Annotated in this window: 62 protein-coding genes (1 of these 62 running past the window's edge); 59 read left to right on the top strand and 3 right to left on the bottom strand. The window is 60.8% G+C overall.

The genetic code is table 11. The features are described from left to right. The 5 genes from truD to rpoS form a co-directional block, all read left to right on the top strand. A protein-coding gene (truD, locus tag GGI48_RS08785) for a tRNA pseudouridine(13) synthase TruD (protein ID WP_179597889.1) crosses the window boundary here: on the top strand, positions 1-358 show its 3' portion. It extends 701 nt beyond the left edge of the window; the window shows 358 of its 1059 coding nt (coding positions 702-1059); its start codon lies off the left edge, out of view; its stop codon occupies positions 356-358. Then, a complete protein-coding gene (gene surE / locus GGI48_RS08780) occupies positions 346-1095 on the top strand; it encodes a 5'/3'-nucleotidase SurE (RefSeq protein WP_047302063.1) in 750 nt (249 codons plus the stop codon). Before truD ends, surE begins: the two co-directional genes overlap by 13 nt. Before the next feature lie 41 nt (positions 1096-1136). Beyond that, positions 1137-1772, top strand: coding sequence for a protein-L-isoaspartate(D-aspartate) O-methyltransferase (locus GGI48_RS08775; protein ID WP_173655928.1), 636 nt, complete (start codon positions 1137-1139; stop codon positions 1770-1772). Positions 1773-1983: 211 nt separating this feature from the next. Then, positions 1984-2856 (top strand): peptidoglycan DD-metalloendopeptidase family protein, encoded by an 873-nt coding sequence (locus GGI48_RS08770; protein ID WP_016964676.1) that lies wholly within the window; start codon positions 1984-1986, stop codon positions 2854-2856. A 106-nt stretch (positions 2857-2962) separates the two neighbouring features. After that, positions 2963-3970, top strand: a complete 1008-nt coding sequence (gene rpoS / locus GGI48_RS08765) for an RNA polymerase sigma factor RpoS (RefSeq protein WP_016964675.1) — start codon at positions 2963-2965, stop codon at positions 3968-3970. A gap of 516 nt (positions 3971-4486) precedes the next feature. Here rpoS and fdxA read toward each other — a convergent pair. After that, positions 4487-4810, bottom strand: a complete 324-nt coding sequence (fdxA, locus tag GGI48_RS08760) for a ferredoxin FdxA (protein WP_016964674.1) — start codon at positions 4808-4810, stop codon at positions 4487-4489. A 142-nt stretch (positions 4811-4952) separates the two neighbouring features. After that, positions 4953-7532, bottom strand: coding sequence for a DNA mismatch repair protein MutS (gene mutS / locus GGI48_RS08755; protein WP_179597887.1), 2580 nt, complete (start codon positions 7530-7532; stop codon positions 4953-4955). Between the two features lie 175 nt (positions 7533-7707). Here mutS and GGI48_RS08750 point away from each other — a divergent pair, with 175 nt between their 5' ends. From GGI48_RS08750 to recX, 54 genes are all read left to right on the top strand, one after another. Further along, positions 7708-8454 carry a helix-turn-helix transcriptional regulator gene (locus GGI48_RS08750; RefSeq protein ID WP_016964672.1) on the top strand — a complete coding sequence of 249 codons (747 nt, stop codon included), beginning with the start codon at positions 7708-7710 and terminating at the stop codon, positions 8452-8454. Positions 8455-8972: 518 nt separating this feature from the next. Continuing rightward, on the top strand, positions 8973-9323 hold the full coding sequence (locus GGI48_RS08745; RefSeq protein ID WP_016967167.1) for a phage holin family protein: 351 nt from the start codon (positions 8973-8975) through the stop codon (positions 9321-9323). 80 nt (positions 9324-9403) lie between these two features. Further along, the gene (locus GGI48_RS08740) at positions 9404-9925 is read left to right on the top strand and encodes a hypothetical protein (RefSeq protein WP_179597885.1); all 522 of its coding nucleotides are present in this window, start codon (positions 9404-9406) and stop codon (positions 9923-9925) included. Next, positions 9922-10512, top strand: coding sequence for a phage baseplate assembly protein V (locus GGI48_RS08735; protein WP_179597883.1), 591 nt, complete (start codon positions 9922-9924; stop codon positions 10510-10512). The genes GGI48_RS08740 and GGI48_RS08735 overlap by 4 nt, the downstream gene beginning before the upstream one ends. An 89-nt stretch (positions 10513-10601) precedes the next feature. Further along, positions 10602-10805, top strand: a complete 204-nt coding sequence (locus GGI48_RS08730; protein ID WP_179597881.1) for a hypothetical protein — start codon at positions 10602-10604, stop codon at positions 10803-10805. Positions 10806-10809: 4 nt separating this feature from the next. Then, on the top strand, positions 10810-11136 hold the full coding sequence (locus GGI48_RS08725; RefSeq protein ID WP_016965340.1) for a GPW/gp25 family protein: 327 nt from the start codon (positions 10810-10812) through the stop codon (positions 11134-11136). Further along, positions 11133-12014, top strand: a complete 882-nt coding sequence (locus tag GGI48_RS08720; RefSeq protein WP_179597879.1) for a baseplate J/gp47 family protein — start codon at positions 11133-11135, stop codon at positions 12012-12014. Before GGI48_RS08725 ends, GGI48_RS08720 begins: the two co-directional genes overlap by 4 nt. Position 12015: 1 nt before the next feature. Then, positions 12016-12621 carry a phage tail protein I gene (locus GGI48_RS08715; protein ID WP_179597877.1) on the top strand — a complete coding sequence of 202 codons (606 nt, stop codon included), beginning with the start codon at positions 12016-12018 and terminating at the stop codon, positions 12619-12621. Next, positions 12618-15035 (top strand): phage tail protein, encoded by a 2418-nt coding sequence (locus GGI48_RS31150; RefSeq protein WP_260620641.1) that lies wholly within the window; start codon positions 12618-12620, stop codon positions 15033-15035. Before GGI48_RS08715 ends, GGI48_RS31150 begins: the two co-directional genes overlap by 4 nt. Before the next feature lie 12 nt (positions 15036-15047). Further along, entirely contained in the window at positions 15048-15476 is a 429-nt protein-coding gene (locus GGI48_RS08695) for a phage tail assembly chaperone (RefSeq protein WP_260620640.1), read from the top strand. Positions 15477-15577: 101 nt separating this feature from the next. Continuing rightward, complete coding sequence (locus GGI48_RS08690; RefSeq protein ID WP_016965334.1) at positions 15578-16744, top strand: phage tail sheath family protein; 1167 nt, start codon at positions 15578-15580, stop codon at positions 16742-16744. Between the two features lie 12 nt (positions 16745-16756). Continuing rightward, positions 16757-17266, top strand: a complete 510-nt coding sequence (locus GGI48_RS08685) for a phage major tail tube protein (RefSeq protein WP_016965333.1) — start codon at positions 16757-16759, stop codon at positions 17264-17266. Positions 17267-17278: 12 nt separating this feature from the next. After that, positions 17279-17584: a phage tail assembly protein gene (locus GGI48_RS08680; protein ID WP_179597875.1), complete on the top strand. Its 306-nt coding sequence runs from the start codon at positions 17279-17281 to the stop codon at positions 17582-17584. A gap of 141 nt (positions 17585-17725) precedes the next feature. Then, complete coding sequence (locus tag GGI48_RS08675; RefSeq protein ID WP_179597873.1) at positions 17726-20350, top strand: phage tail tape measure protein; 2625 nt, start codon at positions 17726-17728, stop codon at positions 20348-20350. Between the two features lie 9 nt (positions 20351-20359). Then, on the top strand, positions 20360-21205 hold the full coding sequence (locus GGI48_RS08670) for a phage tail protein (RefSeq protein ID WP_103741615.1): 846 nt from the start codon (positions 20360-20362) through the stop codon (positions 21203-21205). Continuing rightward, positions 21180-21386 (top strand): tail protein X, encoded by a 207-nt coding sequence (locus GGI48_RS08665; protein WP_060842619.1) that lies wholly within the window; start codon positions 21180-21182, stop codon positions 21384-21386. Before GGI48_RS08670 ends, GGI48_RS08665 begins: the two co-directional genes overlap by 26 nt. A 61-nt stretch (positions 21387-21447) precedes the next feature. Then, the gene (locus tag GGI48_RS08660) at positions 21448-22491 is read left to right on the top strand and encodes a phage late control D family protein (protein WP_179597871.1); all 1044 of its coding nucleotides are present in this window, start codon (positions 21448-21450) and stop codon (positions 22489-22491) included. A 105-nt stretch (positions 22492-22596) separates the two neighbouring features. Beyond that, a complete protein-coding gene (locus tag GGI48_RS08655; protein ID WP_179597869.1) occupies positions 22597-23748 on the top strand; it encodes a glycosyl hydrolase family 18 protein in 1152 nt (383 codons plus the stop codon). 66 nt (positions 23749-23814) lie between these two features. After that, the gene (locus GGI48_RS08650; RefSeq protein WP_019093183.1) at positions 23815-24006 is read left to right on the top strand and encodes a hypothetical protein; all 192 of its coding nucleotides are present in this window, start codon (positions 23815-23817) and stop codon (positions 24004-24006) included. A gap of 90 nt (positions 24007-24096) precedes the next feature. Continuing rightward, positions 24097-24588 (top strand): phage tail tube protein, encoded by a 492-nt coding sequence (locus GGI48_RS08645; protein WP_179597867.1) that lies wholly within the window; start codon positions 24097-24099, stop codon positions 24586-24588. Positions 24589-24596: 8 nt separating this feature from the next. Further along, positions 24597-24947, top strand: a complete 351-nt coding sequence (locus tag GGI48_RS08640; protein ID WP_016964891.1) for a phage tail assembly chaperone family protein, TAC — start codon at positions 24597-24599, stop codon at positions 24945-24947. Positions 24948-24976: 29 nt separating this feature from the next. After that, positions 24977-25231, top strand: coding sequence for a hypothetical protein (locus GGI48_RS08635; protein WP_019093181.1), 255 nt, complete (start codon positions 24977-24979; stop codon positions 25229-25231). Between the two features lie 59 nt (positions 25232-25290). Next, entirely contained in the window at positions 25291-26706 is a 1416-nt protein-coding gene (locus GGI48_RS08630; RefSeq protein ID WP_179597865.1) for a phage tail tape measure protein, read from the top strand. 39 nt (positions 26707-26745) lie between these two features. Next, positions 26746-27084 (top strand): phage tail protein, encoded by a 339-nt coding sequence (locus GGI48_RS08625; protein ID WP_047302098.1) that lies wholly within the window; start codon positions 26746-26748, stop codon positions 27082-27084. Further along, positions 27081-29948, top strand: coding sequence for an RCC1 domain-containing protein (locus GGI48_RS08620; protein ID WP_179597863.1), 2868 nt, complete (start codon positions 27081-27083; stop codon positions 29946-29948). The genes GGI48_RS08625 and GGI48_RS08620 overlap by 4 nt, the downstream gene beginning before the upstream one ends. Before the next feature lie 67 nt (positions 29949-30015). Further along, the gene (locus tag GGI48_RS08615; RefSeq protein ID WP_019093175.1) at positions 30016-30699 is read left to right on the top strand and encodes a phage minor tail protein L; all 684 of its coding nucleotides are present in this window, start codon (positions 30016-30018) and stop codon (positions 30697-30699) included. Positions 30700-30701: 2 nt separating this feature from the next. Continuing rightward, positions 30702-31478, top strand: coding sequence for a C40 family peptidase (locus GGI48_RS08610; protein ID WP_179597862.1), 777 nt, complete (start codon positions 30702-30704; stop codon positions 31476-31478). A gap of 55 nt (positions 31479-31533) precedes the next feature. Beyond that, positions 31534-32166, top strand: a complete 633-nt coding sequence (locus GGI48_RS08605) for a tail assembly protein (RefSeq protein WP_047302100.1) — start codon at positions 31534-31536, stop codon at positions 32164-32166. A 66-nt stretch (positions 32167-32232) separates the two neighbouring features. Next, positions 32233-32841 (top strand): tail assembly protein, encoded by a 609-nt coding sequence (locus tag GGI48_RS08600; RefSeq protein ID WP_016965343.1) that lies wholly within the window; start codon positions 32233-32235, stop codon positions 32839-32841. A 60-nt stretch (positions 32842-32901) separates the two neighbouring features. Then, a complete protein-coding gene (locus GGI48_RS08595; protein WP_016965342.1) occupies positions 32902-35988 on the top strand; it encodes a host specificity protein J in 3087 nt (1028 codons plus the stop codon). Beyond that, complete coding sequence (locus tag GGI48_RS08590; protein ID WP_128573215.1) at positions 35988-36275, top strand: hypothetical protein; 288 nt, start codon at positions 35988-35990, stop codon at positions 36273-36275. The genes GGI48_RS08595 and GGI48_RS08590 overlap by 1 nt, the downstream gene beginning before the upstream one ends. Next, a complete protein-coding gene (locus GGI48_RS08585; protein WP_179597860.1) occupies positions 36275-36958 on the top strand; it encodes a hypothetical protein in 684 nt (227 codons plus the stop codon). Before GGI48_RS08590 ends, GGI48_RS08585 begins: the two co-directional genes overlap by 1 nt. Positions 36959-37034: 76 nt before the next feature. Next, positions 37035-37619 (top strand): hypothetical protein, encoded by a 585-nt coding sequence (locus GGI48_RS08580; RefSeq protein ID WP_179597858.1) that lies wholly within the window; start codon positions 37035-37037, stop codon positions 37617-37619. Then, positions 37616-37798 carry a DUF2635 domain-containing protein gene (locus GGI48_RS08575; RefSeq protein WP_047302105.1) on the top strand — a complete coding sequence of 61 codons (183 nt, stop codon included), beginning with the start codon at positions 37616-37618 and terminating at the stop codon, positions 37796-37798. The genes GGI48_RS08580 and GGI48_RS08575 overlap by 4 nt, the downstream gene beginning before the upstream one ends. Further along, a complete protein-coding gene (locus tag GGI48_RS08570) occupies positions 37798-39294 on the top strand; it encodes a phage tail sheath subtilisin-like domain-containing protein (RefSeq protein ID WP_179597856.1) in 1497 nt (498 codons plus the stop codon). The genes GGI48_RS08575 and GGI48_RS08570 overlap by 1 nt, the downstream gene beginning before the upstream one ends. 66 nt (positions 39295-39360) lie before the next feature. After that, a complete protein-coding gene (locus tag GGI48_RS08565) occupies positions 39361-39708 on the top strand; it encodes a phage tail tube protein (RefSeq protein ID WP_016965085.1) in 348 nt (115 codons plus the stop codon). After that, entirely contained in the window at positions 39705-40001 is a 297-nt protein-coding gene (locus tag GGI48_RS08560) for a phage tail assembly protein (RefSeq protein WP_011059565.1), read from the top strand. Before GGI48_RS08565 ends, GGI48_RS08560 begins: the two co-directional genes overlap by 4 nt. A 130-nt stretch (positions 40002-40131) precedes the next feature. Beyond that, positions 40132-41853, top strand: a complete 1722-nt coding sequence (locus GGI48_RS08555) for a phage tail protein (RefSeq protein ID WP_179597854.1) — start codon at positions 40132-40134, stop codon at positions 41851-41853. Beyond that, the gene (locus GGI48_RS08550) at positions 41843-43087 is read left to right on the top strand and encodes a DNA circularization protein (RefSeq protein ID WP_179597852.1); all 1245 of its coding nucleotides are present in this window, start codon (positions 41843-41845) and stop codon (positions 43085-43087) included. The genes GGI48_RS08555 and GGI48_RS08550 overlap by 11 nt, the downstream gene beginning before the upstream one ends. Positions 43088-43090: 3 nt before the next feature. After that, entirely contained in the window at positions 43091-44131 is a 1041-nt protein-coding gene (locus GGI48_RS08545) for a phage baseplate assembly protein (RefSeq protein WP_016965083.1), read from the top strand. 108 nt (positions 44132-44239) lie between these two features. Beyond that, a complete protein-coding gene (locus GGI48_RS08540) occupies positions 44240-44746 on the top strand; it encodes a phage baseplate assembly protein V (RefSeq protein WP_047302115.1) in 507 nt (168 codons plus the stop codon). Positions 44747-44748: 2 nt separating this feature from the next. Further along, a complete protein-coding gene (locus GGI48_RS08535) occupies positions 44749-45147 on the top strand; it encodes a phage GP46 family protein (RefSeq protein ID WP_016965874.1) in 399 nt (132 codons plus the stop codon). Further along, on the top strand, positions 45137-46177 hold the full coding sequence (locus tag GGI48_RS08530) for a baseplate J/gp47 family protein (protein ID WP_179597850.1): 1041 nt from the start codon (positions 45137-45139) through the stop codon (positions 46175-46177). Before GGI48_RS08535 ends, GGI48_RS08530 begins: the two co-directional genes overlap by 11 nt. After that, positions 46165-46764: a YmfQ family protein gene (locus GGI48_RS08525; RefSeq protein ID WP_016965876.1), complete on the top strand. Its 600-nt coding sequence runs from the start codon at positions 46165-46167 to the stop codon at positions 46762-46764. The genes GGI48_RS08530 and GGI48_RS08525 overlap by 13 nt, the downstream gene beginning before the upstream one ends. A gap of 15 nt (positions 46765-46779) precedes the next feature. After that, positions 46780-48585, top strand: a complete 1806-nt coding sequence (locus GGI48_RS08520) for a phage tail protein (protein WP_260620639.1) — start codon at positions 46780-46782, stop codon at positions 48583-48585. Then, the gene (locus GGI48_RS08515; RefSeq protein WP_179597848.1) at positions 48582-48944 is read left to right on the top strand and encodes a tail fiber assembly protein; all 363 of its coding nucleotides are present in this window, start codon (positions 48582-48584) and stop codon (positions 48942-48944) included. Before GGI48_RS08520 ends, GGI48_RS08515 begins: the two co-directional genes overlap by 4 nt. A 98-nt stretch (positions 48945-49042) precedes the next feature. Then, a complete protein-coding gene (locus GGI48_RS08510) occupies positions 49043-50311 on the top strand; it encodes a phage tail protein (RefSeq protein ID WP_260620638.1) in 1269 nt (422 codons plus the stop codon). 12 nt (positions 50312-50323) lie between these two features. Then, on the top strand, positions 50324-50752 hold the full coding sequence (locus GGI48_RS08505) for a phage tail assembly chaperone (RefSeq protein WP_103741519.1): 429 nt from the start codon (positions 50324-50326) through the stop codon (positions 50750-50752). A gap of 47 nt (positions 50753-50799) precedes the next feature. Next, entirely contained in the window at positions 50800-51363 is a 564-nt protein-coding gene (locus GGI48_RS08500; protein ID WP_060837806.1) for a glycoside hydrolase family 19 protein, read from the top strand. A 156-nt stretch (positions 51364-51519) separates the two neighbouring features. Next, the gene (locus tag GGI48_RS08495) at positions 51520-52026 is read left to right on the top strand and encodes a hypothetical protein (RefSeq protein ID WP_179597846.1); all 507 of its coding nucleotides are present in this window, start codon (positions 51520-51522) and stop codon (positions 52024-52026) included. A gap of 71 nt (positions 52027-52097) precedes the next feature. Continuing rightward, positions 52098-52286: a Com family DNA-binding transcriptional regulator gene (locus GGI48_RS08490; protein WP_085057493.1), complete on the top strand. Its 189-nt coding sequence runs from the start codon at positions 52098-52100 to the stop codon at positions 52284-52286. A 209-nt stretch (positions 52287-52495) separates the two neighbouring features. Then, a complete protein-coding gene (locus tag GGI48_RS08485; protein ID WP_016966073.1) occupies positions 52496-52996 on the top strand; it encodes a CinA family protein in 501 nt (166 codons plus the stop codon). Between the two features lie 83 nt (positions 52997-53079). Then, complete coding sequence (recA, locus tag GGI48_RS08480) at positions 53080-54132, top strand: recombinase RecA (protein WP_011059579.1); 1053 nt, start codon at positions 53080-53082, stop codon at positions 54130-54132. Between the two features lie 8 nt (positions 54133-54140). Next, positions 54141-54608, top strand: a complete 468-nt coding sequence (recX, locus tag GGI48_RS08475) for a recombination regulator RecX (protein ID WP_016966072.1) — start codon at positions 54141-54143, stop codon at positions 54606-54608. Between the two features lie 40 nt (positions 54609-54648). Here the strand turns inward: recX and GGI48_RS08470 are convergent, their stop codons facing one another. Beyond that, the gene (locus tag GGI48_RS08470; protein ID WP_016966071.1) at positions 54649-55767 is read right to left on the bottom strand and encodes a TIGR00730 family Rossman fold protein; all 1119 of its coding nucleotides are present in this window, start codon (positions 55765-55767) and stop codon (positions 54649-54651) included. Positions 55768-56053 lie beyond the last annotated feature (286 nt).

Here is a 56053-nt window from a genome sequence, read left to right as displayed (position 1 = left end):
CTTTTTCATGGCCGGGCCCGACGAGTGCTCGGATCCGCGCCTGGCGATTCTCGACCTGCATCCCACCGGTCCGTTGTGGGGCGAGGGCGCCTCTCCGGCGGGCGGTGTGTCCCATGAGCTTGAGCAACAGATTGCCGGCCGTGAGGCGGCACTGTGTGATTGGCTGATAAAAGCCGGCATGAGCCACGAACGACGCATCCTGCGGCTGCCCATTGGCGGTTTGACGTGGCATTATCCCGAGCCTGACATTCTGCAACTGGAATTCGTCCTGCCGGCCGGGTGTTTCGCCACCGCATTGGTGCGTGAACTCGTCGATCTGGTGCCGGTGGGGCAGACGGACAGCTCATGCGTATTCTGATTTCTAACGATGATGGGGTAACCGCACCCGGTATCGCCGCGCTGCATGCTGCGCTGGCGGATTACGCCGACTGTGTGGTGATCGCACCGGACCAGGACAAAAGCGGCGCCAGCAGCTCGCTGACGCTCGACCGTCCGTTGCACCCGCATACCCTCGGCAATGGCTTCATCAGCATCAACGGCACGCCGACCGACTGTGTTCACCTGGGGCTCAACGGCCTGCTGGAACACGAGCCGGACATGGTGGTGTCGGGGATCAACCTGGGAGCCAACCTCGGGGATGACGTGCTGTACTCCGGAACGGTCGCTGCGGCCCTGGAAGGGCGCTTCCTGCAGCGTCCGGCGATTGCCTTTTCGCTGGTGTCGCGGCAGGTGGAAAACCTTGCCACGGCGGCCCATTTCGCGCGCAAGCTGGTGCAAGCCCAGGGCTTGCTGGATTTGCCACCACGGACGGTGTTGAACGTGAATATTCCCAACCTGCCACTGGATCATATTCGTGGCATACAGCTGACCCGCCTGGGTCACCGCGCGCGGGCGGCGGCGCCGATGAAGGTCGTCGATCCCCGTGGCAAGTCGGGTTACTGGATTGCCGCCGCCGGGGATGCCGAAGATGGCGGTCCGGGCACCGATTTTCATGCGGTGATGCAAGGTTACGTCTCCATCACCCCGTTGCAGCTGGATCGCACGTTCAATGACGCGTTCCGGAGCCTGGATGGCTGGTTGGAGGGGCTGCGCTGATGGCTCGTGAGCAAGACGATTTGCTGCGACGGGGAATCGGCATGACTTCCCAGCGTACCCGCGAACGCCTGATTCAACGGCTCTACGATGAAGGGCTGTCCAATCCCCAGGTGTTGGAGGTCATTCGTCGCACGCCGCGGCACCTGTTCGTAGATGAAGCGCTGGCCCATCGGGCCTACGAAGACACCGCCCTGCCGATCGGCCACAACCAGACCATCTCCCAGCCTTATATGGTGGCGCGCATGAGCGAGCTGCTGCTGGAGGCCGGTCCCCTGGACAAGGTCTTGGAGATAGGCACCGGTTCTGGCTATCAGACGGCGGTGCTGTCGCAGTTGGTGGAGCGGGTGTTTTCGGTGGAGCGGATCAAGGTCCTGCAGGACCGGGCCAAGGAGCGGTTGCAGGAGTTGAACCTGCGCAATGTGGTGTTTCGCTGGGGTGACGGTTGGGAAGGCTGGCCGGCCTTGGCGCCTTACAACGGCATCATCGTTACCGCTGTGGCCACTGATGTTCCCCAAGCGCTGCTCGACCAGCTGGCCCCGGGCGGACGCCTGGTGATTCCGGTGGGAGCAGGCGAAGTGCAGCAGTTGATGCTGATCATTCGAGAAGAACATGGTTTTGCCCGACATGTCCTGGGAGCGGTGCGCTTTGTGCCTCTGCTCAATGGGCCGCTGGCCTGAGTATTTGTTGGGGCTGGGTGAATTCTGTTTGATGGGCTGTGTCTTAGTGCCGTGTCGATCGTCAATGAGTCGGGTGGCCACCAATGGTCATTGCTGGCGACTGTGTAGTGCGCTGTGCCAGCGGTAAAGCGCGGTCGTCCAGTTATACTTGCGTCATTTCATGCCTGAGCAAGGCAATCTATATCGTCAACCACCATAAAGGGAGCGGCGGGTGAGTCTCACAGTCATTGCGCAGCGAATAGGTATATCAAGCTTTCAGCGACTGATGATTGGCCTTGTCTTGAGTTCCTTGTTGGTCGGTTGTTCCAGCACCAAGTCCAGCAGCGTGGGGGTGGTTGAGCGCAGCAATACCGCCGCGCCTCAACGCCCGACAGTCACTACCGGACAATATGTGGTGCGTCGTGGCGATACTTTGTTCTCCATTGCCTTCCGCTATGGCTGGGACTACAAGGCATTGGCCGCTCGTAACAATATTGCCGAGCCCTATACCATCCATCCTGGGCAAACCATTCGCTTCGATGGCCGCACTGGCGCAGCGCCGGCAACGGTGGTCACCAGTACCCAGTCCGGTGCTTCGTCGTCGAGCAAGACCACGGTTATTCGTCGTCCTGTTGGTACTGCAACGGCCCCCGCAACGGCTCCAGCATCGGGCACCGCAGCCCCCTCTGCCAGCAAGCCAACGCCTGCTCCGGTTACGCCTGCGGGCCCCGCACCGACAGGCTGGGGCTGGCCTTCAAATGGCGTTCTGATTGGAAAGTTTTCTTCAAACGGTAGTTTGAATAAAGGCATTGATATCGCCGGGGATTTGGGACAGCCTGTTTTAGCTGCGTCTGATGGGACGGTGGTTTACGCCGGGAGTGGCTTAAGGGGCTACGGCGAATTAGTCATCATCAAACACAACGAAACCTACGTCAGTGCTTACGGCCACAACCGCAAGCTATTGGTTCGGGAGGGACAGCAGGTCAAAGTCGGACAGACAATTGCCGAGATGGGATCAACTGGTACAGACCGGGTGAAACTGCACTTTGAGATTCGCCGACAAGGTAAACCTGTAGATCCGCTGCAATTCCTGCCACGACGTTGATCGGTTACCAGCCTGTTCCACTCACGTAGAGGGAACAGGCTCCAGCGTTGCCAAGGATTAAGGCGTCGCTTGAGCCTGAGGTCGAACTCACCAAAGGACTATAACAATGGCTCTCAGTAAAGAAGTGCCGGAGTTTGACATCGACGATGAGGTTCTCCTTATGGAGAGCAGCATCGATATGGATTCGATGTCGAATAATGAGGGGGCAACTCCACCTTCCGTTCGCGCCAAATCCAAAAGCTCCGCATCACTTAAGCAACACAAGTACATTGATTACACGCGCGCCCTTGATGCGACGCAGTTGTATCTCAATGAAATCGGTTTTTCTCCGTTGCTCTCTCCCGAAGAGGAAGTGCACTTTGCGCGTTTGTCGCAGAGTGGTGACCCGGCCGGGCGCAAACGCATGATTGAAAGTAACTTGCGACTGGTGGTGAAAATCGCCCGGCGCTATGTCAATCGTGGCCTGTCGCTGCTGGATCTGATCGAAGAGGGCAATCTCGGCCTGATCCGGGCAGTGGAGAAGTTCGACCCGGAACGCGGCTTCCGCTTTTCGACCTACGCCACCTGGTGGATTCGTCAGACCATCGAACGGGCGATCATGAATCAGACCCGCACCATTCGGCTGCCGATTCATGTGGTCAAAGAGCTCAACGTCTACCTGCGCGCCGCCCGTGAGTTGACGCAAAAACTCGATCATGAACCCTCTCCCGAAGAAATCGCCAACCTGCTGGAGAAGCCGGTGGCCGAAGTCAAACGCATGCTCGGTCTGAATGAGCGGGTTTCTTCGGTTGATGTCTCGCTGGGACCGGATTCGGATAAAACCCTGCTGGACACCCTGACGGATGACCGTCCGACGGATCCTTGTGAGCTGTTGCAGGACGACGATCTGTCACAAAGCATCGATCAATGGCTTTCCGAGCTGACTGAAAAGCAGCGTGAAGTGGTGGTTCGCCGCTTTGGCCTGCGAGGTCACGAGAGCAGCACGCTCGAAGACGTAGGCCTGGAGATCGGCCTGACCCGTGAGCGGGTTCGGCAGATTCAGGTCGAAGGGCTCAAGCGTCTGCGGGAGATCCTTGAGAAGAATGGCCTGTCCAGTGAGTCGCTGTTCCAGTAGCTTCCGGAGTTGATCTACAAGAGCCCCGATTCGTTCGGGGCTTTTTATTGGCTGAGTGTTTTGGCTCCGAGTTCTCGGATTCTGATCACAGATGGGATTACTCTTAACTCGCGTGTAAGCAATAGATTACTTTTTCGTAGGTGTTCGGTTCTCTAGTGCTTCAGGCTTGCCTAAAATGCTTTAGGCTATTTTTTATCTATTTGCTTTATAAGGATATTTTTTAATTCCTCTACTGGCATTCGACACTATTTCCCGGGACAGGTGCGATTGCTCTTATCTGGGAACTCTCTAATATCAGCCCTGTGTCGACGGATAGACACAGCCATCAAGGACGATGGTCAGGACATCGCAAGAAGCGATTCATCAGGACGATGAAAAGGAACACAGGGACTAGGGAAAAATGTGGGCGGGTCATACCGCCCCTTTTTTTTGCCTGGCGAAAAGTCCAACTGCAAGAACGCCGTTCCCAGAAACGCAAAAAGGCCCGCAAGGGGCCTTTTCAGGAACGCGAGGCAATCAGCGCTCGAGGTCTTTGATCTTGCCTTTGACGCCATCCCACTCTTCGGCATCCGGCAACGGTTCTTTCTTTTCAGTGATGTTCGGCCAGATCTCTGCCAGCTCGACGTTCAGCTGAATGAATTCCTGCATTTCTTCCGGGACTTCATCCTCGGAGAAAATAGCTACAGCGGGGCACTCAGGCTCGCACAGCGCGCAGTCAATGCACTCATCCGGGTGAATCACCAGGAAGTTCGGGCCTTCGTAAAAGCAGTCCACCGGACAGACTTCTACGCAGTCGGTGTACTTGCACTTGATGCAGTTGTCGGTGACGACGAAGGTCATTTCTAATTCTCTCCTCAGGCGGCGGCAGCGGAGCCCCAACATGACGGGGTCGCCAGGTTTGGGAGCGATAGTCTGCGAACCAGGCTAATAGTCCGCAGCATCCCAAACCGCGCGAGATTCTAACAGCTTGAAGGCGTTCGCGTTAGATGCGCGTCTTCAATGTATAGAGCATTTCCAGGGCCCGGCGTGGCGTCAGATCATCCAGATCCAGTTTGGCCAGTTCGTCCAGCACCGGATGCGGCAGGCTGGCGAACATGTCGCTTTGTTGGGGAACCGAGGTTTTACCCGGTGCTGGAGGCGCCACTTCATGGGGCAAACTGGTGGTTTCCAGACGGCTCAAGTGCTCCCTGGCGCGGCTGATGACCGCGCTGGGAACCCCGGCCAGCTGGGCTACCGCCAGGCCATAGCTCTGGCTGGCAGGTCCCGGCAGCACATGGTGCAGGAAGACGATGCGCTCGTTGTGCTCCGTGGCATTGAGGTGCACGTTGGCCACCAGCGGCTCGCTTTCCGGCAGCACCGTCAGCTCGAAGTAGTGGGTGGCGAACAGGGTGTAGGCCCGTAGCTGGGCGAGACGTTCTGCCGCAGCCCAGGCCAGGGAAAGTCCGTCGAAAGTACTGGTGCCGCGGCCCACTTCGTCCATCAGCACCAGGCTGCGCTCAGTGGCGTTGTGCAGGATGTTCGCGGTTTCGCTCATTTCCACCATGAAGGTCGAACGGCCACCGGCCAGGTCGTCGCTGGAGCCGATCCGGGTGAAGATCCGGTCCACCAGGGACAGCTCGCAGCTGGCCGCCGGGACGAAGCTGCCGATATGGGCCAGCAGCACGATCAGCGCGGTCTGGCGCATATAGGTGGATTTACCGCCCATGTTCGGACCGGTGATCACCAGCATCCGCGTGTTGTCGTCCAGATTCAGGTCGTTGGCCACAAATGGCGTGGTCAAGACTTGTTCCACCACCGGGTGACGACCCTGGGTGATACGCATGCACGGCTCGCTGACAAAGCGCGGGCAGTTGAGATCCAGGTTCAAGGCGCGCTCGGCCAGGTTGCTCAGCACATCCAGCTCCGCCAGCGCGCCAGCAGTGTCCTGCAGCGGTGGCAGATGGCTGATCAGGGTTTCCAGCAGCGCGTCGTAGAGCATCTTTTCCCGGGCCAGGGCACGGCTCTTGGCCGAAAGCGCCTTGTCTTCAAACTCCTTGAGTTCCGGTGTGATGAAGCGCTCGGCGCCTTTGAGGGTCTGTCGGCGAATGTAGTCCGCCGGAGCCTGCTCGGCCTGCTTGCTGGGCAGCTCGATGAAATAGCCATGAATGCGGTTGTAGCCGACCTTGAGATTGGCCAGGCCGGTACGGGCTTTCTCGCGGGCTTCCAGGTCGATCAGGAATTGCCCGGCGTTCTCGCTCAAGGATTGCAGCTCGTCGAGCTCGGCGTCGTAGCCGGTCTTGAGCACGCCGCCGTCGCGGATCACCGCCGGCGGGTTGTCGATGATCGCCTTGGCCAGCAGCGCAGCCAGCTCCGGATAGGTGCTGGTGGTGATCGCCAGTTGCTTGAGGTGGTCGGCTTCCAGCTCGCTCATCGCTTGTTGCAGTTCCGGCAACGCCGCCAGGGCGTCGCGCAGACGGGCCAGGTCCCGCGGACGGGCATTACGCAAGCCGATGCGCGCGAGGATCCGCTCGATATCGCCGATTTCCTTCAACTGCGGTTGCAGCCGTTCGAAGCGGTAACCGTCCAGCAAACAGGTAATGGAGGACTGACGCGCCTGCAGGACCCTGAGGTCGCGCAGCGGGCGGTTCAGCCAGCGGGTCAGCAGACGGCTGCCCATGGCGGTCTGGCAGCGATCGACCACCGATTGCAGGGTGTTGTCGCGTCCACCGGCCAGATTGGTGTCCAGCTCCAGGTTGCGGCGGCTGGCGCCGTCCAGCACCACGGTGTCGTCCAGGCGTTCATGCCGCAGGCTGCGCAGGTGGGGCAGGGCGGTACGCTGGGTTTCCTTGGCGTAGCTGAGCAGGCAACCCGCGGCGCCGATGGCCAGGGTCAGGGTCTCGCAACCAAAGCCCTTGAGGTCCTGGGTGGAGAACTGCTGGCAGAGGCTCTTGTGAGCCGAATCGCGCTCGAAATCCCAGGGCGCACGGCGCCGTACACCGCGGCGTTTTTCCGCTGGCAGGCCCTGCGGCCAGTCATCGGGGATCAGCAGTTCGACCGGATTGATCCGCTCCAGCTCGGCCAGCAGGTTTTCCCAGCCCTTGATTTCCAGGACGCTGAAGTTGCCGCTGGTGATGTCCAGCACCGCCAGGCCGAACAGGCGCTCATCGCCCAGCACGGCGGCGATCAGGTTGTCGCGGCGCTCGTCCAGCAGGGCTTCGTCGCTGACGGTGCCCGGGGTGATGATGCGCACCACCTGGCGCTCCACCGGGCCTTTGCTGGTCGCGGGGTCGCCGACCTGCTCGCAGATCACCACCGACTCGCCAAGCTTCACCAGTTTGGCCAGGTAGCCTTCAACCGAGTGGTAGGGAATGCCGCACATGGGAATCGCCTGGCCCGCCGACTGTCCGCGCGCCGTCAGGGTGATGTCCAGCAGCTTGGCGGCCTTCTTCGCGTCTTCATAGAAGATCTCGTAGAAGTCGCCCATGCGGTAGAACATCAACTGATCAGGGTGCTGGTTCTTGAGGCGCCAGTACTGCTGCATCATCGGCGTGTGGGAGGACAGATCGGAGGTATTTTTACTCATTGGTATTTAGGCGGATTCGTTGAATGGGTGAAGCAAAGGAGCGCTGGGCCCGGCTTTTTGCAGATGGCGGCAAGGTTACCATGGGCGCCCTGGGCTCGCAGGCACCAAGGCGCGACCAGGTTTGTCCGGCAAATATGCAAAACAGCATTTGTCATTGTTTAAAAGATCGAGCAATATGCGTTTTATGCAAATACGCAATGTTTCTACCGTCTTAAGAGAGCTGCTGGATCGTGATGGAATCTCCCCCACGGAGCTTCATCGCCGTACCGGTGTGCCTCAATCCACCCTCTCGCGGATTCTCAGCGGGAAGATCGTCGATCCCTCGGATAAGCACATCTCGCGGATCGCCGAATACTTCCAGGTGAGCACCGACCAGTTGCGCGGGCGCGTGGATATCGCGCCTGGCCGGACTGCGGCCCCCCGTGACGAGATTCATTCGGAACTCAAGGACATAAGCCTGTGGGACGACGACACTCCCGTCGATGACGACGAGGTATCGGTTCCCTTTCTGCGTGAGGTTGAATTGGCTGCTGGATCAGGAAGATTCGTCATCGAGGAAAGCGAGCGCGCCAGCCTGCGCTTCGGCAAGCGCAGCCTGCGGCACAACGGCGTGCAGTTCGATCAGGCCAAGTGCGTCACGGTGCGGGGCAACAGCATGTTGCCGGTGCTGCGCGATGGGGCCACGGTCGGGGTCAATGCCGGCAAATGCGCGATCGGCGACATCGTCGATGGCGACCTCTACGCCATCAACCACAACGGCCAGCTGCGAGTGAAGCAGCTGTATCGCCTGCCCACCGGGATTCGCCTGCGCAGCTTCAACCGCGATGAGCACCCGGACGAGGACTACAGCTTCCAGGAGATCCAGGAGGAGCAGATCAGCATCCTCGGTCACGTCTTCTGGTGGGGCATGTACGCCCGCTAAGCCCTCTCTGTCAGACCAAGCCCGCCACTGAGCGGGCTTTTTTTCGCCCTCGAAAAATCCTCCCACCCTGCATTTATGCGGCCTCCATGCGTCCGTGCAATTCTCGCGCATAAATAAATGCATTTACGCATTGACTGCATATGCATGAATGCATATTATCCATCTCAAGCCGTTCAACAACGGCTGCAACGACGCTCTTTAGTGGCAAAGCAAAGGCAGCGATGAACCGGCCTCGACGGTTCAGAGGGTTGGCAACTGACCCGGGTGTGCAGCGTAAAGCACCAGAAGCAGTTATCCGGCGGACAGGGTCGCGGTCGGAGGAACAATTTGAATGGGTCCGTACCGCACCAGTAGTGCCGAAAGACCAAGGTTTGCATTACTGAAAAGCCCGGGCGACCGGGCTTTTTGGAATGCCTGCCTAACGTGGGCCGCCAACAGACAGGGACCCCTTGAACCACCCTTTTCAGCTTTCTATCAACTGGCCATCTCGCTGGCCTCAATCCGCACGGGAGACGTGAATGACAAACGAGCAGCAAGCGTTGCTGGACATGCCGATCTGGCTGGTCATCGTCCTGGCGCTGGTCGGTGGCGTTTCCGGCGAAATGTGGCGCGCCGACAAGGAGGGCGCTCGTGGCTGGTCGCTGTTGCGGCGCCTGGCGCTGCGCTCTGGAGCCTGCGTGGTCTGCGGGGTCTCGGCAATCATGCTGCTGTATGCCGCCGGCGTCTCGATCTGGACCGCCTGCGCCTTCGGTTGCCTGACCGCCATGGCCGGCGCCGACGTCGCCATCGGCCTCTACGAGCGCTGGGCGGCCAAGCGCATCGGGGTATGCGAACCGCCCTCACGGGACTCGAACCCGGATCAGCGCTGATCCCGCACCGGCTCCGGCCTTCAACAAGGCTCATCGGCCCCGGCGGCTGGGCGCCTCGACCTGTTTCAGGAACAACACACATGAACGAACTGACCCAGCTAAAAGACGCCATCACGTCCACGATCAAGCAGGCGATGCCGCAACTGCACAGGGTTGAGGCCTTCCCCAAGATGCTCGAAGGCGTCACTGAACCGGCGCTCTACTTCGTGGTGACCGGCCTGGATCAGGCCGCCGACCCCGGTGATGGCCGCAGTTGCATGCGGGCCACCTTCGAGGCGCGGATACGGGTCGACCCCGAACTGGCGCAGGCGCCTATGCAGGCGGCCATTCTCGCGGCGCAGCTGCTTGAGCTGTTGCGTTGCCAGCAGTGGAACCTGGACTTTGTCGAGGGGGCAACGGCGGTGTGGGCCAAGCCTGCCGGTACGGTGGCCGATCCGACTTATCGCGCCGAGTGGATCGTGCAGTGGCAGCAGCTTATCTACCTGGGGCAGGAACAATGGCCCTGGGCCGATCAACCGCCGGGCACGCTGGTGTTGGGCTTCAGCCCCGATACCGGGCCCGGTCACGAGGGCGACTACCAGTCGCCGGAGCACATGGCGTGAGTTACGTCTCTGCAACCCACGACCGCATGATTGCCGGCCTGATCCTGCCTTGCTGCGTGGTCGGCGTGGATCTGGCGGCCGGCCTGGTGCGGGTATCCGATGGCGCCGGCTGGACCAGCGCCTGGGTACGCTGGCACAGCCAGGCCGCCGGCAAGGCCCGTCACTGGCGGGCGCCGAGCCTGGGGGAGCAGGGCGTGTTGATCAGCCCCAGCGGCGAGCCGGCCCAGGGCACTTTCGTTCCCGGCCTGTATGGCAACGCCGGTCCCCAGCCGGACAACCGCGACCACGTCGAAGTCTGGCGCTTCGAGGATGGCGGCTCGCTGGTCTATGACTGGCAGGCCAAGAGCTACAGCATCAGCCTGCCCAGCGGCACGGTGAGCATTCAGGTTGGCGCCAGTTCGGCGCAGGTCACCGACAGCAGCATTACCGGCAATGCCGCCAGCATCACCCTGACCGGTGCGATCACCTTGAATGGCGACGTGCAGATCAACGGTGGCAGCTTGACGCACAACGGGATCAACGTCGGCTCGACCCATACCCACCTTGGGGTGATGCCAGGCCCCGGGGCAACGGCCCCGCCGCAGTGATCCTTGGCCCTTATCGCCCTCACCACCCACTTGCTACCTATTACCCAAGCAACCCGCCCAGAGCGGTTTTTTTCTACCCGGAGAATGCAATGGCCACCCCCAAGAAAACCCCCGCTCGCCCAGCGGGCACCGGCGCCGTGGTGTTTCGCGACCGTCTTTACACCTCGCGTCATCTGATCCTGCCGGACGGCCGCCAATTGTCGGTGGTCCAGGGACAGGTGTCGGCCAAGGCCGGCGACCGCGTTGCCCTGGACTACCTCGCCAGCCACCCGGATCTGCAGGCACAGGAGTAAGGCCATGATCGGAATGGATCGCCGTACCGGCCTGTCGCTGTCCGGCATCGAGCATGTGCGGCAGTCCATCGAGGACATCCTGACCACGCCCCTGGGCAGCCGGCGGATGCGCCCCGAATACGGCAGCAACCTGCGCCGCTATGTCGACCTGCCGGTGACCGGCGGCTGGAAAAGCGCGGTGCAGGCCGAAGTGGCCCGGGCGCTGTTGCGCTGGGAGCCGCGGCTGAAGCTGGAACGGGTCAGCGTGGTCGCGGTGGTCGGAGGCCAGATCAGCTTTCAACTGACCGGCCAGTACCTGGGTAACAGCACGGTTTTGGAGGTGACGGCATGAGTACGTTGGACCTGTCGGCGCTGCCGGCCCCCCAGGTGCTTGAAGCCCTGGACTTCGAGGCCTTGTACCAAGGCAAGCTGGCCACCTTTCGCCGGCACATGGGCGAGAACTGGACGGCCAACCTGGAAAGCGACCCGGTGAGCAAACTGCTGGAAGTCTCGGCTTACGCTGACATGCTGCTGCGGGCCCGGGTCAACGACGCCGCCAAGGCATTGCTGCTGGCCCATGCCCAAGGCACGGACCTGGATCACCTGGCGGCCAACGTCAAACTGCAGCGCCTGGTGATCCAGGCCGGCGATCCCTTGGCGGTGCCAGCGCTGGAGGAGATCAGGGAGTCGGACGACGCCCTGCGCGAGCGCATCCAGTTGGCCTACGAAGGGCTGACCACCGCCGGGCCGCGTAACAGCTACATCCTGCATGCCCGCAATGCTTCGGCCCTGGTGGCCGATGCCGAGGCCGAAAGCCCGGCGCCGGCCCGGGTGACGGTCACGGTGCTGAGCCTGGAAGGCAACGGCACGGCCGCTCCCGAGCTGCTGGCGACAGTCGCTGCGGCCCTCAACGATGAGGACGTGCGGCCCCTGGGGGATCGGGTCACGGTGCAGAGTGCGCAAGTGTTGCCCTATCGCATCGACGCCGTGCTGCACATGAAGGGGCCAGGGCCGGAAAGTGATGCGGCCCTGGCCGAGGCCGAGCGCAGGCTGGCGGCCTGGATCAACCCACGTCGGCGCCTGGGCATCGAGGTGGCCCGTTCGGCCATCGATGCACAGTTGCATGTGGCCGGCGTGGCCCGGGTCGACCTTGCCGATTGGCAGGACATCACCCCGAGCAAAGCCCAGGCGGCGTACTGCATCGGCTACAGCGTCAAGTTGGGGAGCTGAGATGAGCAGCCTACTGCCGATCAACAGCACCCCGCTGGAGCGCGCCCTGGAGGCGGCCGGTAGCGGTGACAGCGCCATCATGCTGCGCACTCTGTACGACCCGGCGACCTGCCCGGTGCACCTGCTGCCGCAACTGGCCTGGGCCTGGTCGGTGGATCGCTGGGATCCGGGCTGGAGCGAGACGGTCAAGCGCAACGCCATTCGCGCCTCCTACTTCATCCACGCCCGCAAAGGCACCCTCGGTGCACTGCGGCGAGTGGTGGAACCGCTGGGCTACCTGATCGAAGTGGTCGAATGGTGGCAGACAGTCCCTGAAGGCGAACCGGCTACCTTTGCCCTGAAAGTTGGCGTTCTGGACACCGGTATCACCGAACAGATGTACCAGGAGCTGACCCGGCTGATCGACGACGCCAGACCGGTCAGCCGGCACATGACCGGCCTGGCCATCAGCCTGGAAACCTCTGGAGTGATTGGTTACGGCGCCTACGTGGATCAAGGCGAAGTGCTCGACGTTTATCCCCCGACACCCCGCGACATTGAAGTGACCGGTCGTTATGGCCAGGTCATGTGTATTGATGAAACAGACACCCTGGATGTGTACTCATGATTGATTCCAACAGTCAGTTCTTCGCCATTCTCACGGCGGTGGGCGAGGCGAAACAGGCCAACGCCACGGCCCTGGGCACGCCCTGGACCTTCAAGGAAATGGCGGTCGGCGATGCCAACGGCACCGACCCCATCCCGAACCGGGCTCAGACCAAGCTGATCAACGAATGGCGCCGCGCCCCGGTCAACCAGGTGCGCACCGACCCGGCCAACCCCAACATCATCATCACCGAGCAAGTGATCCCACCTGATGTCGGCGGACGCTGGATCCGCGAGATCGGCCTGTTCGACGCCGACGGCGACCTGGTGGCAGTGGCCAACTGCGCCCCGAGCTTCAAGCCCCTGCTGGCCCAGGGCACCGGCAAGACCCAAGTCATCCGCATGAACTTCATCGTCGCCAACACCGCGCAGATCGTGTTGAAGATCGATCCGGCGGTGGTCCTGGCCACCCGCGAGTATGTCGATAGTGCGGTGATCGAGGCCCTGGCCAAGCTGGACTTCAAGCACTCGGCGCTGGTGGCCACCACCGCCAACATCGCCTTGAGCGGGATTCAGGCCATCGACGGCGTGCTGCTGCCGGCCGATGCCCGGGTACTGGTGAAAAACCAGGCCCAGGCCAAGGACAACGGGCTGTATGTGGTGTCGTCGACGGGCGTCTGGACCCGAGCCCAGGATGCGGACACCAGCCTGGAGGTCACCCCCGGGCTGTTCGTCAGCATCGAGAAGGGCACGGTCAACGGCGACAGCGTCTGGCAGTTGGTCACCGACGGGCCGATTGTCCTCGGCACCACGCCGCTGGCCTTCGAGATGGCCATAGGGCGAACCGGTATCAGTGCGGGCTCCTATGCCAACGTCACGGTCGACAAGTACGGCCGGGTGATCGCCGGGACCAACCCGAGCACCCTGGCCGGGCATGGCATTACCGACACCTACACCAAGGCCGAGATCGAGTCGATTGTGGCCCAGTCGTCATCGTTGCCGGTGGGCTCGATGGTGGCGTTTCCCAGAGCCAGCGTGCCGCCGGGGTTTCTGGAGATTGATGGCAGTGTGCAGAGCATTGCTGCCTACCCAGACCTTGCGGCGTACCTGGGGACCACCTTCAACAAGGGTGACGAGGGGGCGGGAAACTTCCGCTTGCCCGAGTCCCGGGGTGAGTTTTTGCGCGGGTGGGATCATGGGCGTGGAGCAGATGCTGGTCGAAATATTGGAAGCTATCAAAATTACGATTTACAAGGGCATAAACACCGCACTGTCGTTGCATTTACAGATCCGGCCGTAGCTGCTGCGGCCCTTGATGGCACTGAGTTGACAACGACCGTAGCAACGCAGGGGTATGGTTCAACGACTTCATACCGGTCGCTTACGGGCCTTACAGGTGGCACTGAAACTCGTCCACGTAACCTCGCGGTGATGTGGTGCATCAAGGCGTGGAGCGCGCCCATCAATCAGGGAAATATCGACGTAGCGGCGCTGGTAAAGGAACTGGCAGCACTCAAGTCTGCGCACCCTGTCGGCGCCATCATTCCATTTCCCAAGGCTGAGGTTCCAGCGGGCTACCTTGAACTCAACGGTAGCGTGCACAGTATTGCCGCTTATCCAGATCTCGCCGCGTATCTGGGAACCACTTTCAACAAGGGCGATGAGGGCGCAGGTAACTTTCGCCTGCCCGAGTCGCGGGGTGAGTTCCTGCGTGGTTGGGATCATGGGCGTGGTGTGGATGCAGGGCGAGCGCTTGGCACCTATCAAGCGTCGATGTCAAACACGTTATCTAAAGTCAGAATGGAGGGGGGGTATGACATCGGAACCTACATGGATATGTCGATTCCAGATGATGGCACATGGTCTAAGAAGCTGGCGTATGACTGGTCCGGACATGGCCTGAAGTTAGCGAACTCCGGTAGTGAAACCCGCCCGTGCAACTTGGCGGTGATGTGGTGCATCAAGGCGTGGAGCGCGCCAGTTAATCAGGGAAACATCGATGTTGCGGCTCTTGCCCCGCTGGCGGCCCAGGCTACTGAGATCAATCAGGGCACGGCAAAAGTCTCAACCACTGCGCAAATGCTTGATAGCGCGAACGATTTTGTCCTTGCAACACCGAAGAAGCTGCGGTGGGGCTTCTCAATTAGCCTCGCGACGAATGGATACATTGCGTTTCCTTCCTGGCTCGGTGGTCTGATTATTCAGTGGGGCGCGGCAACATCATCCGGAACCGCTGCAGATAATATCTCGGTGTCAATGCCAATCGCCTGGCCGACTGGTTCTCTCGCAGAAGTTGCCACGGTGGTGGGTAATGCCATTGGTAATTACACGGTTACACGAGGGGCAATGACTTCAAACTCGATGAAAATGACAGCTTCGCTCAATGGCTCATTCGCAAACGGTGTAGCTGTTCGTTGGATAGCGCTGGGCAGTTAAGGAGTGGCATCTATGAAACGTTTCTATAGTCAAACTACTCAAACCTCCTACTTGCAGGGCGTGCATTCACTGATGCCGGATGATGTGATGGAGATACCCGAAGCGCTTTATCTGTCGGTAATCGGTAACCCTCCCCCAGGGAAGATCCGTGCTCACGATGAGCACGGGCTGCCCTATCTGATCGATGCCCCCGAGGTGCTTCCGGATCCAGCAGCACAGGAACGCCAGTGGCGCGATGCAGAGCTGGCATCTGTCATGTGGCTACGCGAGCGGCACCGTGACCAGCTCGAAATCGCGACAGCCACGACGCTGACCGGTGAGCAGTTCAAGGAGTTGCTTGTGTACATGCAATCCCTACGCGACTGGCCCCAATCCCCGGACTTTCCACAAGCCGAGCATCGTCCAGTAGCCCCCTCCTGGATCGCCGAACAAACCCAGTAAACGCCCCGCACCAGCGGGGCGTTTTGTTTCCCGCTTCCCACTAATCAATCATCCCTACGAGCCCCCTTCACCCGGGGCTTTTTCATGTCTGGAGTTTATCCATGAGTGGTTTTTTCCACGGCGTTACCGTCACCAACGTCGACACCGGCACGCGCACCATTTCGCTGCCGTCGTCTTCGATCATCGGCCTGGTGGACACCTTCACCGAAGGCCCGACCGCCGCTGCCAAGGCCAACGAGCTGCTGCTGATCACCAACGAGCGTGAGGCCATTGCCGCCTGGGGCCCGGATGCGGCCATCACCAAGGCCTGCCAGGCCATCTACCAGCGGGCCAAGGCGGTGATCGTCGCTTGTGGCGTGGCCAAGATGACCGATGCGGCCGAGCAGACTTCGGCGATCATCGGCGGGGTGCTGGCCGACGGTAAGCGTACCGGGCTGCAGGCGCTGCTGGACGGCAAGAGCCGTTTCAACGCCCAGCCACGTCTGCTGGTCACCCCCAAGCACAGCTCGACCCTGGCCATCGGCACCGCCCTGGTGGCTCTGGCGGACAAGCTGCGTGGCCTGGCCATTCTCGATGGTCCCAATACCACCGACGAAGCGGCCATGGCCTACGCCAAGAACTTCGGCGCCAAGCGTGCCTATATGGTCGATCCGGGTGTTCAGCACTGGGACAACGGCGCCAATGCCACCGTCGATGCGCCGGCTTCGGCCTGGGTCGCCGGGCTGTTCGCCTGGACCGACAACGAGTACGGGTTCTGGGCCTCGCCGTCGAACAAGGAGTTCGTCGGCATCACCGGCACCACGCGGCCGATCGAGTTCCTCGACGGCGATGAAACCTGCCGCGCCAACCTGCTGAACAACGCCAACATCACCACCATCATTCGGGATGCGGGCTTCCGCCTGTGGGGCAACCGCACGCTGTCCAGCGATCCGAAATGGGCCTTCGTCACCCGGGTGCGGACCATGGACATCGTCATGGACGCCATCCTCTTCGGCCACAAATGGGCTGTGGACCGTTCGATCACCGCGACCTACGTCAAGGACGTCACCGAGGGCCTGCAGGCGTTCATGCGTGATCTGAAGAACCAGGGCGCGATCATCAATTTCGAGGTCTACGCCGACACCGAGCTCAACACCGCCAGCCAGCTGGAGCAGGGCAAGGTGTACTGGAACATCCGCTTCACCGACGTACCGCCCGCCGAAAACCCCCACTTCCGGGTCGAGGTCACCAACCAATGGTTGACCGAAGTCCTCGACCAAGCCGCTTAAGGAGCCGCAGCAATGGCAATGATTCCCGAAACCCTGGCGAACATGAACCTGTTCGTCGATGGCATCAGCTTTCAAGGCGACGTGCCGAGCCTGACCCTGCCCAAGTTGACCCTCAAGACCGAGGAACACCGCGTCGGTGGCATGGATGTGCCGGTGGAACTGGACATGGGCATGGAGAAACAAGAGGCCGGCTTCACCACCACCGGCGTGCGCCGCGAGTCGCTGAAGATGTTCGGCCTGGCCGATGGCAGCGGTTTCAACGGTGTGTTCCGTGGCGCCTTCAAGGGCCTCAAGGGCAAGGTCACCCCGGTGATCGTGACCCTGCGCGGTCTGCTCAAAGAGGTCGACATGGGCGACTGGAAGTCCGGCGACAAGGCCGAGATCAAGCACAACGTGGCCCTGACCTACTACAAGCTGGAAGTCGACGGTCGCCTGATCTACGAGATCGATGCCCTGGGCATGAAGCGCGTGATCAACGGCGTCGACCAGCTCGCCGCGCAACGTTCGGCCCTGGGCCTGTAAGGAAGACACCTCATGTCTCAAGCAAGCGACAAGACCCCGGCCTGGATGACCCTGAGCAGCGACAGCGTGATGGTGGCGTTGAGCAAGCCGGTGGAGATGAACGGCGTGGTCTGCGACCGGCTCACCCTGCGCGCGCCGACGGTGCGTGATGTGCGCGCCGCCAGTGCCGCCAGCGTGGGTGACGATGAACAGCGCGAGCTGATGCTGTTTGCCAGCCTCGCGCAGATCAGCACCAAGGACCTGGAGAACATGGCGCTCAAGGATTATCAGCGCCTGCAGGCCGGCTATTTTCGCCTGGTGCAAGACGACGAGCTTTGATCCGGCGGTGATGAAGGTGGCGGCGAAACGGCTCGCTCGCGAGCTGCATTTTTCCGCCGAGGAAATCATGACCATGAGGTTTTCCGACATGGTCTGGTGGCTCACGGATTGAGCCCATCACCCAAGGAGCAGGAGACGCAGATGGCGAACAAGCTGGTATCGGAGCTGGTGGTGATAGGTACGGCCCTCAGTTCGACGTGGGACGCCGCCTTCAAGACGGTGGAAGGCCGGATCAAACAGCTGGAGCAACAGGGCAGCAAGGCTCGGGTGCTGGAGAAAACCCTCGGCCAGACCCTGCGTCTGCAGGATGAATGGAAGAAGGCCCATGACACCGGCGCCGCTTCCGCAGCCGGGCTGTTGCGCCGGTTGGAGGAGAGCCGCAACGGGCTGCGCCAGCAGGGTATTGAGGTGCACAAGCTGCGCCAGGAATATCAAGCGCTGGGCAATGTGGCGCGGGGCTCGGCGCTTCAGGCCCGAGGACTGCAGCAGGTTGCCCAGGGCAAGGCCGACTTCAAGGCGGCTTATGACTGGGCAAAGTTCGGCGTCGATAAACTGCGCGCCCCGGTCAAGATCAGTGCCGATTATCAAGCGCTGATCCGCGATATGGCGATCAAGGCCGGTGTGGCCAACCAGCCACAGGAAGCGCAGCTGAGCCGCACGGTGATTCAGACCTCCCGTGACACGGGCATGGCCCGTAACGATGTGGCGGCTCTGGTGAGCCAGATGATGGCCAGCGGCATGTCGCTGGACAAGGCACAAGGCTACGCAGGGCTGGCCGCCAAGTTTGCGGTGGGGCAGGGCGCGAGTGTCGACGACACGGCGAAGCTGTTGCGGGCCCTGGAGCTCAAGGCCGGGATCAGCGATCCCAAGGTCATGGAGCAGGCTCTGGAGGCCATCGCTCTGCAGGGGCAGGCCGGCAACTTCGAGGCGGCCGACATGGCGCGCTTGCTCCCGGCGCTGCTCAAGAGCGCAAGCGCGGAAGGACTCACCGGCATGGAGGCGGTGAGTCAGCTGGGATCGATGCTGCAGGTGCAGATGAACACCGCCGCAAGTCCTGACGAGGCCGCAGGCCAACTGCAGAACTGGATCGAAAAAATCGGTTCCAGCGAGGCGGTCAAGGCTTATGAAGACGCCGGCATTGATTATCAGGCTTCGCTGAACACCGGTATCCAGAAGGGCATGTCGAGCCTGGAGGCGAGCTTTGCCCTGGCCATGCGCTACGTCAGGGCCATCGACCCGGCCAAGGCGGCGAAGATGGCCGAGGCTCAGGCGCAGATCAGCAAGGAAACCGACCCGGCGAAGGCCAAGGCCATGCTTGAGGCTCTGGAAGAGTCCCTGCGTACCGGCGACCTGTTTACCGATATGCAGATCAAGGCGGCCTTGCTGGCCCAGACCCAGGGCCGGCAGCAGTACGAGCAGGTGAAGAAGGACTCGTTGAGCGCCTCTGGCGTTCTCGCCAGGAACCTCGCGGAGCGTCGAGAAGCCTCCAAGCAGTTGTGGGCTGAAGCAGGTCAAGCCATCGACGAAGGCCAGCGGGTCGTGGGGCAGGCCCTGCAACCGGCTACGGATCTGGTGGCCAAAAGCATCACCGTGGTGGTCGGCAAGCTGACCGAGCTGGCAGAGCACAACCCATCGTTGGTGCAGGGTGTGGTCGCTTTGGGCGCCGCGTATGTCGCGGTGCAAAAGCTCATGGCGGTCTACACCATGGGCAAGGGCCTGATCAATGTCTTGCGTGGTGGGTTGAAGGTTGACCCCAAGGCGGCAAAGCGAGCGCCTGGCCGCAGTGCGGGAGGCATTGACTGCTGTGAGCTTGCAGGCAAGCCAAAGGCGAGAAAGCGAGCGCCCGGTCGCAATGCGCTAGGCATTGACTGTTGCGCGCCCATGATCGACTGCGGCTTGGACAAGCAACGCCGTCGGGGCCGTGGTGGGCGTAAGGCTGACAGGCGCAAGCCACCTGCGAGGGTGGCGGGTATTCAAGGTGGCAAGAGCCCTTTGACGCCCAGTGGTCTGGAAAAAATGCCCAGAGGGGCGGTCAGGTCTGGCGTGGCCGGTGCCGCACTGAAAGGCGCTGGCTCTGTGGCCAAAGGGTTCGCACCTTTGCTCAAGGGCGGCGCGATCCTATCGGTGCTCGGTGCCGGTTTCCAGGTTGCGGACACCTATCTGAATGCCAAGACCCAGGATGAAAAAGCCGAAGGCTATGGCGAGGCGGCAGGCAATCTTGCAGGCGCCGCTGTCGGAGCAGCAGCAGGGGCCGCCATTGGTTCCGTGGTGCCGGTCATCGGTACTGTTATTGGTGGGCTGGTGGGCGGTGCACTGGGCGCCTGGGGCGGTTCTGCCGCTGGTGGGGCCTTGGGCAAAAAACTGTTCGGCTCCGACGACTCGCTCAAGCAAATGCCCGCAGCCGGTCCGCTGATGATGCGCAACGCCGGGCAGAACATCCCGCCGGTGATGGGCGATATCGCCAAGTCCTTCCAGCCGGGCCAGGCGCCTCCGCTGATGGGGCAGGCCGCGCGTTCGCTGGCCAGTCCGGCACCGTCGGCGTCGAGCCTTTCGCTGAGTAATCCTCCGGAGCCGTTCAAATCGGCGACGCCACCGGCGATCGAACAGCAGTTCAGCTTCGCGCCTTACCTGTCGATTTCGGTGCAGGGCGATGTCAGAGATCCGGCGCAATTGGCCCGGGAGCTGGAACCCTATCTGCGCTTTCAGTTCGACGAATACAGCCGTCAGGCGGCGGGTCGTCAGTTGTTCGACGCGGCACACGTTTAAGGAGGCGGCATGGCCTATATGGAACAGCTGCAATCGGGGCTCACGTCCCTGGTGGCGGCAGCGGAGGCGGGGCGGCGCAGCGCCGATGAAATGCTGGGGCCCATGAACGGCGCCATCAGCGACATCACTGGCGCCGCCTCGGAGCTGGAAAATCTGCCCTGGGTCGGCCCGGTGCTGGGCGCCAAGCTGCAACGCACGATGCGCAGCATCGGCGCGGCGCAGTCGGCGGTGGGTGAAGTCGCGGCCAAGTACAGCCAGGCCGTGACCGTGGCGGGGCAGATGCAGCAGCGTCTTGGCGCCTTGCAGGAACAGGTGGCCAAGGCCGGCGCGGCGATCAACCGCATCGGCGGGCAGATCAGCCCGGCCCTGGGCAATATCTTTCCTTCCGGCGCGCTGGCGCCTCAGGACACCCCGGCGGCGGAGGCGGTGAAACCCTTCCCGCACCTGCTGATCCTGCAGCCCCTGGGGGCCGCGGCCGAGCCGTTCTACTTCAACCTCGATACCGCGGCCTTCGATGAGCTGCGCCGGCAAACCGGCTTTCGCTGGGCGGCCCAGGAGCGCCTGAGCCGCAGCATTGCGCAGCAGGCGGTGGGGCAGGGCGACGACAAGATCTCCCTCAAGGGCGCGATCTTTCCAGGGTTCAAGGGCGGGCTGGGGCAGTTGCAGGCGTTGCGCAGCATTGGCCGGCGCTTGCAGCCCCTGAGCCTGACCACGGGCTACGGTGAAGTGCTGGGCACCTGGTGCCTCACCAGCATCGACGAGGAACAGAGCCACCTGCTGGCGGGTGGTATTCCCCGCAAACAAGGGTTTTCACTGGAGTTTGTGAGCTATGGCAACGACCTGCAGAACCTCTGACGGTGATCTGCTCGACACCCTGTGTCATCGCTACTACGGGCACCTCAATGGCAGCGTCGAGGCGGTGCTGGACGCCAATCAGGGCCTGGCCGATGAGCCACAACCCCTGCGGGCCGGGGTACTGATCCTGCTACCGGAGCTTCCGATTCGCACAGAGGCGATGGTTCAGCTATGGGACTGACCTTGCCTCCACTCAACAGACCCCGCTGCGTGCGGGGTCTTCATTTTCTGGAGCACAGGCCATGACCCCGGTCTTTCGCATCCTCGCCGATGGCAGCGACATCACCGCGCAGATCAATGACCGGCTGCTGACCCTGCGCACCCTGGACAAACCGGGAATGGAAGCGGATGAGTTCGAACTGCGCATCGATGACCGTGACGGTGCGGTCGCCTTGCCCAGTCGTGGCGCCGCCATCGAAGTGTTCCTCGGCTATGCCGGGCAGGCATTGACCCGCCTGGGGCGCTACACGGTGGATGAAGTGGTGGTCAACGGGCCGCCGGATTCCATCGAGATCCGCGGCAAGGCCAGCGACATGCGCGGCAGTGGCAAGACCACCCGCAGCGGCAGCTGGGAGAACGTGGCGCTGGCGCAGATAGTCCGCGATCTGGCAGCCCGCAATGGCTGGCAGGCGGTCTGTCCGGTGGCGACCAAGGTGCCGCGGATCGACCAGCTCAACGAGTCCGACTTCAACTTCATCACCCGCCTGGCCCGGCAGTACGACTGTACCGCCAAGGTGGCCGAAGGCAGGTTGCTGGTGCTGCCCCGGCAGTCCGGATTGAGTGCCAGCGGCAAGGCCCTGGGCGTTGTCAGCCTCAGCCGTCGCGACGTCAGCCGTTATCAGTTCCGCTTCAGTGACAGCAGCACCCACAAGGCGGTGCAGACCAAGCATCAGGACCCGAAGAGCGGCACGCTCAAGGTCATCGACCTGGGCAACAGCGACTCACCGGCCAGCGTGCCGGCGGTGCACACCGATCGGCACCTGTACCCCAACAAGTCCGCCGCCGAGCAAGCGGCCAAGGCCCGCTTGGCAGCCTTCAACCGCAGCAGCGCCAGCCTGCGCCTGGAAATGCCCGGGCGCACCGACCTATTTGCCGAGCGCCTGATCAATGCCCAGGGCTTCAAGGCCGGACTGGACGGCGAGTACCTGGTGGACTCGGTGGAGCAACTGTTCAACCCGTCGGGGTGGAGCACCACGGTCGAATGCAACGGCGGCAAGCAAGGCAAGGCCAAAGCCAAGGCCAAGAAAACCCCCGCCAAAAAACCACTCAGGGTGGTGCAGCTTTAACCCTTCAGTGGTGCCGCGAGCATCCTCGCGAGCGGCTCATTCGGATCGCCCCCGATCCCGCATTCACTTCCTTTCAATCCACGCGGAAAGTCCGCAGGAGTATTCATGAATCCAGGCTTCAGCAACCCGGCCCCGAAGCGAGGCATCCGGCATTTTTTTCAGGCATTGATCGCTGGCTGCACTCTGTTGCTGGCAACCGCAGCCCATGCCGAGCCCTTTGTCCTGGCCTACACCGATGGCCAGGTCGAAGCGTCCTACAGCAACCTGCAAGCGTTCCACCGCCACCTTTCTGCTGTTGGTCTGGGCAGCACCTACGGGCTGACCGTCACCGGCCAGTTGCATCAGGAAGGGATGAACCCAACCAGCGAAAACATCATTCGCTTCGCCCAGTCCAAATCGCTGCCGCTGTACCCCACCGTCTCCGACTACAACGAGGGCATTGCTGATTTCGACCCGGCCATTTCCCACTCCATCGTCAACGACAAGACCTTGAGTGCCGGCAGCATCAAGCAACTGGTGAGGCTGGCCAAGGAGGGCGGTTTTGCCGGGATCAACCTGGACTTCGAAAAGGTCGAGCCAAGGAACGCCAAGGCCTTTTCCGCCTATGTCAAAGCCCTGGGCAACGCCCTGCATGCCAGCGGCAAGAAACTGATCATCAGCGTCCCGCCCAAGTCCAGCGACCGCGAGCCCGAGTACCTGCACGGCTACGACTATAAGGCCCTGGGCGCGGCGGTGGATTACTTCCAGGTCATGACCTACGACCAGGTCGGCCCCGGCTGGAGCAGCGGCGGTTTCCACGACGAAGTCTGGCCCGGCCCCGTGTCCGGTGCCGACTGGCAGCAGGTGCTGCTCAGCTACGCCGTGTCGCAAGTTGCGCCGAGCAAGGTCCTGGCCGGGCTGCCGGCCTACGGTCAGGACTACAGCATTGGCAACCGAGTGCATTGGTCGGCCTATCAGGAAGTGATGGCCGAGCACCGCGCCGTCACCCACCGGGATGCCGCCTCCGCCACGCCTTACGCCACCTGGGGCCCGGTCAAGAGCTTCGCCGATGGCGTGGAATGGACCCCGGAGCGCGCACAACCGGTGCTCTGGTACGACGACGCCGCGAGCATCAAGACCAAGACCGCACTGGTCGCCAAGCTGGGCCTGGGCGGCACCAGTGTCTGGGCCATGGGCTATGAAAATGCCGAGTTCTGGACCGCGCTGCAGGCAGGGCTCAAGGCCGGTACTGAGCTGTTGCCGGCGGGGCGGGAGTGAGCCAGGCCAGTACCAGAATTCCGGGACTGCCCCGGTTAACGTTCGACGGATAGAGAGTACTGCCCCATGAATGACGAAGACCTTGCGGCGATCAATCGACTGATCGCTGCGCTCCAGGCCCAGACCGATGGACAGGCCGCCTTGAACAGCGCGATCCGCCTGCTGGCGCAGAGCAATCAGGCACTGGTGGACTTGATCAAGAGTCGCGAGCCAGACCCCAACGCTCCCCCTTATCTGGATGGCTCGCCGGCCCCCTGAACCCAGGGTTCCAGCGTCTCGAGCTTCCTCCCCGAGTAACACTCACAGCCCGCCGTCGCGGGTTTTTTATTGTTTGATGGAGAACACCTGATGTCGATTCTTACCCAAGGTACGCAAATCTTTGCCCTGGTTCCGCCTGTCTCCGGCAGCGGCCCCTACACCGTGCTGGAAATCGAGCACGCCACTTCCTTCGACCCGGGCGGTGCACCCGCCGAGCAGATCGAAGACACCAGCCTCAACGCTGAAGAACGCAGCTACAAGAGGGGCCTGCGCACTCCAGGCACTGCCAGCCTCGGGCTGAACGCCGACCCGGCCAACGCCAGCCATATCCGCCTGCACCAACTGTCCGAAGCCAATGGCGATACCAGCGTCAAATGGGTCGTGGGCTGGTCGGATGGCAAGGGTGTAGTCCCTACCCTCAATACCAAGGGTGACAACTTCGAACTGCCCACCACCCGTACCTGGTTCGCCTTCGACGGCTACGTCTCGGACTTCCCGTTCAACTTCGCCCTGAACGCTGTAGTGACCACCACCGTCACCATTCAGCGCACCGGCGGTTCCACCTGGATCAAGAAGGCCTGAGCCACGTCATGAACCTCAAGCAGCTGAAAGCCAAGGGCGGCATCGTCGATGCCCTGCCCGTGAAGAAACAGGTGAGCTGGACTCACCTTGACAGCAAGACTGGCAAGGAAGTGACCGACACCTTGACCCTGCATGTTCGCCGGCAGTCTTTCGGGGTTATCGAGCGCCTGTTTGCCGAGAGTGACAGCGAGCTGAGCCGTAATGCCCGCTACATCGCTGCGTCGGTGGCGTTGGGCGCTGACGGCTCGGAAGCCCTGAGCTACGACGATGCCTACGGGCTGGAGCCGTCCCTGGGGTTCCTGATTCTCAATGCGGTGAATGAGGTCAATGGCACCGGTGGCGCCGCGGCAAAAAACTGACCGCCGCCGATGAGTTCTGGCACGAGTTGGTGCTGAACGGAGTCGGCGGCCGGACCATTGCCGAAGCCAAGGAACGCATGACCTACCAGGAAGCCCTGGCATGGGGGCGCTATATCGACCGATATGGTTCCTTGCATACCGGTAGGCGGCTGGAGGCGGGCAGCGCCCTGGTGGCGCTGCAGACCCACCGGCTGGGCGGAGGCATGGCGGAGTTGCTGGACTTCATGCCTCACGAACAACGTTTGGGGTTGTCACTCGAACGTGCAATGAACGAGTGGCGCTGACATCAGGCCACTTTCCCCAAACCCGTTTCGACGGGTTTTTTCATGACCCGGAGAACCCTATGGCAACTGCTTCCCAAGGGAACATGCAGCTGGACCTTGGCAGCCTGGAGCGGGCCCTGGACAAGGCCCAGCGTATTACCGACCAAGGCATGCGCAGCATGCAGAGGCGTGTCGAGGAGGCCAGCAAGAAAATTGCCGAGGCGCTGGCGACTTCGTCTGCTTCCGCGTTGGGCGCGACCTCCAATGCCGTTGATGGCCTGCGCAAGGCCTATGACCCGGCTGCCAGAGCGGCCGATGATTTTGTAAAGAGTCAAAGTTCCTTGAGCGCACTGCTCCAGCAGAACAAAAGTGCTGGAACCGAGTACGCGCAATCCCTGGAAGTATCTGGAAAAAAACTGGGGGCGTACTCCGACGAGATGGAGAAACTGCGTAATTCAGGTGCTCTAGCGGTCTCTCAGTTAGGCAGGGGGAGTCGTCAACAGGCGCTGGCCGCACAACTTAGCGCGAACGATGAAGAATATGCGTTGGCGCGCAAGGCTCTGGATAAGCAATTTCCTCAAGGCGCGGTTCAGTCGCCAGCGACCTATGCCGACAAGTCGGGGATCAAGTTCCCGGCGGGAGATGCCTATGGCCGTGGGGCCGAACAGGGAGACGACTATGCCACCAAGCTTGATGAGTTGAAGACCAAGCACAGTGACATGGCCCTGCAGATTCAAAGCAACTATGTACAGATGAGCGAAGCACTCGGCGACTGGAAAAATGGTGCCTCGTCGGCTTTGGATGACTACATGAATAACGCCGGTAACGTCGCCGCTCAGTCGAAGGCGGTGTTCACCAGTGCGTTTGAGCAGATGGATGCCGCGATCCTCCAGTTCGCTACCACGGGCAAGTTCTCCTTTTCCGATTTCGCCAAGTCGGTGCTCAAGGACATGGCGATGTTGGCGGCGAAGACGGCGGCGTCCAAAGCGTTGAGTTCGTTGTTTGGAATGGTCGGCTCGGCAGTGATGAGTTTTTGGCCCAGCGCTACCCCGACTTCAAGCGCGTTCACGGTTGATGGCGCCACGACTGTATTCACGCCGCAGGTCGATGCGTCCAGCCTGTCCCCTCCTGTATTTCCTCATGCCAAGGGCGGTGCCTTCACCAACACGGTAGCCACCGCTCCAACGTTGGCTCCAATGGCCCTATTCGGTGAGTCCGGCCCAGAAGCAATCATGCCCCTGAGTCGTGGTTCAGATGGCTCGTTGGGGGTCGTTGCGCTGGGCGGGGGACAATCCGGCACCACCAGCAACCAGCAGGTGGTCATCCAGCAAACCATCAACGTACCCGACGGACAGGCCGGTGCCTCGGGGGCAGGCACGAACTCCCAGAGCCTGGCCAATGCCTACGCCAGCGCGGCGAAGCAGGGCGCGGCCGAACAGATCGCCCGAGACCTGAAACCGGGCGGCCAGATCTGGTCCGTCATCAACGGCCGCTGATTTCCAGCGGCCGCAACGGCTCACGCCCGGAGAAAAGACATGACTATCGAAACATTCACTTGGGTACCCAAGATCGAGCCCGTGGGCAGCGTCGAGTTTCGCCTCAAGTCGGCGCGCTTTGGTGATGGCTATCAGCAGGTTGTCCAGGACGGGATCAACAACAAGACCCAGTCCTGGCCGCTGACCTTTGTCGGCGACGACAAGAAGATCAAGCCGATCATCAACTTCATCGACGCCCATCAAGGCGCCAGGCCTTTCTATTGGACCCCGCCGTTGGGCGAGCAGGGGCTGTACCGCTGCAAGACCTACCAGCCCTCGCCGTTGGGCGCAGGGATTTACTCGCTCAGCGCAACTTTTGAACAGGCATTTCATCCATGACTATCGATCCGATCCACCTTGGCAGTGCTCCCAACGATGGCACCGGGCAAAACCTGCGTTCGGGGGGGCAGACCATCAATGACAACTTTGCTGAGCTGGACACTCGTACAGCAACAGCACAGGCCACAGCCGAGCAGGGTGCTGCACAGGCGCTAGCCGCCAAGGCCAAGGCCGATGCGGCGATTCCGGCATCAGCTCTAGGAGCCACCGTGGCTCAATTGGTCAATGGAACAGTACCGCAGTCGCAGTTGCCCAGTGACGTGCTGGAGTTCGCGACGCTGGCCGGTTTTCCAGCGACGGGTGAGAACGGGAAGATCTATATCGCGGTCAACGATGGTGACAGCCTCGGCAACCCCAGCAAGCAATATCGCTGGAATGGCTTGTCCTTCGTGTTGATCCCTTCTTCTCCAGGGTCAACGGATCAGGTGGCTGAAGGGGCGACTAACCAGTACTTCACAGCGGCGCGTGTGCGTTCGACGACGCTGACGGGCCTGGGAGCGTCGGTCAACGCTGCTGTCGTCGCCAGCGATACACTGTTGCAAGGCATTGCCAAGTTGCAGGGGCAGGTCGACGCCAAACTCGGCAAGAGCGAGAAGGCTATCGATTCGGACAAGCTGGCAGGCCAGCCAGCGGCTTACTACCGTGCCCCCATGGGTGGAGCGACCGCCACCGCCTCCGGTACTCAGGGTCTGGTGCCTGCGCCGCCTCAGCTGGAAACGGATAAAGACCGCTTCCTATGTAGCGATGGGACCTTCAAGGAAGTCAGCAGCGGTGCTGGTTTGCCGGTGGGGGCGACGATTCCCTGGACTTTGCCGGTAGAGACTATTCCTGCCGGGTTCGTCGAACGCTCCGGGCAACTCCTGTCGCGCGCTGTATGGCCGGGGCTGTGGGCTAAGGTCCAGGCAGTGGCAGTGTCGGATGATCAGTGGAAGTCCAACATTGCATTTCGTGGCTGCTATTCCAGTGGCGATGGTTCTACAACGTTCCGGATGCCGGATGACAACGGCAAGTATGACCAGCTTGGAGTGGGCGGAGTTACTTACCGAGGTTATGGTTTGAACTCTATGGGTATGGTCGGGATGCACCAGTCCGATCAAGTTCAAAGCATGAAACACAGGACTTCCGTGAATGGCGGTGGAGCCAACTCCACAGGTCTAAACCCTGTATTTGGAGGCGACTCTGTTCAGAGCAGTCTGGTTGGTAACGTAGTTGCGGCGACAGGGTGGGCTACTTATACCGGAGGTGCGGTATCCGATGGCTCCAACGGTACCCCGCGAGTTGGTTCGGAAACGCGTATGGCCAACGCCACCGTAATCTGGATCACAATGGCGGCAGCGGCTGCCTCTGCCCCAGGTGAAGTGAATGTTCCCGCTTTGGCCACTCAGGTGGACAGCAACACCCAGCGAGTCACTAAGCTGGAAGATGTAATCAATCCGCTTAAGCCCTCTTGGATAAGCAATTGCTTGGTCAATAGCGTTTACGCCATCGTCAATGGCGTGTTGTGGTCAGCGTGTGGCGCTGCTTCTGTGTACGGTAACTTTCAGGCCGGTCGCGGACCTAATGCATCGACAACTTTCTATGGCCTGAACAATTTTAGTCGCGTAAATATTCCCAGCACCTCTCCGGTTATCAAGGCTGGAGCGGTGGGATATAACGGCTATGCACTTCTCGGTAACGGAGAACTGTGGGCATGGGGCTATAACAACAATGGTCAGTTGGGTCTCGGTAGCGTGGCGGTGGCGCCATTGCCGACGCTTTCCACGAATGGTGTGCTCGATATCTACTTTCATGAGACAAACTCCGGTCACAGTGCCGACGGAGGCAAGGCCTTGATTCGCAAGGCTGATGGTTTGTACGCCGCCGGCTACAACGGATACGGTCAGCTCGGCAGTGGCGATACCACGCTGAGAAATAGCTGGACGAAAGTATGGGATGTGGCGACTCGGGGTGAGATCAAATCGGTGTGGAACCTCGGCAGTCACTATGGGCGCACGTGGGTACAGACCTCTGATAATCGTTTGTTCTTTGCTGGTTATAACGGACAAGGGCAGGCCGGCATTGCGACTCCAGCCAATGTTGTTTCTTTCACCGATGTGACCACCGCGTGGGGTGGGCCTGAAGAAATCGCCAAACTCCTGCATATCAAGGGGGGAAGCGGCTGGGCTGACAGTGCTGCGAACGCCAGTGGGTTTACTGTGATGTGGTTCACTGACTCATTGCGTACATGCGGCTTCAATACCTATGGGCAACTAGGCAGTGGCAACACCACGTCCCTGACGACTCCCTTCAAAATCTCACAGGCTTTTTCTCAACTGAGCGTGTGTGGCGGTGGTGTTGGCAGTTGCTACGGTGTGGATTCAGACGGTGCACTTTGGGTATGGGGCTATAACGCCAGCTCACAACTGGGGACTGGCAATGCGACCAATCTTTTGGTGCCGACCAAGCACCCGACGTTTGATGGAACGACTTCGGACCGAAAGGTCGGCAAGATCATGACTCATGATTACGACCGTCCCTACTATGGTTACTGTTTCCCGATGTACATCCGAACTGCCGCGGGCAACATCTATCACATGGGTGTCAATGGTTACGGTGAAGGTGGACGAGGTGTCGTCGGAACTATCGCTACTCCTGTTTTGGTGGCACTGCCAAAACTGGGCAATAGTGGCAAACCGGTTTCTATCGAAACCATTGGGTTCCTGGGCACGAGTCACGCAGGTGCTGGCGCCACGGTTACCTATGCGATGGACAGCGAAGGCATGATCTATGGCTGGGGACACCAGGGCCAATACGGTGTTTACCTCTCGAGCTCTGCAGTTGATTGCCTGGTTCCTTTGCAAATGAAACCTAACTGGATGCTTTAACCGCTAAACCACTGCGAGTTACCCCCTGCCCGCCCTGTGCGGGTTTATTTTTGCCCGAGGAATCACCATGCCGATCACGGCCGATATCCAGACCCTGGAGCCAGGCGCGTGGGTGGAGCTTTTTGAGCTCGACGCCACCAGCCTCGGCGCCGAGCTTTATCGCTTTCACGGTTACCCCCAGCAGTCGTCGATCTTCTGGCAGGGGCTTGAGTACTCACCCTGGCCGATTCAGGCCGAGGGATTTGAAATGACCGGCAAGGGCGCGCAGCCGACTCCGACGTTGTCGGTTGGCAACGTCGGCGGTTTCATCACCGCCCTGGTGCTGTATTTCGAGGACCTGGTCGGGGCCCGGCTGATTCGTCACCGGACCCTTGGCAAGTACCTGGATGGCCAGCCTGAAGCCGACCCCGAAGAAGAGTTGCCGCCAGACATCTGGTATGTCGAGCGTAAGTCTAGCGAAGACAACGAAGTGGTGAAGTTCGAACTGGCCAGCGCCCTGGACTTCAACGGCGTGCAACTGCCACGACGGCAGATCGTTGCCAACGTCTGCTGGTGGCTCAGTTGTGGAGGCTATCGCGGGCCTTATTGCGGCTACAACGGTGGCCCGGTGGCGGATCTCAACGATGTGATCGTCACCGATGCGGCCAAGGATAAATGCGGTGGTCGGTTGAGCAGCTGCAAGCTGCGTTTCGGTGAAAACAACCCGCTGCCCTTCGGTTCATTTCCAGCGGCAGGGCTGCTACGGAGCTGAGCATGAACAAGGCAAATCGGGCCGCCATCGAGCGCCACGCGCTGGCCGAGTACCCCAAAGAGTGTTGCGGGCTGCTGATCCGCGAGGGGCGCAAGCGGGTCTATGTGCCCTGTCGCAACACCGCTGTCACGCCCAGCGAACATTTTCGCCTGGCCCCCGAGGATTACGCGGCGGCGGAAGAGCGCGGCGAGGTGCTGGCGGTGATCCACAGCCACCCGGATTATCCGCCGGCTCCCAGCGAGGCGGATCGGGTGGCCTGCGAGGCATCGGGCTTGCCCTGGCACATCCTGGAAGTGCGCAAGGACGATGACGGCACCTTGCGCAAGGGCGACTGGGCGAGTCTGCTGCCCACGGGGTATCAAGCGCCGTTGATCGGCCGAGCCTTTGCCCACGGTATCCACGATTGCCTGAGCATCATCCTCGACTACTACCGTCGTGAACTGGGTATCGAGTTGGGTAGCTACCAGCGTGAAGACGGTTGGTGGGACAAGGGCGGCAACCTCTATCTGGAGCACTTGCCCGAGGCCGGGTTCGAGCGAGTCAATGACCTGCGCCAAGGCGACGTAGTGCTGATGCAGATCCGCTCGCCGGTGCCCAATCATGCGGCGATCTATCTGGCCGACGGCGTGCTCAAGAGTGAGCCGGAGCACTTCCCCGCGCCAGGCTCGATCCTGCATCACCTCTATGGCCGCGACAGCAAGCGGGATACCTATGGCGGTTACTGGGATGAGGTAACGGTCAGCATCTGGCGACATCGCCAGCTCGTGGCGATGGATTGAAGTGCATCGTCTTTCCTTGAATTCAACCAGGGATCCTGTTCCTGGGAGTGATGTGATGAATCAGCAAAAAATCCGCGTCATCCGTCTCTACGGCACTCTGGGCGCACGTTTTGGCCGAGTGCACAGGCTGGCGGTCAGCAATGCCTCAGAAGCGGTAAGAGCCTTGTGCATCCTTATTCCGGGGTTCGAGGCTTTCCTGATGGAGTCCAAGGACCGCGGACTGACCTACTCGCTGTTTCTTGGCCGCGACAACATCGGTCACGACCGCTTGAATGCCCCCTGTGGTGCCAGTGATATCCGAATCGCTCCGGTATTGATCGGTAGCAAGCGTTCAGGTGGATTGCAAACCATCATCGGGGTCGCATTGGTGGTGGCCGCGTCTTACTTCTCCGGAGGCATGTTTGCTGCTGGGGGGAGTTCGACATTGATAGGCACCACCGGCACCACGGGCTGGACCATGGCCGCGCAGATGGGTATCTCCCTCGCCATGGGCGGGGTCATGCAGATGATGTCCCCGCAGCTCAAGGGGCTGGGGGCCATGGACCGTCCCGACAACCGCGCCAGCTACAGTTTCAATGGTGCGGTCAATACCAGTGCCCAGGGCAATCCGGTGGGGTTGCTGTACGGTCAGTTGACCGTTGGCAGTTCGGTGATCAGCGCCGGGATCTATGCCCAGGACCAGCTCTGAACCCGGCTGGATCCACCCTTTACTTGAAGCCCGCCTTGGCGGGTTTTTTATTGCCAGGAGAACCCCATGGGCTTGGCCGTAGAACGACAAAAGATGCAAACCGTGCTGCTGTCCGGCTCCCTGGCAAGGATGTTCGGACGTGAGCATCGAGTGGCCATTACGGGGGGCTTCAAGGAGGTGATGGGGTACTTCCGTCAGTTCCCCGGCTTCGAGCGCTACATGCTGCAGAGCGCGGACCAAGGCTTGCGATTCGCGGTATTCAATGGACGGCGCAATTTGTCCGAGACTGATATTCATCAGCCTTTGGGCAAAGAAGTGATTCGCATCGCCCCGGTCCTCAGCGGTTCGAAGCGTGCTGGTGGATTGCAGACCATTCTGGGCGCGGTGTTGATGGCCGTGGCTTATTACAACCCCTTTGGCTTCCTGACCGGGCCTGCTGCGTCGTTCCTGATGATGACGGGAGTCAGCATGGCCATGGGCGGTGTTATGCAAATGCTGGCTCCCTTGCCCAAGGGGCTTGCCGCCCAGGACAGCCCGGAAAGCCGCGCCAGCTATAGCTTCAACGGGCCAGTCAACACCAGCGCCCAGGGCAACCCGGTTGGCCTGCTCTACGGTCAGTTGACCATTGGCAGCGCCGTGATCAGTTCCGGCATCTACGCCGAAGATCAACTTTAACTCCTCCTGTCTTCAACCTGCCTGCCGTTGCGCGGGCCTTATTTCGCCTGAAGGAAAGCCATGACTGACCTTACTCTCGCTGGCAGCAAAGGCGGCGGCTCCAAGCCCCGTCCCTCCGTGGAGGCGCCAGACAGCCTGCAAAGCACGGCTTATGCTCGGATCCTCGATCTCGTCAGCGAGGGCGAGATCGTGGGCTTGAAGAATGGCAAGCGCTCGGTGTTTCTCAATGAGACGCCCCTGGCCAACGCCGATGGCAGCCTGAACTTCTCCGGGGTTACCCTCGAGACTCGCAATGGCAGCCAGGACCAGACCTACATCCCGGGATTCCCGGCGGTGGAAAACGAATCTTCGGTGGCGGTGGAGTTGCGCAGTGACCAGCCCTGGAGCAAGGCCATCACCAACCTGCAACTGTCGGCCGTGCGCATTCGCCTGGCGGTCTCGCGGCTGGCACAGACCAACACCAGCAATGGCGACACCAACGGTTATACGGTGCGCTATGCCATCGACCTTTCCACCGATGGCGGTGCCTTCGTGGAAGTGCTGCAAGCAGCCTTCAGTGGCAAGACCTCGAGCAAGTACGAGCGCTCCCATCGCGTCGATCTGCCTGCCGCTACTGCTGGCTGGACGGTTCGTGTACGTCGCCTGACACCGAACTCCACCAGCGGAGCGATCGCCGATACCACCAGTGTCGAGTCCATCACCGATGTGATCGACGCCAAGTTGCGCTACCCCGGGTCGGCGATCATCGGCCTGCAATTCGATGCCTCGCAGTTCCAGTCGATCCCCACCCGTTCCTTCGAACTGCAGGGGCGGATCATCCGCGTACCCAGCAACTATGACCCGCTGACCCGGATATACAGCGGCGTCTGGGATGGCACCTTCAAGTCGGCCTGGACCGACAACCCCGCCTGGATCTACTACGACCTGCTGCTGCACCAGCGCTATGGCCTGGGGCATCTGCTCAACGCCGCCCAGGTGGACAAGTGGGAGCTGTACCGTATCGGCCAGTACTGCGACCAGCCGGTTTCCGACGGCAAGGGCGGCACCGAACCACGCTTCACTTGCAACCTCTACCTGTCCGTTCGCGCCGACGCCCTGAAAGTGCTGCAGGACCTGGCGACCACTTTCCGCGGCATGGCCTATTGGGGCGCCGGTTCGGTGATGGCTGTTGCCGATATGCCGGAAGACCCGGTGTACACCTACAGCAATGCCAACGTGGTCGACGGCAAGTTCGTCTACGGTGGCTCGGCGAAAAAGACCCGCTACAGCGTAGCGTTGGTCAGCTGGAACGACCCGGCGGATTTTTACCGGCAGAAGGTCCAGTACGTCGATGACCCGGAAGGCATTGCCCGCTACGGCGTGCAGCAGACCGAAATCACCGCTACCGGCTGCACCTCCCAGGCCCAGGCCCAGCGCATTGGTAAATGGGCGCTGCTGACCAACCGCCTGGAAACCGAAAGCGTGAGTTTCGCCGTGGGCCTGGATGGCACCCTCGCACGCCCTGGGCAGATCATCCGGGTGGCGGACAACGACAGGGCAGGGCGCCGGATTGGCGGCCGACTGCGTTCCGCGACCCTGGATACCCTGGTGCTCGACGCCGATGTGAAAGCCTATCCGGGGGACACCGTCACCCTGATCATGCCCACCGGCAAGGCCATCTCGCGGGTGATCAAGTCGGTGGGCTATCCACTGACCTGGGACAGCACGGGAATTACCTGGGACAACGGTGACATCACCCTTGATACCACTGGGTTCCCAGCTGAAGTTCAGCGTGTGGTATTGGACGCGGATCTGGATGAGCTGCCGCCAGTGCATTCGATGTGGGCGATCGACTCCTCGACCTTGGCCGTTCAGCAGTTTCGTGTGCTGTCAGTGGCTGAAGACTTCAGCGATGACGCCATCAAGTACAGCATCAGTGCAGTCAAGCATGTCGCTAGCAAGTTTGAAGCGATTGATAACGGTGCGCGGATTGAACGGCCGCCGGTGACGGTGATTTCGCCAAGTGTGCAGGCGCCACCAGAAGCTGTCCGGGTCAGTAATGACCACTTTGTCGATCAAGGCAGTGCGGTCAATGTCATGACCATAGATTGGGTGCGACCGAGCAATGCTGTTGCCTTTGAGGCTTATTGGCGCAAGAACGACGGCGAGTGGGTATTCGCCGGACGTACGGGGAGTAACTCGATAGAGGTCTCGGGTATCTACGCTGGGCGTTATGTGGCCAAGGTCCGGGCGATCAACGCGCTGGATATCGGATCGGTTTTTTCGACCTCAGCAGAAACTGTATTGAATGGAAAAACGACTCCGCCCCCGGCTGTCGCTTCTTTGACGGCGCAATCGTTGGTGTTTGCGATCAAAGTGAAATGGTCTATTCCAGAGCAACTCAGTACGGCAGATCTGCAGCGCACAGAAATTTGGTACAGCAAGACGAACGATCTCTCAACGGCCACCAAGTTTGGTGATTATGCCTATCCGCAAACCGACTTGACGGTAATGGGCTTGGCAGCAGGTACTTCATTTTTCTTCTGGGCAAGATTGGTCGATCGTATTGGTAACGTGGGCGCCTACTCGAAACCGGTGATGGGGCAGTCGAGCAGCGATGCAGGGCCGATCCTGGAATACCTCACGGATAAGATCAGTGAAACGCAGCTAAGCAAGACACTGCTGGAGAAGGTTGAAACCGGTGGTGGTTCGGCGATCGAATTAAAAGCCGTGAAGGATGAGTTGGCGGCAATGTATAGCATCAAGACTCAAATGACCGTTGATGGGAAACCCTATTTGGCCGGCATTGGGGTTGGGGTAGAAAACGATAAAGGTGTCGTTACCAGTCAAGTGTTAATTGCGGCAAGTCGGTTTGCAATTGTTGACCCCAATGTAGGAGAGGTTTTCTACCCGTTTGTCGTGCAAGATAATAACGTGTTTATTGATAGTGCCTTTATTAGAAAAGGTTCCATTACGAACGCTCAGATTGGGGAATACATACAATCAACTAATTACGTCGCTGGGCAGACAGGCTGGCGCTTGGATAAGTCTGGCGGTATTGAGTTTAATGGCGAGGTGGCAGGCGGGGGGCGGCTTTCTATCAATAATCAATCGCTGCAGATATTTTACAGCTCTGGAAAGATTTGTTTACGAGCGGGTATTTGGTAATGGCTGCTGGTATAGAGGTTTACAGCCCCGAAGGGATTTTATGCATGGATGGGACAGGTCGCTATGCTCGAATAATTGATATTGTCGTCATGGCGGTAGCGGGATATTCAGGCAGTCGCACGTACAACGATATTTCGGAGAACGATCTAGACTTCGTTTTTTTTCAGGGTGGAAACGCAGTAGTAAGTGTTTCCAAGGCTGGGAGGACTATTAGTTGGGGAGTCGCCGATAGTTATTATTTTGGCGCATTTTCAGGTGCTGCTATGTTGATTGTGGTGTCTTACTGATGATCGGGTTCGAGGCTTTTAATGAGCAGGGTTTTAAGATCGCCGGAAGTGATTATCCTAATCTGGTTTTTTATGGGAAAAGCACGCTGCATCTCTCGGCTTACAGCATTTTAGGGAGTGGGTTTGGAGGGGTTAACAATATTGGGTGCGCGTCACTTCCAAACGACGGAGCCACGTTAAGGTTTTATCGCTCTGCAATTCCAGTTGTTGAAAATAGAGGTGCTCTGTGGGGGAGCGCTCCAGGGTATGCGGTTGAGTGCTATTCGTTCGGTCCTGTTCGGACATCATCTGGGCAGGGGTTGGAAGTTATGGGGGAAGACGGCAGTTTAAAGTTCTCGACCTCAACTCCGTTTCTTAATCTCGCGGGTGTTTTTATTGATGGCAATGCTCCAAGTCAGAACGGGTATTCAATGCAGACATCATTTAATCAGTTGGGACGCACCTACGCCGCGACGTTAGCAAATGGTCATTGTTTCTTTCAATTGGTTCGCCCTTTGGGGCGTCCTTATAACGCAAGTTATGAATTTCAGCGTATGGCCTGTTTATCCCCGGCTGGCGTTTATAGTTCGGCAATGGTGGGCACGTTGTTTTGGACTCATCCCTGGGCAAAGCAGAGTGTCCAGAAGTATCCAAACGGCGGTTTACCACAGCGGATGTTGGTTGCTGATGTAACGGGTCTTTGAATCATTGATTCCTCTTGATCTATTCAACTTCTCATTTAGCCCGCCTCCCGCGGGCTTTTTGTTGCCCGGAGGCCCCATGAAAATCATCCCCATCTCCACTCAGCTCCGCACTCACTGTCCCAACCTTACCAACCGCATTGCTGTCGGCATCGACCTGTCATCCCTCGAGGTCGATACCTCGCTGCAGCTCCCCGCGGCGTACATCGCCCCCCTGACCGATGCAGCGATTCGCAGTGCGGCGCAGAACGTTAGCCGTCAAATCATTCGCGATGGCTTCGAAGTGCTTCTGGTGCTTGACGCGACCGACGCCACAAGAGCGCTGGATCTGATGCACGACCTGCGCGCCGAACTCTGGCGCGCCCTGGTCGGCTTCAAGCCCGGTGCCGAGTACAACCCGATCCAATACGACGGTGGCGAGCTGGTGTCGCTCGACGCCACCCGCTTGCTCTACCGCCTGCGCTTCTTCGCCGAGTTCCAGCTGGGCCGCAACTTGCCCAGCCAGCCGGCGGAAACCTGGCATGAGCGTGAACTCGACGGCTTGCCGTCCTTGACCGGGGTCACGGTGCGGGTCGATGCCATCGATCCGGCGGACCCCAATTTGAAGAAACCGGGCCCCGATGGGCGCCTGGAGCTGACTTTTTCAGGAGAGCTGAAGCAATGAGCAAACGCATCACCGTGCTGCCGGTCGCTGGCCGCGCCGTACCGGACCCGGAAGCAGGCGATCTGCTGCCCGCCTCCGGCCGTGAAGTGCCGGACAACGCCTGGTGGCGCCGGCGTCTGGCCGATGGCGATATCACTAGCAAAGCCGTGAAAGCGGCGAAATCTCAAGGAGCCAAATAATGGCGATCGGTTTCAGCAATATCCCGGCGGACCTCCGTGTTCCGCTGTTCTACGCCGAGATGGACAACTCGGCGGCCAATAGCGCGTCTTCGGCCATGCGCCGTCTGATCGTCGCCCAGGTCAATGACAACCAGACCGGCGATGACCTCGGCAAGCTGGTGTTGGTGTCCAGCGTGGCCCTGGCCAAGAGCATCGGCGGGCAAGGTTCGATGCTCGCTTCGATGTATGAAACCTGGCGCAAGACCGACCCGGTGGGCGAGATCTGGTGCCTGCCGCTGCACAGCACCGAAGGCAGCGTGGCCAAGGCCGAGCTGAAACTCACCGGTAGCGCCAGCGCCGCCGGCCTGCTCAATCTGTACGTCGGCGGGGTGCGGGTGCAGGCCTCCATCGTCAGTGGCGCCAGCGCCGCCCAGGCCGCCAGCGCCCTGGCGCTGAAGATCAACGCGACGGTGGACCTGCCGGTGACTGCGGCTGCGGTCGACGGCACGGTGACCCTGAGCGCCAAGTGGACCGGCGACAGCGGCAACGACATCAGCCTGCAACTCAATCGCCTGGGCAAGAGCAATGGCGAAGAAACCCCGGCCGGCCTGACCCTGGTGCTGGGCAAGATGGCCGGCGGCACTGGCGTGCCGGATCAGGTCGCGGCCCTGGCGGCCCTGGGCGACGAGCCGTTCGAGTTCATCTGCATGCCCTGGACCGACACCGCCAGCCTCAATGCCTGGCAAGCGGTGATGGACGACAACACCGGCCGCTGGTCCTGGGCCAAGCAGCTGTTCGGCCATGTCTACAGCGCCAAGCGCGGCACCGTCGGCACCCTGGTGGCGGCCGGTCAGGCGCGCAACGACCAGCACATCACCATCCAGGCCCTGGAAACCGGCGTGCCTCAGCCGGTGTGGGTCCAGGCGGCAGCGCTGGCGGCGCGGACCTCGGTGTTCATCTCCGCCGATGCCAGTCGTCCGACCCAGAGCGGTAGCCTGCCGGGGATTGATCCGGCGCCGGCCAGCGAGCGCTTTACCCTGACCGAGCGCCAGTCGCTGCTCAGCTACGGCATCGCCACCGCCTACTACGAAGGCGGCTACATGCGCATTCAGCGGGCGATCACCACCTACCAGAAGAACGCCTACGGTCAGGCCGACAACTCCTACCTGGACAGCGAAACCATGCACCAGTCGGCGTTCATCGTGCGCCGGCTGCAAAGCGTGATCACCAGCAAGTACGGGCGCCACAAGCTGGCCTCTGACGGCACCCGCTTCGGCGCCGGCCAGCCGATCGTCACCCCGAGCACCATTCGCGGCGAACTGATCGCCCAGTACGCCAAGCTGGAGCTGGAAGGCCATGTGGAGAACGCCGAGCTGTTCGCCGAGCACCTGATCGTCGAGCGCGACGTGCAGGATCCGAGCCGGGTCAACGTGCTGTTCCCGCCGGACTACATCAACGGCCTGCGGGTGTTCGCGTTGCTCAACCAATTCCGCCTGCAGTACGACGCCGCGGCCTGAGCCGGACCTGCCTCACTGCGCTTTTTCAGCCCGCCTTGAGCGGGCTTATTTTTTGGGAGAAACATCATGGGTCAACTGATTGCGGGCACCTGCTACGTCAAAGTGGACGGCGCTCAACTGACCATCAGCGGCGGCTGCGAAGCACCGCTGATGGCCGTCAAGCGGGAAACCGTGGTTCCGGGTTTCTACAAGGAAACCGACCTCACCCCGTCGTTCAAAGTCACCGCGCTGCACACCCCGGACTTTCCGCTGAAGCAGCTGATTGCCGGCTCCGACATGACCGTCACCTGCGAATTCGCCAACGGCAAGGTCTACGTGCTGGCCGGCGCCTACCTGGTGGACGAGCCTATTGCCAAGGGTGACGACGCCAGCATCGAACTGAACTTCGAAGGGCAGAAGGGGACCTGGCAATGAGCAACACGGTGAAGCTGCAAGTGCCGATCGAGGCCCACGGCGAGCCGCTGGCCGAACTCAGCCTGCGCCGCCCGACGGTGCAGGAAGTGCGGGCGATCAAGGCGCTGCCGTACAAGATCGACAAGAGCGAAGAAGTCAGCCTCGACATGGACGTCGCGGCCAAATACATCGCGGTCTGCGCCGGTATTCCACCGTCCTCGGTGAACCAGCTGGACCTGGTGGACCTCAACGCCTTGAGCTGGGCGGTGGCGAGTTTTTTCATGAGTGCGGCATCGCAGCCATCGCCGACCTGATCGCTGTCGCCTATGACCTGGCCTGGTTCTGGAAGGTCGACCCCGAACAGATGATGGCCAGGCCACTGGATGTGCTCCGGGAATCCCTGGAGCACGCGCAACGGATCAATGCGATGCAGCAGGTGCAGTGATGGCAGACACACAAACCGTAGAGAAGAAGTCGGTGCTGTTGACCGGCATCGACCAACTGTCACCCAAACTCGTCGCCCTTCAAGGCAAGGTCGACTCTTTCAAGAAAAACCTTGAGCAGACCGGGCTGGGCAAGCTGGATATCAGTGGTCTGTTCAAGGGCGGCAGCCTGATCACCCCGTTTCTCGATGGGATCAAGGCCTGCGACGCGTTCAAGGGCAAGCTGGCCGAAGTCGGCGACTCCAGCGCATCGGCCGATGCGGCCAAAGGCATGAATGTATTCAGTCAGTCCATGGCCAAGGTGTCCTCGGCCATTGATGCCGCGCTGGCACCGGCGGTGGGGGCGCTGGTGGTCGGTCTGGAGCCCATGCTCAACAGCGTGGGGACATTGCTCGACGACAACCCCAAGCTGGTTGAGGGGCTGGCGATGGGCGCCATTGCCTTCTCGGCGATGCAAACCGCCGTGACCGGTGCGACCCAGGTGCTCGACCTGATGGGCACGGTGGCCAAGGCCAACCCGCTGATGCTGATTGCCATGGGTATCGCCCTGGCGGCCGGGGTGATCATTGCCAACTGGACGCCGATCTCGGCCTTTTTCGTCAGCCTCTGGGAGGGCGTAAAGAATCTTGCGGCGCAGGCGCTGGAAGGACTGAAAACCCTGTTCAGCTGGACGCCCTTGGGCATGCTGATCGGCAACTGGGGGGCGATCACGGCGTTCTTTGCCGGGCTCTGGGACAGCATCAAGGCGATGACGGCCTCGGTCGTCGACTTCTTCAAAGAGGTGTTCTCCTGGTCGCCTCTGGGGCTGATTATCGATAACTGGGCTGGGTTGACGGGGCTTTTTGCGTCGATCTGGGCGTTGCTCAAGGCTTTGACGGTACCGGCAATGGCCTTTCTAAAAGGCCTGTTCGACTGGGTGCCGATGGACATGATCACCAAGAGCTGGGGCGCGGTCACCGGCTTCTTCGCGTCGATCTGGGGAGCGTTGCAAACGGGCATCCAGGCGATCAAAACGGTGTTCCAGACGCTGTTCGACTTTTCTCCTTCCGTGTTGCTTTACAACAACTGGGGGGCTGTCAGCAGCTTCTTCAGCTCGATCTGGGCGGCGCTGCAACCGGGTATCGATGCGATCAAGAAGGTCCTGCAAACGCTATTCGACTTCTCTCCGCTGGTGATTCTTTACAACAACTGGGGCGCGGTTACGGGCTTTTTCAGTTCGATCTGGGCCGAGTTGCAACCGGGTATCGACTCGATCAGGAAGGCCATTGAGGTCCTGTTCGACTGGTCGCCGATGGAGCTGATCATGACCAATTGGGCCCCTATCGCCGATTGGTTTTCCGAGCTGTGGAGCAAGCTTCAAGCACTGATGGTTCCGATCAAGGAGCTGTTCGAAGGCGGTTTCGGAGGGCTGATCGCCACGGTCACCGGCAAGGTGGAAGGCTTTACCGAGGCGCAAAAGCAGATTAACGCCGAGGGTAAGGGTGGGCTGGCATCACCCTTTGCCGCAACCCAGGGCAGCTCGCTGACCCAGAGTTCCAGTGCCCTGATCCAGCAGAACGCCGCGAACAACCGCACGCAACTCGAAGGCGGATTGACCGTGCGTTTCGAAAACGCCCCGGCAGGCCTGCGCGCCGAACAGGCCAAGACCAATCAACCCGGCCTGAACGTGGCTTCGACCCTGGGCTATCGCTCACTTTCCCTAGGAGGTTCCCATGGCGGATAACTGGCGTGATCGTTTGTTGCCCGCATCCTTTCGCGGCGTGCCGTTCTGGGTCGATCAGGCGAAAACCCCGGTGGGCCAGAAAGGCCAGTTGCACGAGTACCCACAGCGCGACCAGCCGTTTTTCGAGGGCCTTGGCCAGCAGGCGAAGATCCATGACCTGACGGCCTTTATCGTCGGTGCCGATTGCCTGGAGCAGCGCGACAGGCTGCTCAAGGCCCTGGAGGAGGGCAGCGGCGAGCTGGTGCACCCTTGGCTCGGGCGAATGCAGGTCAAGGTCGGCGAATGCGAGATGACCCAGAGTCGCCAGGACGGCGGCCTGGTGACTTTCAGCCTGAAGTTCTATCCGGACCAGCCGTTGCGCTTTCCGTCGGCGGTGGTCAACACCCAGCAGCAGGTGCTGGTGGCCAGCGATACCTTGCTGGGCTCGGCGGTGCTGCGCTTCGAGTTCGCCACCAATCTGATCAAGCAGGCGCGGATCGGCGTGGATACGCTGCGCAAAGGGCTGACCGAGGTGTATGCGGTCATCGAGCACGAGTTCAAGCCGTTGATCGAGTTCTATGGCGACCTCAACACCCTGGTCAAGGCGGTCAAGGAAATACCCAAGGAGCTGAGCACGGAGTTCAAGGGGTTGCTGGAGGATGTACGCGGGCTCAAGGACTTTGCCCGTACCGGCTATCGGCAGATGCTCGCCGATATTTCCCAGCAGGTGGAGGCGGCCCGGCGCATCGATGCGCCGAAGCTGACCACCGGCAAGGACACCACGGCGGCGGCCGAGGCGGTGGCCAACCTGGTGCAGGATGCGCTGCTGGTGCAGATCGCCCGGCTGGTGTCGGCGTTGCCGGTGGCCACGCCCGTGGTGAAGCTCAAGAACACGCCGCCCCTGGCACAGCAGGCCAGCCGGCCGGTGCAGCGCCTGGAGGTGCCGGTGGCCGACGATGTGCTGGCCCTGCGCGACCAGCTCAATGAGCTGATCTGGCAGGCCGCGCTCAAGGCCGACCCGATGCATTACCAGGCGCTCAACAGCCTGCGCCAGCAACTGCAGGGGCACCTCAATGCTGTGGCTTCTTCTGGGGTGCGACTGGTCAGCCTCAGCCCCAAAAGCAGTATGCCGGCGCTGGTGCTGGCCTATCAGCGGTTCGCCGATGCGACGCGGGTTGGCGAAGTGGTGCAGCGCAACCGGGTGGCCCATCCGGGCTTCCTGCCGCCGGCCGACCTGCAAATCGCTCGGGAGTGACCCATGGACGAACTGGCAAATATCGTCACCCTGACGGTGGACGGACTGGATTACAGCGGCTGGAAAAGCGTGGAGATCAGTGCGGATCTGGAGCGGCAGTTTCGCACCTTCAGCCTCAACATCACCTGGCAATGGCCGGGGCAGGACTCGCAGGTGCGGATCCGTCCGGGCGCTCGCTGTCAGGTGCGCATCGGTTGCGATCTGGTGCTCACCGGGCATGTCTACAAGGCGCCGATCAGTTACGACGGCAAGCAGATCAGCCTGAGCATCCAGGGCGGTTCGCTGACCCAGGATCTGGTGGATTGCGCGGCCATCAACCGGCCGAGCCAGTGGCGCCAGCAGGACGTGCTGAGCATCGTTCGCGCCCTGGCTGCATCCTACGGGGTCGGGGTGCGCAGCGAGATCGCCCCGACCGGCAAGTTGCACACCCACAGCATCGTGCCGGGGGAGACGGTGTTCGCCTCCATCGACCGTTTGCTGACCCTGTACCGGGTGTTCTCCACCGATGATGCCGACGGTTACCTGCTGCTGGCGGCACCGGGCAGCGGCGGGCGCGCCAGTGATGCCCTGGAGCTGGGCAAGAACATTCTCTCGGCCAATGCAGCGATGGATTTTTCCGCGGTGTTTTCCGAGTACCGGGTGATCGGCCAGCACAAGGGCAGCGACCAGAGCAGCGGGGCGGCGGTCAGCGAGGTGTCTGGCCGGGCCAGCGATGCCCGGGTTTCCCGCAAGCGGGTCACGCTGATCAACGAAGCCGCGCAACTGAGCGCCGAACTGGCTCAGCAGCGCGCTGACTGGGAGTGCGGCACCCGCACCGGCAAGGCCCTGACCACCACCTATCAGGTGCAGGGCTGGCGCCAGAGCAATGGCGACCTGTGGAAGCACAACACCCTGGTGCGGGTGATCGATCCGGTGCTGGGTTTCGACCAGGACATGCTGATCTCCAAGGTCACCTGGTCGCTGTCCGAGCAGGGCTCGATCACTACCTTGCAGGTGGCGCCGCCGCAGACCTTCGATGCCAACCCGACACCCGGCAACACCTGAAACCCGCGCCCATCCGCAGGCGCCGGCTGGCCGGCGAAGGCATCCGGCACGAAGCCGCGCAATTCCTGTTCGCCGGCAAGCCGGCTCCTACCCTCCAAGGAACTCAGCATGAGCTTACTGACACGCCTGTTGGCGCGGGGCACCGTGGTGCTCGCCAACTCGGCCAACAAACTGCAATCGCTGCAAATGCGCCTTACCGCCGGCGAGGTCAACGACGACATGGAGCATTTCGAGCCTTACGGTTTCACCAGCAATCCCCTGGCCGGCGCCGAGGGCATCGCCACCTTTCTGGGGGGCGACCGTTCCCACGCGGTGGTGCTGGTGGTGGCCGACCGGCGCTATCGCCTCAAGGCCCTGGCCGCTGGTGAAGTGGCGATCTACACCGACGAGGGCGACAAGATCCACTTCAAGCGCGGGCGGGTCATCGACATCGACACAGCGACCCTGAATATCCGCGCCAGCAGCGGCGTCAACATCGACAGTCCGACCCTGAGCATGAGCGGCAAGATCGTCTCCCAGGGCGATCAGGTCGCCGCCGGCATCAGCCAGATCAACCACGTCCACAGCGGCGTGCAACCCGGTCCGGGCCAGACCGGCGTACCCGTGGGAGGTTAAGCATGTTCGCCACCTATGACCTGAAGAACGCCCTGACCCGGGCCGTGGAAATCAGCCTGTTCACCTGGCGTCGCGCCGCCGATGACGACGCCCTGGACGACGATCAGCGCTACGGCTGGTGGGGCGACAGTTTTCCCAGCGTGGCCGACGACCGCATCGGCTCGCGCCTGTGGCTGCTGCGCCGGGTCAAGCTGACCCGGCAGACCCAGCTCGACGCCGAATTCTATGCCCGCGAGGCCCTGCAATGGTTGATCGACGATGGCCACTGCAACGCCGTGGAGATCATCACCGAGCGCCTCGACGCCCAGCGCCTGAACCTGCGCACGGTGCTGATCCTGGCCGACGGCGAACGCCTGGACCTCAACCCCATTCACAGTTGGCAGGTGACCTATGCCGTTTGAAACCCCTTCGCTGCCGGTGCTGATTCAGCGCACCCAAAGCGACCTGGCCAGCGATTCGCTGCGCCAGTCCGATGCCCAAGTGCTGGCCCGCACCCTGAGCGGTGCCGCCTTTGGCCTGTACGGCTACCTGGATTGGATCGCCGAGCAGATCCTTCCGGACAAGGCCGATGAGTCGACCCTGGAGCGCATCGCCGCGCTGCGCCTGAACCAGCCGCGCAAGGCCGCCCAGGCGGCCCGTGGCAGCGTCAGCTTCATGGCCGCGGCCGGCGCCGTGCTGGATGTCGATACCCTGCTGCAGAGCAGCGACGGTCGCAGCTACAAAGTGACTGCCGCGCGCACCACCAGCGCCGGGCTCAACAGCACCACGATCCAGGCGGTCGATGGCGGGACCCTGGGCAATGCCGATGCGGGCCTGGAGTTGACCGCGGTGCAGCCGGTGCAAGGCATCGGCAACGCGTTCACCGTCCTGGCCCCGGGCCTGAGCGGTGGCGTGGCCCGGGAAAGCCTCGAATCCCTGCGTTCCCGGGTGATCCGCTCCTATCGGATCATTCCCCACGGCGGCTCGGCGGACGACTACGAAACCTGGGCCCTGGAATGCCCAGGCATCACCCGCGCCTGGTGCCGACGCAACTACCTGGGGCCAGGCACGGTGGGCCTGTTCGTCATGCGTGACGACGACCCGCTGCCGATCCCCAACGCCGAGCAACTGGCGCAGGTCCAGGCCTATATCGAGCCGCTGCGCCCGGTCACCGCCGAGGTGCAGGTGCTGGCCCCGGTGATGCTGCCGGTGACCTACACCTTGCGCCTGACTCCCGACACCAGCGCGGTGCGCGCCGCCGTCGAGAGCCAGCTGCGCGACCTGCACAACCGCGAGGCGGGCCTAGGCCAGACTCTGTTGCTCAGCCATATCCGCGAAGCCATCAGCAGCGCCACCGGCGAGCAGGATCACCAACTGTTGGCGCCCTTGGCCGATGTGCCGGCGGCGAATAATCAGTTGCTGGTATTTGGAGGTTGCCAATGGCAGCAATAAGAAGCGCTGCTCAGTACCAGGATCAGTTGCGCAGCCTGCTGCCCAGCGGCCCGGCCTGGGACCCGGAGCGGGTGCCGGAGCTTGAGCGAGTGTTGCAGGGCATCTCCCAGGAGCTGGCGCGCATCGACGCCCGGGCCGTGGACCTGCAAAACGAAATGGACCCGGCCAGCGTCAGCGAACTGGTGACCGATTGGGAAAAGGTCATGAACCTGCCCGATCCCTGCCTGGGCCTGACCCCGCTGTTCGAAGACCGGCGCCTGGCCGTGCGCCGCCGCCTGTTGGCGGTGGGCAGCCAGCGCGCCGCCTACTTCGTCGAAATCGCCCGCAGCCAGGGCTACCCCAATGCCAGCGTCACTGAGCTGAGTACCCCACGCATGGGCCGCTCACGTTTTGGCCACGCGCATTTCGGCACCTGGCGGGCGAATTTCATGTGGACCCTCAATACCGGCGGCCGCCTGCAACTGGGCCGGCGCTTCGGCGCGAGCTATTGGGGCGAACGTTTTGGCATGAACCCGGGCAGCGCCCTGGAATGCCTGATCCATCGCAGTACACCGGCGCATACCCAGGTGTACATCAACTATGACTAGAGAAGACAAGAACCAGTGGATTATCCGAAAAGTGTTCCCAGCGTAGGGCTGGTGAACGGCAAGTTTGTCGACGAGAACCCGGTCACGGGGCAAGTCGGCTCACTGATTTCCTCGCAATGGGGAAACGCGGTTACCGACGAATTGCTCAACGTGATTCGTGCGGGTGGCAAGGTGCCGGCCGAGGCCGAGCATGACCAGTTGCTGGCGGCGATCAAGGCGATCGTCCGTGATTCGATACCGCCAGAGAAGATTCGCACCACCTTGGCCGAGTACGGCATCACCGACGCCTACACCAAGTCGGTGACCTACACCAAGGCGGAGATCGAGGCACTGTTGAAGAACATGTCGGCCTTGCCGGTGGGGGCCATGGTGCCGTTTCCCAAGGGGACGGTGCCGCCGGGGTTTCTGGAGGTGGATGGCAGTGTGCAGAGCGCTGCGACCTATCCGGATCTGGCGGCTTATTTGGGCACGACCTTCAACACCGGGGGCGAGGGCGCGGGGAACTTCCGGTTGCCGGAGTCGCGGGGGGAGTTTCTGCGGGGTTGGGATCATGGGCGGGGGGTGGATGCTGGGCGCTCTCCTGGCAGCTGGCAGGCGGATGCGTTTCAGGGGCACTACCACGCTAGTGCTGCCGATACAGCTAAACCGTATTCGACTGGCGGAACTATTGGTGACTACCTCGCCCACTTCGGGACGGGGAATCCAACAACAAACGGAGTACGAGACGCAATCAATAACGGCGTCGATGGTACGCCGCGAACAGCTTCAGAGACTCGGCCACGCAACCTGGCAGTCATGTGGTGCATCAAAGCCTGGAACGCACCAATCAATCAGGGAAACATCGATGTCGCTGCTCTAGCTGCCGAAGTTCAGAAGCTCAAAGCTCTATCGGGTAGCAGCTATCAGGGACTCTATGTTTCTGCGTCAGGAACCAATGCATTGGTCTCGGTGAAAGCGCGTAGCCTGATTGTCGGCAAAGGTAGTGCAGCGCAGGCATTGAGTGCAGTGGACCTGAGCATCAACCTGCAAACCACAGGTCTGAACGGCCTTGATAGCGGGGTGGTTGCAGCTTCCAGCTGGTACAGCGCCTGGGTTGTATCCAATGGCACTCAAGTCGCCGGTATTGCTGCGTTGATGCCTGCTATTCAATGCACGACTACCGCAGGTTCTGCCGTGATTACCGGTATTGCCAGTACTGCTGCGATGCGACCCGGAATGGCGTTTGGAGGTGTGGGGTTCCCTCCTGGTGCGTTTATCAAGGCTATCGATTCGTCGAGTCAGATCACCGCAAGCGTTCCTGCAACCAATACGTCCGCCAACACCATTCTGCGTTTTGCCTATGAACCGGTGTTGCCTGTGGGCTACGTTGCCGCACGGGTGAGTGCATTCGTCACCGATGCAACGACGAAGTTTCCATTGTCGTTTGCGCAATGTGGCAGTCGGGTTCAGTACCGACTGGCGGCGAGTTCGAATTTGACGGCGTATCCACGGATGTCCGAGCGAACAGTGGGCGTCCCTACTACCTGGACAGCTGTTGGAACTGACGCGTTCATTCCTCCTACTGCGTCTTCCATTGCTGGATTTGCTACCTCTATCGGGACGTCCAATAGCGCGAACATTTCGGTGGCCCCCAGTAACCTTACTCCTTCAGGTGCTGTGGCTAGCTACGCCAATCCGATGCCTATGAGCATTACGGCCAACACTTTGAGTGGGTCGTTTCAGTTCGACTTCCTGCTTGAAGGTTTCAACATTTATTGGTGCGGTGGTGCCGGTACCAACTCCAACGTATTGGCCTGCCAGGGCTGGGAGGACAGTCTATGAGCGGTTATGCAGTACAGAACGATGGTTTCGGCTGGAGGGCCGTGGGAAGCGTGGACGATGTTGGCGTGGATGAGTGGTATTGCATCGGTCTGCCACCTGCGCCAGCTCCTTTTACGCTGACCGAAGAGCAACTGGGTGAACAGGCAAAAGTGCAGCGCGATGTGCTTCTGAGTATCGCCGCAAATCGAATGGGGCCACTGCAGGACGCAGTGGATATCGACAGCGCCCACGCTGATGAGGTCGAGTTGTTGAAGCACTGGAAGCTCTATCGGATTGCCTTGAATCGGATACAGCTGCAACCAGGTTTTCCAACGGATATTGATTGGCCGCTATCGCCAGATGAACTTGTAACTCAATAAACGCCCCGCCTCGCCGGGGCGTTTTCTTTTCCGGTTTTCTAACTATGTCCACGCCGAGCTGTGTCGGTGTGGATGAATGACAACGAGAGGACAGACGAGTGGATTATCCAAAGAGTGTGCCAAGTGTTGGGTTGGTTAATGGGAAGTTTGTTGACGAGAACCCGGTCACGGGGCAAGTCGGCTCACTGATTTCTTCCGACTGGGGAAATGCGGTGACCGATGAATTGCTCAACGTGATTCGTGCGGGTGGGAAGGAGCCGGCCGAGGCCGAGCATGATCAGCTGCTGGCGGCGATCAAGGCGATCGTCCGTGATTCGATTCCGCCGGAGAAGATCCGCACGACCTTGGCCGAGTATGGGATCACCGATGCGTATACCAAGTCGGTGACCTACACCAAGGCCGAGATCGAGGCGTTGCTGAAGAACATGTCGGCCCTGCCGGTGGGGGCCATGGTGCCGTTTCCCAAGGGCACGGTACCGACGGGATTCCTGGAGGTGGACGGCAGTGTGCAGAGCGCTGCGACTTATCCGGATCTGGCGGCCTATTTGGGCACGACCTTCAACACCGGGGGCGAGGGCGCGGGGAACTTCCGGTTGCCGGAGTCGCGAGGGGAGTTTTTGCGGGGTTGGGATCATGGGCGGGGGGTGGATACGGGGCGAACGCTTGGCAGTGGCCAGATGGATGCGTTGCAGAACATCACCGGTACCATGACGGTGTATACGGCGTTTGGGCCTTTAAACTCAGCAACAGGGGCGTTTACTTTAGAGGACGGCGGGGGGCAGGGTGAAAGCGTTGCCTACGCATCAACACGGCCCCGTTTTACATTTGATGCTTCTCGAGTAGCTCGTACAGCTGATGAGACCCGCCCTCGCAACCTGGCGGTTATGTGGTGCATCAAGGCCTGGAACGCGCCGACCAATCAGGGAAGTATCGACGTTGCTGCACTGGTTCCTTTGGCTGCCCAAGCCACTGAAACCAATCGAGGTACAGCATTGATAGCCAGTCAAACGGACGTGAACGCTGGAAGCAGTACCTCGAAAATTGTGACACCGAGACAATTGCGTCTTGGATTCTCTATTAGCCTCGCTGCAAATGGCTATGTGGCTTTTCCCTCTTGGCTAGGAGGTGTAATTGTCCAATGGGGCAATACTCTTCCCTTGAGTGCAGGTGGGCAAACAACTACTTATCCACTTGCATTCCCCAATGCATGTTTTGTCGTTGTCCCTAGTGTCGCCTCCGGCATCGCGATGAATGAGTATGGGTTGACCGTTACCGCAAAAACCCAATCCTCATTTACAGCAGTTTGTAAGGTTTTTAACGGGATATCGGCGAATCAGTCTGCAAACTATATTGCCATCGGCTTCTGACAGGAGGTGTAAGTGAAACGTTTATACAGTCCTAGTACCGGGACAACCTATCTGGTTGGGGTGCACTCGGTGCTCCCAGCAGATGTAGTTGAAATATCAGAAGAGTTGTATCTCTCCGTGATCGGTAATCCAGAGCCTGGAAAAATTCGAGTTCACAACGATAGCGGGTTGCCTTATTTGGTAGATGCACCCGAACCAAGCGTTGATCTCCCTTCACAGGAGCGGAGTTGGCGTAATGCTCAGCTATCGGCTGTCATGTGGCTTCGAGAACGGCATCGTGATCAAGCCGAAGCCGGTGTGGTGGCAACTCTCAACAATGAGGAATTTAAGGAGTTGATTAGCTATATCCAATTGCTGCGCGATTGGCCGCAGTCTCCCAACTTTCCCGATAGCCAATATCGCCCAGTTGCACCACCGTGGATCACTGAACAGACCCAATAGACGCCCCGTTTCAATGGGGCGTTTTCTTTTCTGATTGAAGATTGTGTATGCCAATCACCGAACAACAACTGCAACAAATCATGCCTAACGCCCGCCGCCAAGCGGGCGTTTTTGTTTCTCCACTCAACACCGCCATGGCCCATCGGCAGATCGATACGCCGAAGCGTCAGGCGGCTTTTCTGGCTCAGATCGGTCACGAATCCGGGCAACTGCAATACGTGCGCGAGCTGGGCAGTGATCAATACCTGAGCAAGTACGACACCGGCACGCTCGCCGCACGCCTGGGCAACACCCCAGAAGCCGACGGCGATGGCCAGCGGTATCGCGGGCGTGGGCTGATCCAGATCACCGGGCGCAGCAACTATCGCCAGTGCAGCCTCGGGCTGTTTGGCGATGAGCGTCTGCTGGAGTTGCCGGAACTGCTGGAGCAGCCGCAATGGGCCGCCGAGTCGGCGGCCTGGTTCTGGGAGCGCGGCGGGCTCAATGCCCTGGCCGATCGCGATGAGTTCAACAGCATTACCCGCCGCATCAACGGCGGTTTGAACGGCTTGCAGGATCGTCTGCAACTCTGGGCCAGGGCGCGGGCGGTTTTGTGCCTGCCCGTGGTCTGAGTTCATGCGGAGGCGGGCAGCTTTTTTAGCCGCTGCCGTCGGCTGCGATTGGACCTGGAGGGAAGGTCCTGCGGACCTTTTCGCAGCCTGCGGCAGCGGCTACAGGGATTTTTGCAGGTCGCTTGATGCATTTCATATCGGTCAAGGGAGGGCGTGATGAATATCCGCAGTTGGCTGGCCATCGCGGTCGTGGCTGGGTTGCTCTATGCACTTGGCTTCGTCAGCGGTGCCGGTAGCGAACGCAGTAAGCAGCAGCGCCTGGACGAGGCACGACTGCAGCAATCCTTCGAGCAGGGTCAGGCGTTGGGCCGGGTCAAGGAGAAGGTGGTGGTCGAGTATGTCGATCGTGTCGTCAAGGTCTATCAGGCGGGCGCCACTATCACCAATGAGGTTCCGATCCATGTTTCGAAAGCGGCTGATAACGCCTGCGTTGTACCTGCTGGTTTTGTCCGGGTGCACGACGCCGGCGCCGCCAACCTGCCCGTGGCCGCAGGCCCCAGCGTCGCTGATGACGCCGCCTCGGGCCTTGCACTCTCTACCGTCGCCGCCAGCGTCGTCGACAACTACAGCCAATGCCACGCCAACGCCGAGCAATTGAGGGCGTTGCAGCAGTGGGTGCGGGAGTCTCAGGCGTTGTTGCAAGGTGCTCCGGCAATCCGCTGAGGGCCTTGAGGCTCACGTGAAAGTGGATCGTTGCCGGGGTTGCGGGCGGTTGAATTCAAATGGACTTGTCGATGTTAAAAGAATGCAGATGCGGGCAGTGCAAACGACTTCTCGCCCGTGTGGGCGAGTTTACCGAGCTCCAGATCAAATGTTCCCGCTGTGGAACCTTGAATCATGTGAAGGCCTCGAGCCTTGGGCCATCGCCTTTGAGCGACATGAAAACGGCACTTTCAGTGACCGACCATTCCATTCAAAGGTGAACAATATGAACGCAGTAACCATGGGCAAGCACGTCATTAGCAGCGTCAGCTTGGTGGCTGGCGCTGTTCCTGGTGCATTGATGGACTGTTCGCGGCCAGAACCTCTGAAGCCTTGTTCCAGAGCCGTTGGTTTTCCTGACGGCTTGTCACTTGCAAGCCTTCTTTCCTGGTGTACGGTAAGCACACGCCAGCCCCATCAGGAGAGGACTGTGAAAGAAATTACCCAGCTTGCCGCTGAACTCGGCCGGCGTCTGCAGGTTCTGAATGCCCATGTCACCACCGCGGAGTCCTGCACCGGCGGCGGGATTGCCGAGGCGATCACGCGGATTCCGGGCAGTTCTGCCTGGTTCGAGGCCGGTTATGTGACCTATTCCAACCGCCAGAAGACCCTGCAATTGAATGTACCGGCCGGGTTGTTTGACTCGGTTGGTGCGGTCAGTCGTGAAGTAGTCGAGGCGATGGTTCGCGGGGCGCAGGCCAAGAGCCATGCGCGTTTCGCCGTGGCGGTCAGTGGTATCGCCGGGCCGGATGGCGGTTCTGCACAGAAGCCTGTGGGGACCGTGTGGCTGGCCTGGGGTGCGGGAGAGACGCTGACCTGCGAGTGCCGGCACTTCCCCGGGAATCGCGATGAGGTCCGCCGACAAACGGTGAAGGCCGCGCTAGAGGGGCTGCTGCAACACGCCGCAGCAGAAATCGCAAATCAGGGGTAGGCGATCCTTGAGCGCTGTGGAATAATACTGGCTACTTATACAGGTGTTGGCCGTCAGGCCTTATTGATTACGTGAGGACTTTAATGGACGACAACAAGAAGAAAGCCTTGGCTGCGGCCCTGGGTCAGATCGAACGTCAATTCGGCAAGGGTGCCGTAATGCGTATGGGCGATCATGACCGTCAGGCGATCCCGGCCATTTCTACCGGCTCTCTGGGTCTGGACATCGCTCTGGGCATTGGCGGTCTGCCAAAAGGCCGTATCGTTGAAATCTACGGTCCTGAGTCGTCCGGTAAGACCACCCTGACCCTGTCGGTCATCGCCCAGGCGCAGAAAGCCGGTGCCACTTGTGCCTTCGTCGATGCCGAGCACGCGCTGGATCCGGAATACGCCGGCAAGCTGGGTGTGAACGTTGATGACCTGCTGGTTTCCCAGCCGGATACCGGTGAGCAGGCCCTGGAAATCACCGACATGCTGGTGCGTTCCAACGCGGTTGACGTGATCATCGTCGACTCCGTGGCCGCCCTGGTGCCCAAGGCTGAAATCGAAGGCGAAATGGGCGACATGCACGTGGGCCTGCAAGCCCGCCTGATGTCCCAGGCACTGCGTAAAATCACCGGTAACATCAAGAACGCCAACTGCCTGGTGATCTTCATCAACCAGATCCGCATGAAGATCGGTGTGATGTTCGGCAGCCCGGAAACCACCACCGGTGGTAACGCGCTGAAGTTCTACGCTTCGGTCCGTCTGGACATCCGCCGTACCGGCGCGGTGAAGGAAGGCGACGAAGTGGTGGGCAGCGAAACCCGAGTCAAGATCGTCAAGAACAAGGTGGCTCCGCCCTTCCGTCAGGCCGAGTTCCAGATTCTTTACGGCAAGGGCATCTACCTCAACGGCGAGATCATCGATCTGGGCGTGCTGCACGGTTTCCTGGAGAAGTCCGGTGCCTGGTACAGCTACCAGGGCAACAAGATCGGTCAGGGCAAGGCCAACTCGGCCAAGTTCCTGCAGGACAACCCGGAAATCGGCAACGCGCTTGAGAAGCAGATTCGCGAGAAGCTGCTGACGGCCTCGCCAGACGTCAAAGCCAATCCGGTCAAAGAGACCGAAGACGATATGGCCGACGCTGATATCTGATTGATCCAATGACCGCCGTACTCGATACCCTCGTCGCGGTGCGGCGAACCGCAATGGACCTGCTCGCGCGACGCGAGCACGGTCGAGTCGAGCTGACGCGTAAACTGCGTCAGCGCGGCGCCCCTCCTGAAATGATCGAAGCTGCCCTTGACCGTCTGACGGAAGAGGGGCTGCTGTCCGAATCCCGTTATCTCGAAAGCTTTGTTTCCTACCGTGCCCGCTCGGGTTACGGGCCGATGCGTATTCGCGAAGAGCTCAGTCAGCGCGGCTTGCAGCGAGGTGATATCGATCTTGCATTGCGTGAGTGCGGCATCGATTGGCAAGCGCAATTGCGCGACGTCTGGCAGCGCAAGTTTGCCGGGCAGTTTCCTGCGGATGCTCGGGAACGGGCCAAGCAAGGGCGCTTTCTGAGTTATCGCGGCTACTCCATGGACATGATCGGCCGCCTGTTGAGCGGCCGCGGGCAGGATGACTGAGGCTGCACCCGCTGCGTGATGCCGCGGGCGCTGCTGTTGATCAGTCGGCGTTGCTGGTTTCTCTTGCGTTTTGGTGGGCCTTGGGCGGCTGTCTGGCCCAGTGCTGCGGCAGGTTGATGAAGTCGATCAGTTCCCGCAGGCGGCCGTTATCACGAGCGTTGAAAGTGAACGACAGCCGTGTCAAATGGCTGAACTGCGCTTCGTCGTGCTCCTCTCCACGGTAGGCATGTTGCTGAAACCCGCCACTGAGGCACAGGTCGGAGAATTCCGTCTGCATCTGGGCCAGTGCCTGTTCATTGAGGTTGTGGTGCATGCGAATGACGAATTCCTGCTTCAGCCAGCGGCTGGAGTGGAAGTTGGCGTAGAACTGCTGGATTTCCTTAACGGCGTCTTCGGTGCTGTGCACCAGGCGTACTAGCTTCAGGTCGCTGGGCAGGATGTAGCGATTGGCTTCCAGCTGGTTGCGGATGAAGTCCAGGGCGCCTTGCCAGAATTGCCCGCCAGGTACGTCCAAGAGCACCACCGGCACCAAGGGGCTTTTGCCGGTCTGGATCAGGGTCAGGACTTCCAGTGCTTCATCCAGGGTGCCGAATCCGCCGGGGCAGAGCACCAGGGCATCGGCCTCCTTGACGAAGAACAGCTTGCGAGTGAAGAAGAAGTGGAATGACAGCAGGTTCTCCGTACCGCCGACAGTCGGGTTGGCATGTTGTTCGAAGGGCAGGGTGATGTTGAATCCCAGGCTGTGCTCCAGGCCCGCGCCATCATGGGCGGCGGCCATGATGCCGCCTCCGGCGCCGGTGATGACCATCAGGTCCGAGCGGGCCAGGGCAGCGCCCAGTTCCTTGGCCATGGCGTACAGCGGATGTTCGCTGGGGGTTCGCGCCGAGCCGAACACTGTCACCTTGCGCCGGCCCTTGAACTGTTCCAGGACTCTGAAGGCATGTTCCAGTTCACGCAGGGCTTGCAGGGTGATCTTGGCATTCCAGCGATTGAGGTCGTCCTCGGCCATGCGCAGGACAGTGAGAACCATGTCGCGATAAAGAGGGATGTTCGGGCTGTTGGGGGCAATCTGGTTGAGTTGCGCTTCGACCTGGCTCGTGAGGTCGGCGCCCTTGCTTTGAAAATGACGGGTTAACAGGTCATTCGATTGGTAAGGCATTCAGCTTCTCCTTCTGCACAGAACCTTGCGCACGCTCGAGGTATTCGAATGTGCCACGACACTGCCTGTGTCGCTGCCTGCTCAGCCCAGCGTGCGAGCAACGCTCCTGACCCGATGGCTGCTGACCGTCGCTGGGAGGCAATCGAAATATCCACAGAGGTTCTGCTTTCCTTTATTGAGAAAACAATGGCACTGCAAGACGCACCGGGACGGCCTCCTGAACCGTCCTCAAAGCATTGATGGAAACCTTCGGACATGACTTGATCATGTGCCCATAAAGTCTTGG

The organism is Pseudomonas protegens, from assembly GCF_013407925.2.
Classification (GTDB): Bacteria; Pseudomonadota; Gammaproteobacteria; order Pseudomonadales; family Pseudomonadaceae; genus Aquipseudomonas; species Aquipseudomonas fluorescens_AP.
The sequence above is the reverse complement of the archived record's forward strand: the minus strand, read 5'-3'. Positions and strand labels throughout refer to the sequence as shown.

Coding starts and splice junctions, on each gene's coding strand:
- surE (WP_047302063.1), top strand. CDS start 346: ATGCGTATTCTGATTTCTAACGATGATGGGGTAACCGCACCCGGTATC.
- GGI48_RS08775 (WP_173655928.1), top strand. CDS start 1,137: ATGACTTCCCAGCGTACCCGCGAACGCCTGATTCAACGGCTCTACGAT.
- rpoS (WP_016964675.1), top strand. CDS start 2,963: ATGGCTCTCAGTAAAGAAGTGCCGGAGTTTGACATCGACGATGAGGTT.
- fdxA (WP_016964674.1), bottom strand. CDS start 4,810: ATGACCTTCGTCGTCACCGACAACTGCATCAAGTGCAAGTACACCGAC.
- mutS (WP_179597887.1), bottom strand. CDS start 7,532: ATGAGTAAAAATACCTCCGATCTGTCCTCCCACACGCCGATGATGCAG.
- GGI48_RS08750 (WP_016964672.1), top strand. CDS start 7,708: ATGCGTTTTATGCAAATACGCAATGTTTCTACCGTCTTAAGAGAGCTG.
- GGI48_RS08745 (WP_016967167.1), top strand. CDS start 8,973: ATGACAAACGAGCAGCAAGCGTTGCTGGACATGCCGATCTGGCTGGTC.
- GGI48_RS08740 (WP_179597885.1), top strand. CDS start 9,404: ATGAACGAACTGACCCAGCTAAAAGACGCCATCACGTCCACGATCAAG.
- GGI48_RS08730 (WP_179597881.1), top strand. CDS start 10,602: ATGGCCACCCCCAAGAAAACCCCCGCTCGCCCAGCGGGCACCGGCGCC.
- GGI48_RS08725 (WP_016965340.1), top strand. CDS start 10,810: ATGATCGGAATGGATCGCCGTACCGGCCTGTCGCTGTCCGGCATCGAG.
- GGI48_RS08720 (WP_179597879.1), top strand. CDS start 11,133: ATGAGTACGTTGGACCTGTCGGCGCTGCCGGCCCCCCAGGTGCTTGAA.
- GGI48_RS08715 (WP_179597877.1), top strand. CDS start 12,016: ATGAGCAGCCTACTGCCGATCAACAGCACCCCGCTGGAGCGCGCCCTG.
- GGI48_RS31150 (WP_260620641.1), top strand. CDS start 12,618: ATGATTGATTCCAACAGTCAGTTCTTCGCCATTCTCACGGCGGTGGGC.
- GGI48_RS08695 (WP_260620640.1), top strand. CDS start 15,048: ATGAAACGTTTCTATAGTCAAACTACTCAAACCTCCTACTTGCAGGGC.
- GGI48_RS08690 (WP_016965334.1), top strand. CDS start 15,578: ATGAGTGGTTTTTTCCACGGCGTTACCGTCACCAACGTCGACACCGGC.
- GGI48_RS08685 (WP_016965333.1), top strand. CDS start 16,757: ATGGCAATGATTCCCGAAACCCTGGCGAACATGAACCTGTTCGTCGAT.
- GGI48_RS08680 (WP_179597875.1), top strand. CDS start 17,279: ATGTCTCAAGCAAGCGACAAGACCCCGGCCTGGATGACCCTGAGCAGC.
- GGI48_RS08675 (WP_179597873.1), top strand. CDS start 17,726: ATGGCGAACAAGCTGGTATCGGAGCTGGTGGTGATAGGTACGGCCCTC.
- GGI48_RS08670 (WP_103741615.1), top strand. CDS start 20,360: ATGGCCTATATGGAACAGCTGCAATCGGGGCTCACGTCCCTGGTGGCG.
- GGI48_RS08665 (WP_060842619.1), top strand. CDS start 21,180: ATGGCAACGACCTGCAGAACCTCTGACGGTGATCTGCTCGACACCCTG.
- GGI48_RS08660 (WP_179597871.1), top strand. CDS start 21,448: ATGACCCCGGTCTTTCGCATCCTCGCCGATGGCAGCGACATCACCGCG.
- GGI48_RS08655 (WP_179597869.1), top strand. CDS start 22,597: ATGAATCCAGGCTTCAGCAACCCGGCCCCGAAGCGAGGCATCCGGCAT.
- GGI48_RS08650 (WP_019093183.1), top strand. CDS start 23,815: ATGAATGACGAAGACCTTGCGGCGATCAATCGACTGATCGCTGCGCTC.
- GGI48_RS08645 (WP_179597867.1), top strand. CDS start 24,097: ATGTCGATTCTTACCCAAGGTACGCAAATCTTTGCCCTGGTTCCGCCT.
- GGI48_RS08640 (WP_016964891.1), top strand. CDS start 24,597: ATGAACCTCAAGCAGCTGAAAGCCAAGGGCGGCATCGTCGATGCCCTG.
- GGI48_RS08630 (WP_179597865.1), top strand. CDS start 25,291: ATGGCAACTGCTTCCCAAGGGAACATGCAGCTGGACCTTGGCAGCCTG.
- GGI48_RS08625 (WP_047302098.1), top strand. CDS start 26,746: ATGACTATCGAAACATTCACTTGGGTACCCAAGATCGAGCCCGTGGGC.
- GGI48_RS08620 (WP_179597863.1), top strand. CDS start 27,081: ATGACTATCGATCCGATCCACCTTGGCAGTGCTCCCAACGATGGCACC.
- GGI48_RS08615 (WP_019093175.1), top strand. CDS start 30,016: ATGCCGATCACGGCCGATATCCAGACCCTGGAGCCAGGCGCGTGGGTG.
- GGI48_RS08610 (WP_179597862.1), top strand. CDS start 30,702: ATGAACAAGGCAAATCGGGCCGCCATCGAGCGCCACGCGCTGGCCGAG.
- GGI48_RS08605 (WP_047302100.1), top strand. CDS start 31,534: ATGAATCAGCAAAAAATCCGCGTCATCCGTCTCTACGGCACTCTGGGC.
- GGI48_RS08600 (WP_016965343.1), top strand. CDS start 32,233: ATGGGCTTGGCCGTAGAACGACAAAAGATGCAAACCGTGCTGCTGTCC.
- GGI48_RS08595 (WP_016965342.1), top strand. CDS start 32,902: ATGACTGACCTTACTCTCGCTGGCAGCAAAGGCGGCGGCTCCAAGCCC.
- GGI48_RS08590 (WP_128573215.1), top strand. CDS start 35,988: ATGGCTGCTGGTATAGAGGTTTACAGCCCCGAAGGGATTTTATGCATG.
- GGI48_RS08585 (WP_179597860.1), top strand. CDS start 36,275: ATGATCGGGTTCGAGGCTTTTAATGAGCAGGGTTTTAAGATCGCCGGA.
- GGI48_RS08580 (WP_179597858.1), top strand. CDS start 37,035: ATGAAAATCATCCCCATCTCCACTCAGCTCCGCACTCACTGTCCCAAC.
- GGI48_RS08575 (WP_047302105.1), top strand. CDS start 37,616: ATGAGCAAACGCATCACCGTGCTGCCGGTCGCTGGCCGCGCCGTACCG.
- GGI48_RS08570 (WP_179597856.1), top strand. CDS start 37,798: ATGGCGATCGGTTTCAGCAATATCCCGGCGGACCTCCGTGTTCCGCTG.
- GGI48_RS08565 (WP_016965085.1), top strand. CDS start 39,361: ATGGGTCAACTGATTGCGGGCACCTGCTACGTCAAAGTGGACGGCGCT.
- GGI48_RS08560 (WP_011059565.1), top strand. CDS start 39,705: ATGAGCAACACGGTGAAGCTGCAAGTGCCGATCGAGGCCCACGGCGAG.
- GGI48_RS08555 (WP_179597854.1), top strand. CDS start 40,132: ATGGCAGACACACAAACCGTAGAGAAGAAGTCGGTGCTGTTGACCGGC.
- GGI48_RS08550 (WP_179597852.1), top strand. CDS start 41,843: ATGGCGGATAACTGGCGTGATCGTTTGTTGCCCGCATCCTTTCGCGGC.
- GGI48_RS08545 (WP_016965083.1), top strand. CDS start 43,091: ATGGACGAACTGGCAAATATCGTCACCCTGACGGTGGACGGACTGGAT.
- GGI48_RS08540 (WP_047302115.1), top strand. CDS start 44,240: ATGAGCTTACTGACACGCCTGTTGGCGCGGGGCACCGTGGTGCTCGCC.
- GGI48_RS08535 (WP_016965874.1), top strand. CDS start 44,749: ATGTTCGCCACCTATGACCTGAAGAACGCCCTGACCCGGGCCGTGGAA.
- GGI48_RS08530 (WP_179597850.1), top strand. CDS start 45,137: ATGCCGTTTGAAACCCCTTCGCTGCCGGTGCTGATTCAGCGCACCCAA.
- GGI48_RS08525 (WP_016965876.1), top strand. CDS start 46,165: ATGGCAGCAATAAGAAGCGCTGCTCAGTACCAGGATCAGTTGCGCAGC.
- GGI48_RS08515 (WP_179597848.1), top strand. CDS start 48,582: ATGAGCGGTTATGCAGTACAGAACGATGGTTTCGGCTGGAGGGCCGTG.
- GGI48_RS08500 (WP_060837806.1), top strand. CDS start 50,800: ATGCCAATCACCGAACAACAACTGCAACAAATCATGCCTAACGCCCGC.
- GGI48_RS08495 (WP_179597846.1), top strand. CDS start 51,520: ATGAATATCCGCAGTTGGCTGGCCATCGCGGTCGTGGCTGGGTTGCTC.
- GGI48_RS08490 (WP_085057493.1), top strand. CDS start 52,098: ATGTTAAAAGAATGCAGATGCGGGCAGTGCAAACGACTTCTCGCCCGT.
- recA (WP_011059579.1), top strand. CDS start 53,080: ATGGACGACAACAAGAAGAAAGCCTTGGCTGCGGCCCTGGGTCAGATC.
- recX (WP_016966072.1), top strand. CDS start 54,141: ATGACCGCCGTACTCGATACCCTCGTCGCGGTGCGGCGAACCGCAATG.
- GGI48_RS08470 (WP_016966071.1), bottom strand. CDS start 55,767: ATGCCTTACCAATCGAATGACCTGTTAACCCGTCATTTTCAAAGCAAG.